Origin of the sequence: Pseudomonas fluorescens group sp., from assembly GCF_020093335.1 — a bacterium.
Classification (GTDB): Bacteria; Pseudomonadota; Gammaproteobacteria; order Pseudomonadales; family Pseudomonadaceae; genus Aquipseudomonas; species Aquipseudomonas petroselini.
This window is the reverse complement of the sequence record NZ_JAIOKW010000042.1, coordinates 1-48,437: the sequence shown is the minus strand read 5'-3', so window position 1 is coordinate 48,437 and position 48,437 is coordinate 1. Positions and strand designations below refer to the sequence as shown.

54 protein-coding genes and 2 pseudogenes are annotated in these 48,437 nt (G+C 60.0%); 22 read left to right on the top strand and 34 right to left on the bottom strand.

The window, feature by feature from the left end:
* Nucleotides 1-256: 256 nt before the first annotated feature.
* Nucleotides 257-647, bottom strand: a pseudogene (locus K7431_RS26870) (histone-like nucleoid-structuring protein, MvaT/MvaU family).
* A 45-nt stretch (nt 648-692) separates the two neighbouring features.
* Here K7431_RS26870 and tnpB point away from each other — a divergent pair.
* Together tnpB and tnpC are read left to right on the top strand one after the other, a co-directional pair.
* Entirely contained in the window at nt 693-926 is a 234-nt protein-coding gene (gene tnpB / locus K7431_RS26865; protein WP_148270908.1) for an IS66 family insertion sequence element accessory protein TnpB, read from the top strand.
* Between the two features lie 81 nt (nt 927-1,007).
* Nucleotides 1,008-2,537 (top strand): IS66 family transposase, encoded by a 1,530-nt coding sequence (gene tnpC / locus K7431_RS26860; protein ID WP_012723698.1) that lies wholly within the window; start codon nt 1,008-1,010, stop codon nt 2,535-2,537.
* A gap of 17 nt (nt 2,538-2,554) precedes the next feature.
* Here the strand turns inward: tnpC and K7431_RS26855 are convergent, their stop codons facing one another.
* A complete protein-coding gene (locus tag K7431_RS26855; protein WP_003429427.1) occupies nt 2,555-3,013 on the bottom strand; it encodes a winged helix-turn-helix transcriptional regulator in 459 nt (152 codons plus the stop codon).
* Between the two features lie 96 nt (nt 3,014-3,109).
* Here K7431_RS26855 and K7431_RS26850 point away from each other — a divergent pair, with 96 nt between their 5' ends.
* Nucleotides 3,110-4,057 (top strand): aromatic alcohol reductase, encoded by a 948-nt coding sequence (locus tag K7431_RS26850; protein WP_003173940.1) that lies wholly within the window; start codon nt 3,110-3,112, stop codon nt 4,055-4,057.
* Between the two features lie 312 nt (nt 4,058-4,369).
* Here the strand turns inward: K7431_RS26850 and K7431_RS26845 are convergent, their stop codons facing one another.
* Nucleotides 4,370-4,630, bottom strand: a complete 261-nt coding sequence (locus tag K7431_RS26845) for a nuclear transport factor 2 family protein (RefSeq protein WP_043206216.1) — start codon at nt 4,628-4,630, stop codon at nt 4,370-4,372.
* A gap of 194 nt (nt 4,631-4,824) precedes the next feature.
* Between K7431_RS26845 and K7431_RS26840 the strand changes: the two genes are divergently transcribed.
* Complete coding sequence (locus tag K7431_RS26840; protein ID WP_043205202.1) at nt 4,825-5,169, top strand: hypothetical protein; 345 nt, start codon at nt 4,825-4,827, stop codon at nt 5,167-5,169.
* A gap of 148 nt (nt 5,170-5,317) precedes the next feature.
* Nucleotides 5,318-5,668, top strand: coding sequence for a DUF7079 family protein (locus K7431_RS26835; protein WP_080567181.1), 351 nt, complete (start codon nt 5,318-5,320; stop codon nt 5,666-5,668).
* 61 nt (nt 5,669-5,729) lie between these two features.
* Here K7431_RS26835 and K7431_RS26830 read toward each other — a convergent pair.
* The 4 genes and pseudogenes from K7431_RS26830 to K7431_RS26815 form a co-directional block, all read right to left on the bottom strand.
* Nucleotides 5,730-5,960 (bottom strand): annotated as a pseudogene (locus K7431_RS26830) (GNAT family N-acetyltransferase); the annotation flags it as partial.
* A 17-nt stretch (nt 5,961-5,977) separates the two neighbouring features.
* On the bottom strand, nt 5,978-6,361 hold the full coding sequence (locus K7431_RS26825) for a hypothetical protein (RefSeq protein ID WP_043205200.1): 384 nt from the start codon (nt 6,359-6,361) through the stop codon (nt 5,978-5,980).
* A gap of 90 nt (nt 6,362-6,451) precedes the next feature.
* The gene (locus tag K7431_RS26820; RefSeq protein ID WP_012723693.1) at nt 6,452-6,898 is read right to left on the bottom strand and encodes a hypothetical protein; all 447 of its coding nucleotides are present in this window, start codon (nt 6,896-6,898) and stop codon (nt 6,452-6,454) included.
* Between the two features lie 47 nt (nt 6,899-6,945).
* On the bottom strand, nt 6,946-7,341 hold the full coding sequence (locus tag K7431_RS26815; protein WP_043205199.1) for a DUF6957 family protein: 396 nt from the start codon (nt 7,339-7,341) through the stop codon (nt 6,946-6,948).
* 258 nt (nt 7,342-7,599) lie between these two features.
* Here K7431_RS26815 and K7431_RS26810 point away from each other — a divergent pair, with 258 nt between their 5' ends.
* Complete coding sequence (locus K7431_RS26810; RefSeq protein ID WP_043205197.1) at nt 7,600-8,097, top strand: helix-turn-helix domain-containing protein; 498 nt, start codon at nt 7,600-7,602, stop codon at nt 8,095-8,097.
* A 355-nt stretch (nt 8,098-8,452) separates the two neighbouring features.
* Nucleotides 8,453-9,145 (top strand): NUDIX hydrolase, encoded by a 693-nt coding sequence (locus K7431_RS26805; protein ID WP_012723691.1) that lies wholly within the window; start codon nt 8,453-8,455, stop codon nt 9,143-9,145.
* A 6-nt stretch (nt 9,146-9,151) separates the two neighbouring features.
* Here K7431_RS26805 and K7431_RS26800 read toward each other — a convergent pair whose 3' ends face one another.
* Together K7431_RS26800 and K7431_RS26795 are read right to left on the bottom strand one after the other, a co-directional pair.
* Nucleotides 9,152-9,925, bottom strand: a complete 774-nt coding sequence (locus K7431_RS26800; RefSeq protein WP_012723690.1) for an L-iditol 2-dehydrogenase — start codon at nt 9,923-9,925, stop codon at nt 9,152-9,154.
* Nucleotides 9,926-9,944: 19 nt separating this feature from the next.
* The gene (locus K7431_RS26795) at nt 9,945-11,255 is read right to left on the bottom strand and encodes an ABC transporter substrate-binding protein (RefSeq protein ID WP_012723689.1); all 1,311 of its coding nucleotides are present in this window, start codon (nt 11,253-11,255) and stop codon (nt 9,945-9,947) included.
* 210 nt (nt 11,256-11,465) lie between these two features.
* Here K7431_RS26795 and K7431_RS26790 point away from each other — a divergent pair, with 210 nt between their 5' ends.
* From K7431_RS26790 to K7431_RS26780, 3 genes are all read left to right on the top strand, one after another.
* Nucleotides 11,466-12,404, top strand: coding sequence for an AraC family transcriptional regulator (locus K7431_RS26790; protein ID WP_012723688.1), 939 nt, complete (start codon nt 11,466-11,468; stop codon nt 12,402-12,404).
* A 155-nt stretch (nt 12,405-12,559) separates the two neighbouring features.
* On the top strand, nt 12,560-13,507 hold the full coding sequence (locus K7431_RS26785; protein WP_012723687.1) for a nucleoside-specific channel-forming protein Tsx: 948 nt from the start codon (nt 12,560-12,562) through the stop codon (nt 13,505-13,507).
* Between the two features lie 14 nt (nt 13,508-13,521).
* Nucleotides 13,522-14,565, top strand: coding sequence for a purine-nucleoside phosphorylase (locus K7431_RS26780; RefSeq protein ID WP_012723686.1), 1,044 nt, complete (start codon nt 13,522-13,524; stop codon nt 14,563-14,565).
* A gap of 48 nt (nt 14,566-14,613) precedes the next feature.
* Here K7431_RS26780 and K7431_RS26775 read toward each other — a convergent pair whose 3' ends face one another.
* The 3 genes from K7431_RS26775 to K7431_RS26765 form a co-directional block, all read right to left on the bottom strand.
* A complete protein-coding gene (locus K7431_RS26775; protein WP_012723685.1) occupies nt 14,614-15,573 on the bottom strand; it encodes a quinone oxidoreductase family protein in 960 nt (319 codons plus the stop codon).
* Nucleotides 15,574-15,603: 30 nt separating this feature from the next.
* Nucleotides 15,604-15,777, bottom strand: coding sequence for a DUF1427 family protein (locus K7431_RS26770; protein ID WP_012723684.1), 174 nt, complete (start codon nt 15,775-15,777; stop codon nt 15,604-15,606).
* 90 nt (nt 15,778-15,867) lie between these two features.
* The gene (locus K7431_RS26765) at nt 15,868-16,632 is read right to left on the bottom strand and encodes an AraC family transcriptional regulator (protein ID WP_085983648.1); all 765 of its coding nucleotides are present in this window, start codon (nt 16,630-16,632) and stop codon (nt 15,868-15,870) included.
* Between the two features lie 117 nt (nt 16,633-16,749).
* Here K7431_RS26765 and K7431_RS26760 point away from each other — a divergent pair, with 117 nt between their 5' ends.
* A complete protein-coding gene (locus K7431_RS26760; protein ID WP_012723682.1) occupies nt 16,750-16,992 on the top strand; it encodes a DUF6555 family protein in 243 nt (80 codons plus the stop codon).
* Nucleotides 16,993-17,008: 16 nt separating this feature from the next.
* Nucleotides 17,009-17,281, top strand: a complete 273-nt coding sequence (locus K7431_RS26755; RefSeq protein ID WP_043205193.1) for a hypothetical protein — start codon at nt 17,009-17,011, stop codon at nt 17,279-17,281.
* 1,121 nt (nt 17,282-18,402) lie between these two features.
* Here the strand turns inward: K7431_RS26755 and K7431_RS26750 are convergent.
* The 3 genes from K7431_RS26750 to K7431_RS26740 all read right to left on the bottom strand — a co-directional run bounded on the left by K7431_RS26750 (nt 18,403) and on the right by K7431_RS26740 (nt 19,608).
* Nucleotides 18,403-18,573 carry a metallothionein gene (locus K7431_RS26750; RefSeq protein WP_012723680.1) on the bottom strand — a complete coding sequence of 57 codons (171 nt, stop codon included), beginning with the start codon at nt 18,571-18,573 and terminating at the stop codon, nt 18,403-18,405.
* Between the two features lie 89 nt (nt 18,574-18,662).
* Entirely contained in the window at nt 18,663-19,115 is a 453-nt protein-coding gene (locus K7431_RS26745) for a DMT family transporter (protein WP_012723679.1), read from the bottom strand.
* Between the two features lie 4 nt (nt 19,116-19,119).
* Nucleotides 19,120-19,608: a DMT family transporter gene (locus K7431_RS26740; protein ID WP_043205192.1), complete on the bottom strand. Its 489-nt coding sequence runs from the start codon at nt 19,606-19,608 to the stop codon at nt 19,120-19,122.
* 118 nt (nt 19,609-19,726) lie between these two features.
* On the opposite strand from K7431_RS26740, the gene K7431_RS26735 reads away from it, so the two are divergent.
* The 3 genes from K7431_RS26735 to K7431_RS26725 all read left to right on the top strand — a co-directional run bounded on the left by K7431_RS26735 (nt 19,727) and on the right by K7431_RS26725 (nt 21,552).
* Entirely contained in the window at nt 19,727-20,659 is a 933-nt protein-coding gene (locus tag K7431_RS26735) for a LysR family transcriptional regulator (RefSeq protein ID WP_012723677.1), read from the top strand.
* Nucleotides 20,660-20,818: 159 nt separating this feature from the next.
* A complete protein-coding gene (locus tag K7431_RS26730; RefSeq protein WP_012723676.1) occupies nt 20,819-21,178 on the top strand; it encodes a type II toxin-antitoxin system Phd/YefM family antitoxin in 360 nt (119 codons plus the stop codon).
* The gene (locus tag K7431_RS26725) at nt 21,175-21,552 is read left to right on the top strand and encodes a type II toxin-antitoxin system VapC family toxin (protein ID WP_012723675.1); all 378 of its coding nucleotides are present in this window, start codon (nt 21,175-21,177) and stop codon (nt 21,550-21,552) included. The genes K7431_RS26730 and K7431_RS26725 overlap by 4 nt, the downstream gene beginning before the upstream one ends.
* Before the next feature lie 27 nt (nt 21,553-21,579).
* On the opposite strand, the gene K7431_RS26720 is transcribed toward K7431_RS26725, so the two are convergent.
* The 3 genes from K7431_RS26720 to K7431_RS26710 form a co-directional block, all read right to left on the bottom strand.
* Entirely contained in the window at nt 21,580-22,899 is a 1,320-nt protein-coding gene (locus K7431_RS26720) for an Nramp family divalent metal transporter (protein WP_012723674.1), read from the bottom strand.
* A 41-nt stretch (nt 22,900-22,940) separates the two neighbouring features.
* Nucleotides 22,941-24,494, bottom strand: a complete 1,554-nt coding sequence (locus K7431_RS26715; protein WP_043205190.1) for a DUF726 domain-containing protein — start codon at nt 24,492-24,494, stop codon at nt 22,941-22,943.
* A gap of 296 nt (nt 24,495-24,790) precedes the next feature.
* Nucleotides 24,791-25,588: an AraC family transcriptional regulator gene (locus K7431_RS26710; protein WP_012723672.1), complete on the bottom strand. Its 798-nt coding sequence runs from the start codon at nt 25,586-25,588 to the stop codon at nt 24,791-24,793.
* Nucleotides 25,589-25,695: 107 nt separating this feature from the next.
* Between K7431_RS26710 and K7431_RS26705 the strand changes: the two genes are divergently transcribed.
* The 4 genes from K7431_RS26705 (at nt 25,696) to K7431_RS26690 (ending at nt 30,426) form a co-directional block, all read left to right on the top strand.
* The gene (locus K7431_RS26705) at nt 25,696-26,481 is read left to right on the top strand and encodes a crotonase/enoyl-CoA hydratase family protein (protein ID WP_043205189.1); all 786 of its coding nucleotides are present in this window, start codon (nt 25,696-25,698) and stop codon (nt 26,479-26,481) included.
* 79 nt (nt 26,482-26,560) lie between these two features.
* On the top strand, nt 26,561-27,520 hold the full coding sequence (locus tag K7431_RS26700) for a diiron oxygenase (RefSeq protein ID WP_012723670.1): 960 nt from the start codon (nt 26,561-26,563) through the stop codon (nt 27,518-27,520).
* Between the two features lie 45 nt (nt 27,521-27,565).
* The gene (gene asnB / locus K7431_RS26695; RefSeq protein WP_012723669.1) at nt 27,566-29,470 is read left to right on the top strand and encodes an asparagine synthase (glutamine-hydrolyzing); all 1,905 of its coding nucleotides are present in this window, start codon (nt 27,566-27,568) and stop codon (nt 29,468-29,470) included.
* A gap of 53 nt (nt 29,471-29,523) precedes the next feature.
* Nucleotides 29,524-30,426 (top strand): amino acid metabolite efflux pump, encoded by a 903-nt coding sequence (locus tag K7431_RS26690; protein ID WP_012723668.1) that lies wholly within the window; start codon nt 29,524-29,526, stop codon nt 30,424-30,426.
* Between the two features lie 45 nt (nt 30,427-30,471).
* On the opposite strand, the gene K7431_RS26685 is transcribed toward K7431_RS26690, so the two are convergent.
* Nucleotides 30,472-30,777 carry an XRE family transcriptional regulator gene (locus tag K7431_RS26685; protein ID WP_012723667.1) on the bottom strand — a complete coding sequence of 102 codons (306 nt, stop codon included), beginning with the start codon at nt 30,775-30,777 and terminating at the stop codon, nt 30,472-30,474.
* A complete protein-coding gene (locus tag K7431_RS26680) occupies nt 30,770-31,135 on the bottom strand; it encodes a type II toxin-antitoxin system RelE/ParE family toxin (protein WP_012723666.1) in 366 nt (121 codons plus the stop codon). The genes K7431_RS26685 and K7431_RS26680 overlap by 8 nt, the downstream gene beginning before the upstream one ends.
* Nucleotides 31,136-31,357: 222 nt before the next feature.
* On the opposite strand from K7431_RS26680, the gene K7431_RS26675 reads away from it, so the two are divergent.
* Together K7431_RS26675 and K7431_RS26670 are read left to right on the top strand one after the other, a co-directional pair.
* Nucleotides 31,358-33,166 carry a monovalent cation:proton antiporter-2 (CPA2) family protein gene (locus tag K7431_RS26675; protein ID WP_012723665.1) on the top strand — a complete coding sequence of 603 codons (1,809 nt, stop codon included), beginning with the start codon at nt 31,358-31,360 and terminating at the stop codon, nt 33,164-33,166.
* Between the two features lie 72 nt (nt 33,167-33,238).
* Nucleotides 33,239-33,793: a hypothetical protein gene (locus K7431_RS26670; RefSeq protein WP_012723664.1), complete on the top strand. Its 555-nt coding sequence runs from the start codon at nt 33,239-33,241 to the stop codon at nt 33,791-33,793.
* Between the two features lie 64 nt (nt 33,794-33,857).
* Here K7431_RS26670 and K7431_RS26665 read toward each other — a convergent pair whose 3' ends face one another.
* From K7431_RS26665 to K7431_RS26650, 4 genes are read right to left on the bottom strand one after another with little or no spacing between them, the layout of a single operon-like run.
* On the bottom strand, nt 33,858-34,577 hold the full coding sequence (locus K7431_RS26665) for an alpha/beta hydrolase (protein WP_012723663.1): 720 nt from the start codon (nt 34,575-34,577) through the stop codon (nt 33,858-33,860).
* Nucleotides 34,578-34,588: 11 nt separating this feature from the next.
* Complete coding sequence (gene cobF, locus K7431_RS26660) at nt 34,589-35,344, bottom strand: precorrin-6A synthase (deacetylating) (RefSeq protein WP_012723662.1); 756 nt, start codon at nt 35,342-35,344, stop codon at nt 34,589-34,591.
* Nucleotides 35,345-35,389: 45 nt separating this feature from the next.
* On the bottom strand, nt 35,390-35,944 hold the full coding sequence (locus tag K7431_RS26655) for a histidine phosphatase family protein (protein ID WP_012723661.1): 555 nt from the start codon (nt 35,942-35,944) through the stop codon (nt 35,390-35,392).
* A gap of 47 nt (nt 35,945-35,991) precedes the next feature.
* Nucleotides 35,992-36,540, bottom strand: a complete 549-nt coding sequence (locus tag K7431_RS26650; protein ID WP_012723660.1) for a DUF4865 family protein — start codon at nt 36,538-36,540, stop codon at nt 35,992-35,994.
* A gap of 93 nt (nt 36,541-36,633) precedes the next feature.
* On the opposite strand from K7431_RS26650, the gene K7431_RS26645 reads away from it, so the two are divergent.
* Nucleotides 36,634-37,500, top strand: coding sequence for a LysR family transcriptional regulator (locus K7431_RS26645; RefSeq protein WP_012723659.1), 867 nt, complete (start codon nt 36,634-36,636; stop codon nt 37,498-37,500).
* A 181-nt stretch (nt 37,501-37,681) separates the two neighbouring features.
* Here K7431_RS26645 and K7431_RS26640 read toward each other — a convergent pair whose 3' ends face one another.
* From K7431_RS26640 to K7431_RS31335, 10 genes are read right to left on the bottom strand one after another with little or no spacing between them, the layout of a single operon-like run.
* On the bottom strand, nt 37,682-38,677 hold the full coding sequence (locus K7431_RS26640) for a LysR family transcriptional regulator (RefSeq protein WP_012723658.1): 996 nt from the start codon (nt 38,675-38,677) through the stop codon (nt 37,682-37,684).
* Nucleotides 38,678-38,727: 50 nt separating this feature from the next.
* On the bottom strand, nt 38,728-39,669 hold the full coding sequence (locus K7431_RS26635; RefSeq protein ID WP_012723657.1) for a peptidylprolyl isomerase: 942 nt from the start codon (nt 39,667-39,669) through the stop codon (nt 38,728-38,730).
* Entirely contained in the window at nt 39,666-40,127 is a 462-nt protein-coding gene (locus K7431_RS26630) for a YbjN domain-containing protein (protein WP_012723656.1), read from the bottom strand. Before K7431_RS26630 ends, K7431_RS26635 begins: the two co-directional genes overlap by 4 nt.
* A gap of 20 nt (nt 40,128-40,147) precedes the next feature.
* Entirely contained in the window at nt 40,148-40,774 is a 627-nt protein-coding gene (locus K7431_RS26625; protein ID WP_012723655.1) for a hypothetical protein, read from the bottom strand.
* 18 nt (nt 40,775-40,792) lie between these two features.
* The gene (locus K7431_RS26620) at nt 40,793-42,493 is read right to left on the bottom strand and encodes a putative porin (RefSeq protein WP_012723654.1); all 1,701 of its coding nucleotides are present in this window, start codon (nt 42,491-42,493) and stop codon (nt 40,793-40,795) included.
* A gap of 41 nt (nt 42,494-42,534) precedes the next feature.
* Nucleotides 42,535-43,239 (bottom strand): energy transducer TonB family protein, encoded by a 705-nt coding sequence (locus K7431_RS26615; protein ID WP_012723653.1) that lies wholly within the window; start codon nt 43,237-43,239, stop codon nt 42,535-42,537.
* 3 nt (nt 43,240-43,242) lie between these two features.
* A complete protein-coding gene (locus K7431_RS26610) occupies nt 43,243-43,668 on the bottom strand; it encodes an ExbD/TolR family protein (RefSeq protein ID WP_010211136.1) in 426 nt (141 codons plus the stop codon).
* Nucleotides 43,669-43,679: 11 nt separating this feature from the next.
* Nucleotides 43,680-45,479: a DUF2341 domain-containing protein gene (locus tag K7431_RS26605; RefSeq protein ID WP_012723652.1), complete on the bottom strand. Its 1,800-nt coding sequence runs from the start codon at nt 45,477-45,479 to the stop codon at nt 43,680-43,682.
* A 24-nt stretch (nt 45,480-45,503) separates the two neighbouring features.
* Complete coding sequence (locus tag K7431_RS26600) at nt 45,504-47,087, bottom strand: ShlB/FhaC/HecB family hemolysin secretion/activation protein (RefSeq protein ID WP_043205186.1); 1,584 nt, start codon at nt 47,085-47,087, stop codon at nt 45,504-45,506.
* 59 nt (nt 47,088-47,146) lie between these two features.
* Nucleotides 47,147-47,740 (bottom strand): transposase, encoded by a 594-nt coding sequence (locus K7431_RS31335; RefSeq protein WP_043205185.1) that lies wholly within the window; start codon nt 47,738-47,740, stop codon nt 47,147-47,149.
* Nucleotides 47,741-48,437: the final 697 nt, after the last annotated feature.

Here is a 48,437-nt window from a genome sequence, read left to right as displayed (position 1 = left end):
ATCCAAGGCGAACGTTCTATGAAGTCGACGTCTGATAGAGCCCAGGATGGTTCAGTAGTAGCCTGCCGTAGCCAGTTTTTTCTCCGTTCGGAATGTTTCGGCTGAAACCAGCAAAGCTTTACCTGTACCCGTGTATCGATAGGGGCCTAGGTACCGAGTAGGTGGGATCTTTAGCTAGTACGAAGCGTTGACATGGCAAAGCGGACTGCGAAAAAAAAGGCCCTCATTGAGGGCCTTTGCGTCTGCTAACTGTAATTCACTTCGAAAGCCAAGACTCTACGACATCCGAACCATGCTCATTTTTCCAGGCTTTAAGCAGCTTGTGATTACCACCTTTGGTCTCAACGATCTCGCCCGAATGCGGGTTTTTGTAAACTTTCAACGAACGTGCCTTCCGAGTACCCTTCTCTGCAGGCGCAGACAACGGAGCCGATTTGCCACGCTTAGCAGCCGTAGGATCCAAGCAGATTGATTACGTCACGCAGGCTGTAGCCGTACTCAGCCAGCAGACCGCGTAGTTTGCTCTCAAACTGCATCTCGGCCTGCAAGCCAGAATCGGATTTCATCGACTCAAGCGCAGCCAGTTGAGCAGCCAGATCTTGTTCGAGTTTGCGAAATTGTAAGCGTTCGGCGAACTCACCTGGCAACTGAGTGCGCCCTAAGGTTATGCATAACAAGTCTTATACCTACCCGTGAGTAGACACAGGTATCTGTTCGCCAACCGCCGCGCCAATCGAATGAAAGTGCTGGTGCATGACGGCGTGGGGATTTGGCTTGCCGCCCGGCGTTTGAATCAAGGACGCTTCTTCTGGCCGGGTGTGCGACACGGCTCCGAAGTTGAGTTGGATGCCGAGCAACTTCAGGCCCTGGTGCTCGGTTTACCTTGGCAGCGCGTCGGTGCAGGCGGAATCATCTCGATGCTTTAACATCTGCCATGGCGTGCTTGCCAGCGCAATTGGCCCATCAGTCTATCGTCGCCATCAGCCCTCTCTGGCAAAATCGGCGGCATGACTTTGCATCCAAATCTCGATCAATTAAACCCTGAACAACTGCGTGCCCTGGCGGCGCAGTTGATCCAGCGCGTCGAGACAATGGACAAGCAAATCACTCATCACAAGTCGGTCAACGAGAAACTGGCCCACGAGATCGCGCTGCTCAAACGCTTCAAGTTTGCCAAGCGCAGCGAGCAGTTGAGCCCGGATCAAGCCAGCCTGCTCGACGACTTGATCGATACGGATATCGCCGCTATCGAAGCCGAACTTGAGGCGCTGCAACCGGCACCTGTCGAAGCCAAAGTGCGCCAGCAACCCAAGCGCGCACCGCTGCCACCGCAGTTTCCTCGCACACTGATCCATCACGAACCGGACAACAGCCACTGCCAGTGCGGCTGCGCCCTCAAGCGCATCGGCGAAGACGCCAGCGAAAAGCTCGACTACACGCCCGGCGTATTCACCGTCGAGCGTCACATCCGTGGAAAGTGGGCCTGCGAGCAGTGTGAAACGCTAATCCAGGCGCCGGTACCGGCGCACGTCATCGACAAAGGCGTCCCGACCGCAGGCCTGCTGGCCCACATCATGGTGGCCAAGTTCGCCGACCATCTGCCGCTGTATCGCCAAGAGAAAATCTTCGGCCGCGCCGGGCTGCCCATCGCCCGTTCGACACTGGCGCAGTGGGTGGGTCAAACCGGCGTACAACTGCAACCGCTCGTGGAAGCAATGCGCGAGGCAGTGCTGGCCCAGCGAGTCGTCCATGCCGATGAAACACCCGTGCAGATGCTGGCACCGGGTGAAAAGAAAACGCACCGAGCGTATGTCTGGGCCTACTGCACGACACCATTCTCGGCACTGAAGGCGGTAGTCTACGACTTCAGCCCGAGCCGTGCTGGCGAACATGCGCGCAACTTCCTGGGCACTTGGAACGGCAAGCTGGTCTGCGATGGCTTCGCAGGCTACAAGGCCGGCTTCGAAGGGGGCATCACCGAAATCGGCTGCATGGCCCATGCTCGCCGCAAGTTCTTCGACCTGCATGTGGCGAACAAAAGCCAACTGGCCGAACAGGCGCTGCACTCAATCGGCGGCCTATACGAGGTTGAACGAAAGGCCAAAGAGATGAGCGATGAAGATCGCTGGCGATTACGTCAAGAAATGGCGATTCCTATCGCGGAGAAGTTGCATGAGTGGATGCTGGCTAAGCGCGAACTTGTGCCCGAGGGCTCGGCCACAGCCAAGGCTCTGGATTACAGCCTGAAACGCTGGGTAGCGCTGACGCGCTACCTCAATGATGGTGCTGTGCCCATCGACAACAATCGGGTCGAAAATACGATCCGGCCTTGGGCCCTTGGCCGTTCGAATTGGCTCTTCGCCGGATCACTGCGCAGCGGTAAACGAGCGGCGGCAATTATGAGCTTGATTCAATCGGCACGCATGAATGGGCATGATCCGTTCGCGTATCTCAAGGATGTACTGACGCGGTTGCCGACACAGAGGGCCAGTGCAATTGACCAATTACTACCGCATCAATGGGCACAGGGCTCCTAACACGCTATGAGCTACATTCAGTCCGACGCGTCTGAATCTAATGGTGTCGATGGAGGTATTTGCCATGCGGGTTTTTTGTCATCCTGACTGTCGAAAATACGCCGCGCCTTGCGGAAATCCTCAACGTTCTCGACAACCCAAGTCCAGATAGGTGACATGCGGATCAACAGTCCCATACCCAGCGGCGTCAGCTCATACTCGACACGTGGCGGAATCTCACCGAACTCCCGCCGAACCACTAGCCCATCCCGCTCCATGGAGCGTAGCGTCTTGGTTAACATCCGCTGAGTCACCCCAGTCATCTGCCTTTTTATTTCGGCATGGCGCATCGTGCCGTAAACCCCCAGGGCATGCAGAATACCTAACGACCAGCGGCTACCTGCGTGAGCAAGCACTTCTCGTCTGACGCCATCATCGTCTTCTCTAAGCGTTCGGCAAATTGTTTCTGCCTGGCTGAGAGCCTCCTGATCGGTCATTTCATTCTCTGGTATCACAGGTGTGCCTTCTTACGAACGTTGCCTAATCGTGCAAGCATTTGTTCATCTTACAGGCAACAGGTCTCAGGAGAAATCATGACCGAAGTGACCCAGCTTTCCCCCCAATCCATTCTCGTTCTAGGCGCCGGTGAGCTTGGGCTGCCGGTTCTGCGCAATCTTGCGCGAGTAGCAAAGCGCGCGCCCGGCTCCACAATCAGCGTCCTGCTCAGGGATTCGACCATCAACACTCAGGTGCCCGAGAAAAAGGTCGAAATCGATGAGCTTCGAGATCTTGGCATCCAGATGGTGGCCGCAGATCTCGTGAATAATTCAATCGATCAGTTGGCTGAAGTGTTCGCACGGTTCGATACCGTAATAGGCTGCGCAGGCATGGTTGCAGGCCGGGAAACCCCGATGAAGCTGGCTACAGCAGCTCTCAAGTCCGGTGTGAAGCGCTACTTTCCTTGGCAGTTTGGTGTCGACTTCGAGGTAATCGGTCGGGGCAGTCCTCAAGATCTGTTCGATGCTCAGCTTGATGTACGCGAATTGCTTCGCGCCCAGGATAAAACTGAATGGGTAATCATCTCGACGGGTATGTTCACCAGCTTTCTATTCGAGCCAGTATTCGAGGTGGTTGACTTCGAAAACGATACCGTGAACGCGCTAGGCAGTCTTGAGACCAGCGTGACGCTCACGACTCCAGAAGACATTGGTGCGTTGACAGCGGAAATTGTTTTCTTCGAACCTCGCTTCCGCGATCAGATTGTGTACCTCTCGGGAGATACAGTGACGTACGGAGAGGTTGCGAGCCTCCTCGAACGTGTACTGGGTCGCCCGTTCAAACGTAACGTGTGGACTGTTCCGTACTTGCTCCAAGAATTGGAGAGAGACCCAACGCATCACATCAAGAAGTACCGCGCTGTGTTCGCCCAGGGCAGAGGCGTGGCCTGGCCTAAAGCAGGCACTTTCAACGCGCAGCAGTCGACTCAAGTCACGACCGCTGAGGAGTGGGCCCGTGCAAATCTGGCAACCTCATCAGCATAAGGGCAGTAGCTGAACGAACGTTCTCGCGCTCGGAGTTGACCTGCTAAAAAGCTCCTCAGTCTGATAATGGGCGCTGATAACCGAAGCTAAGGCGCGGAGAATGGGTCTGGTAATCCAAGACGACCGAATCTTTATCTTATCCGCACCATCTGCCGAGGTCTGAGGCGTCCCACTTCACTATCTATTGAGTTTTCTAAGCGCGAATTCCGAACCACGGTGACTTAACCAAGCGCTTACTAAAGCCTTGCAAATGAGCGTGGTTTTGAGGAGCACGGGGGAGAATGGTGTGGTCAAGGTGTGTCTGCCGGACGCTTACTTTTGGTGACGGCATAGGTACGTTGCTAACACGACACCATCTGCAAGCACACGCAGACTGAAATCCACGATTGTTCTTTTAACAAAAATCTGTGATGTGAGTGCAGCGATGACCTCCGCTTTCGTCCAGCTTTTGCCGACAGCTCCAAACTCAACGAAGTCGTCGGAAAGCAGCTGTTTAAGCAGCCCGTCATTCTTTCTCGTTTCTGGCTCTAGCAACAGTTGCTCAAGCGCTAAAATTTCTAGACGGATACCCATTTCCCTCACCTACCAGTGTCGTTTACATGCGTTTCACAGCGGAACAATAGATCGCATAAGCTAGATCTGTAACCATTGATTCGGCAGCAACTGCCTGATGTCCTTCGCCTGTACCAACGAGAATTACCAAAGGGCACCCTCATTAGCTATATTGCGGCATCAGATTGAGAGCTTAAAAAGGAAAAATTTTGGACATGCCTAAGGTCAAGGCTGAACTGGAGGCGGTGCTTCAGGACTTCGGGGCTCGTCCCTATGGTTTTTTTTCCATTCTGGGCGATTCAGACAACCCGAACCTCAATCTGCGCAAGCAGAACACTGGCTGGGAATTCATAAAATCCGAGCGCTGGCACAGCCTTGATCTGTCCAGCTACATGCTATGGAGTATTTCTGACAACGGAGATCTGCTTTGGTGGAATGGTGAGCAGACAATCGCGATGAATCCTAGGGACGGTACTTACCTGTCCGAGCCTGTCAGCCCGCTGGGATTCATTCGGCTTGTGGGGCTGAACAAGGTCGGAAGATTGTTCCCGAACTTTTGAATGGTCACATCCTTGCCGAACGCGGTCGCCTGCGAGTAGGCGATTGCTTTGGGTCGAAAACGGCCCTTCTTGGCGGAGAATATCTGTCTGAACGCTTTCTGCTACTATTTCCTCTGGCCGCCGGGTGCCGTCCAAGCTTCGGGTATGCATGGAAAACGTCGACGCAAACCGCCTGAAGATTTGGCAGGCACTTTCAGAGTTCTTTCTCGATACTAAGATCACTGACTCGACTTTTGACTATGTCGCTCGTGTAGTCCTAGAAACAGGTTATTCGCCCCGAGAAATTCACAGCATCCTTTGGGCTGAAGTTTTCCCTGTACTTGAGGGAAACCTTAAATCCATTGCAGGTGAATGGGCGGGATGGACAGATGAGTGGCTGTTAGAGCATCTTTCAGTAAGTGAGGTCTCTACGAACAAATTGGGTGACAGCGGCATTATTAAAGAGATCACAAGATGCTGGGGGCAAGTCGCAACCCGGCTTCCGCCTGTATATGCCTAAACTCAACACCATCATATGCCCCGGATGGCTACCGGCTTCTGGGGCGTCACTGACGTGACCATCAAGCGTGGCGCTCATACCTGAGGTATCCATGTGCCTCCGTCCCGGTGTGCAGAAAACCCGCTTTCTGGTACATAAATTTCGCAGGGTTTTCAGGCCGTACACTTAAACGCAATTGAGTGAATCCCTGTGCTGCCGCGTCCAGCGCATACGCCTCCAGTAGCGCCATTCCTACGCCGCTACGTCTATGCTCTGCCACTACGTGAATAGTGCTAAGTTCTGCGTGGTTTTGATACGGGGCCCACTCCCCTACTGCAGCACGTGCGGGGACAGATGGTGCTGCCCCCTAGACAAACGCAGAAACTGACGAAGGCTCGCACGCCCATTGTCACGCTGGAACGTAGCTAGCACGTACCGCGAATTTACGGTTGTCATTACCCAAAACCGCCCCTCACGCTCAACTTTCAGAACGTCAGAAGTCCGAATCAGGTGGCCATCGCCAAACCGCCCGTACCGGTCTTTGCGCTTGTGGCCAAAAACAACACCGATGCCTGCGCGCGCCCTGATGGAAACACCGCAGAGATAGGCGGTCACTGGCACATCAAAACCTTGTTCCTGGGCTTTGATTATTCGCTTGAGATCGAAATCTGTGTGGCGCTTTCCGTGAAAATTTACATCTATCGTGTCGAGCATCACTTCGCTCCGGAGCTATTCCGCAAGGCGTTATCAGGAATTCCGCACGGAACCAGACGCGTTGGTATCGTGCAAGATTGTTGGTAATTTTCAGACTGATCGAATCATGGATTCGAGAAAAATTGGCCGGCAGTTCTGTAGTAACTGAATTTGAAAACCTGGGCGGTGTGAGTTGTGGTAAACAGCCCCACTGTCCACCTCGATCACGCTGACTTCAAAGTCGTTATTATCGTCACCAATAGTCACCTTAACGACGCGATACATACCCCAGGCATCGCAGTTATTCATCCAAGGCGGGGTAACCACTTGCACGTCGACTATCACTTCCCCTGCATTTTGCTGCACAAGTAATTGCTGCAGTCTGTGCTCACCTTCAATCATCCTTGTAAACTCGGTGCTGCGACCTTGCTCGGTGATTCGGACGGTCAGGTGATACCAGTGCGATCTAAGCACCCGTGACACACCCTGCCAGTGCATCAAGCCTTCGCCGAACAATCCTGGAACGCCAATAGCGTCTGAGTCTTCAGTTCTGAACATCAGGTGCCTCAGTTTTCTGCGGACGCAAAGCAGCCCGGTTGGTTAATTCAAAATAGAGAGAAGATCTCTTTGATGGTTGCTGATTTGCGATGACCCGGCCCGAGCAGCACATAGACGCTATTCCGTGTTTCGAACAGAAAGCCGTCGTTGAACGCAGTGCCCATACTCGACCTGACCCAGTGGCCGGGTTCAAAACGTCTTTGCTCGTCATCCACGACCTTGTGGGCAAACATAAACATTGGCTGGCATCCGGCAGCGGATACTTTGGTTCGCTCGGCGTCGGTGACGATGGCGTCTAGGATTGTCCATTCTTCTACGGCGCAGAGGGGCATCCATTTGTAGCGTTTTCTGGCTGCAGCCATTGCGTCTTCCAGACTGAGTTCTGAGCCAGCTAAAGGAACTCCACTGCCTTCCAAAAGCCCCTCATCAATAACTTCAACCATGTGCAGCCTCTTGAATTGGTTAGGAGCGATAGATCGTACGCACGAGGCTCTGAGGCTCACTGAACGGCCAGCCCGCTGCACTCCATGGAGTGCTGACCGCTCACCTACATTTTCCATAAATTGCCAAGAATGACTTTGCGGATGCAGCTACAGGGCTGGTGAATTCTGCTTTCAAATCAAACCATGCGCAATACTACCTCATTTTGATATTTAACGGAAACCCTCCTGTGTGGCTATATCCTGACTTTTGAGTAAGCCATGCAACTTAGAATCGCTCTCGCAGGCGCAATCAGGGCCCTGCGCCTGCAGCGTCAGCTTCGACACGAAGATCTTTCCGACGCCTCCGCGAAATCCAAGCTCAGCGCCCTCGAGCGTGGCGAAACAAGCATCACTCTTGAGAAGTTCGAGAGCCTTGCTGAGGGCCTTCGAATAGACCCTCTAGCGCTCCTAGCTCTATGCATGTCCAAAAAGCTAAATACCCCCTATACCGCTCTTATGGAGACTGCTTTAAAGCAGCTCCGAGCTTTCGAGAAAGAAGGAGGTCTGGAAATTCTTGCTGAGCAGCTCCCTGACGGAGAGGTCGCCCACCGTAACCCAGGCAAGCCTCAGAATAGACAGAGCGAAAGCGTCGTTCGCGAGCTTAAAGCGGCAGGGATGAATCAATCGCAGATTGCACGCGAGACCGGCCTAGCTCTATCGACTGTCCATCGATACTGGAAGAGGATTAATGCTACCGATTCTGGCGCAGATGAGTGATGGGGAAAAAGCAAGTTTATCGCTTGCCGTCTGCAAGCGATTCGAGCGCAGATACAAAAAAGCCGTACTAGACAGAAATTCGCCCAAAATCGTTAGATCTGCCAAGTCATTGTTTTACATCATGTAATCCATCCCTAACAGTTAGTAAGGTTCCAGAACTTCTGGGCGTCGACGTCAAATGAGGCAATGGCGGTTTTCGCGAGGGTCATGGCGTTTCTCCTGTGGCCTGGAAACAAAAGTACACGTCATGTACTTTCATTGCAAGAAACATTTGGTTATCTATCCTGGCGTCAGTACATGACATATCTGTTTGATCCGTTAGACTGTGCCCCATTGTTATTCGCAAGGAGTTCACATGCCGCTTAGCGCCTACCTCCACACCGTCGACCTGTGCGTACTGTTCTACTGCCGCCGCGCGGGCGAATTGAAGCTGCTGCTGAACAAACGCGACGCCGAGCCGTTCGCCGGACACTGGGCGTTGCCGGGGGTGGTGGTGAATGGCGGCGTGCAAGATCTGCGCCTCCAGGATGCGGTGGAGCGCTTGCGGGCGAGTGACAAGGTAGGGTTTGAACTGGCCTGGAGCGAGCAAGTCGGCACGGTGGGCGATGCGTTTCGCGATCCGCGTTGCTGGTCGTCGTCCACGTACTACCTGGCGATCGTGGCGGATGAGGTGACGCTCGGCGAGCATCAAGCCTGGTATTCACTGAATGCCGTGGCGGACGGCAGCATCAAGCTGCCGTTCGATCACAACATGATCGTGGCATCGGTACAGGAACGCCTGTTTTCAAAGTCGCTGTACAGCAGCTTGCCGCTGATGTTCCTGGGCAATGAATTCAGCGCGCCGGAAGCGACCACTATCTTTTCCTTGGTGCTGGCACGGCCGGTGTTGAAGACCAGTATTCGCCAGCGCATGTTGAAGCTGACCGAGGCGGGGTATCTGCGGGAGACGGGGCGCAAGAAGCAGGGTGAAGGCGGCAGGCCCCAGGCGACGGTGGAAAACCTGAAGCCTGGGGACATTTACTTCTTTGATCGCAGTTTCGCCGAGTAGGCGGCGTCAATTCATCCAGTTGCCGCCATCGACGTTGTAGGTCTGGGCCACTACATAGTCGGCCTCCTGCGAGGCCAGGAAGATCGCCATCCCGGTCAAATCTTCCGCCGTGCCCATCCGTCCAAAGGGCACCTCATCCCCTACCCGCTTTTTCTTCTCGCCGGGCGCCAGCCCCTCATGCTTGGCAAATAACGCGTCCACCCCATCCCAATGTTCCCCATCCACCACGCCCGGTGCGATGGCGTTGACGTTGATGCCCTGCTTGATCAGGTTCAGCCCCGCCGATTGCGTCAGGCTGATCACCGCTGCCTTGGTCGCACAGTAGACCGCCACCAGCGCCTCGCCCCGGCGCCCGGCCTGGCTGGCCATGTTGATGATCTTGCCGCCGTGGCCCTGGCCGATCATCTGCCGCGCAGCGGCCTGCAGGGTGAACAGCGTGCCGGCGACGTTGATCGAGAACAGCCGTTCATAGCTGTCACGGGTGATGTCGACGATGGGCGCCAGGTCGAACAGCGCCGCGTTGTTGATCAAAATATCCAGCTTGCCGGCCTGGGCCACCACGGCGGCAATCGCGCTGTCGATGGACGCTTGGTCAGTGACGTCCATGGCTACCGCATAGGCTTGTGGGCCCAGTTCAGCCGCTGTGGCCTGGGCCCGTTGCAGGTTGATATCGGCGATAGCCACCGTGGCGCCTTCGGCGATATAGGCCTGGGCGAAGGCGCGGCCGATACCGCGCGCCGATCCGGTGATCAGCGCGCTCTTACCTTCCAGTCGTTTCATGGGTATGTCCCGTCAAAAATCACTTCGGATAACCGGCGCGTTTCATCTCGCGCTCGGTGGTGGACTGCGCTTGCAGCAGGGCCTGGTCAACCGACATGCCGCCGGTCAGCGCCGCCGAGAACAGCTTGCCGACCGAGGTGCCGATGGCCTGGAACTCAGGGATCGTCACGTATTGAATGCCCACGTACGGCACCGGCTTGGCCGATGGGTGCGCGGGGTCGGCGTGTTTCATCATTTCCAGGGTCACCTGGGCAAACGGGGCGGCCTTCAGGTACGCCTCGTTGTAGGTGGACTGGCGGGTGCCAGGCGGTACGTTGGTGATGCCTTCCTTGTCGGCGACCAGTTGGATGTAATCCTTGGAGGTCGCCCAACTGATAAAGGCCTTGGCGGCGTCCTTGTGCTTGGACGTGGCCGGGATCGCCAGGGACCAGGCGTAGAGCCATGACGAGCCTTTATCAGTGACTTCGGTCGGCGCGGCGGCAAAACCGACGCTGTCGGCGACCTTGCTCTGGCTTTTATCGGTGGTGAAGGAGCCGGCCACGCTGGCATCGACCCAGATCGCGCACTTGCCGCTGTTGAACAGCGCCAAGGTTTCGTTGAAGCCGTTGCTGGACACGCCCGGCGGGCCGTATTGCTTGAGGGTGTTGACGTAGAAATTGGCCGCGGCGGTCCACTCGGGACTGGTCAGCTCGGGCGTCCACTGCTCGTCAAACCAGCGCGCGCCAAAGGCGTTGGCCATGGTGCTCAGCAAGGCGATGTTCTCGCCCCAACCGGCCTTGCCGCGCAGGCACATACCGTATTGGTCCTTATCCTTGGCGGTGAGCTTGGAGGCGAACTCGCCGAGCTGGGTCCAGGTAGGATGCGACGGCATAGTCAAGCCTGCCTGCTTGAACAGGTCGGTGCGGTAATAGGTGACGGTGCTTTCGCCATAGAACGGCAAGGCGTACAGGGTGTTATTGACCGACAGGCCTTGGCGTACCGAGGGGAAGATATCGTCGGCGTCGTAATCGGCGGGCAGCTGGGTCAGCGGTTCCAACCAGTGCTTGGCGCCCCAGAGCGGGGTTTCGTAAGTGCCGATGGTCAGCACGTCGAACTGCCCGCCCTGGGTGGCGATATCGGTGGTGAGGCGCTGGCGCAGCACGTTTTCTTCCAGCACCACCCAGTTGAGCTTGATGTCCGGGTGCTGTGCTTCGAACACCTTGGACAGGCGCTGCATGCGGATCATGTCGCTGTTGTTGACCGTGGCGATGGTGACGGTGTCGGCAGCCTGGCCGGGCATGGCCAATGCCAGGCCGGAAAGCAGGAACAACGCTTGCGGGAGCTTGAACATAGCGGTTTCCACCTGTTGTTTTTGTTGTTGAGGGCCGATTACAGCAGCTTGGCCAGGCCCTCACAAACGCAGGGCGGATGCTCGACTGATACTTTTTTAACCGTCGCCTGTCAGTTAAAAAAGTATCAGTGCCAAGCGAAACCGGGGGTAGCGCGGGTATCGCCAACCCGCGTATTTTGAGGCGATTCCACCCATACAAGAGGCATTACCATGCCCATCAGCCGCGCCCAACTGTTCGAACACCGTCCCGCCGAACTCGAAGTGATCCTGCCCGAACCGGATCATTGCTTTCGCTGGTTCGAACACGACTATCCCTATGAGCTGGCGCGCTGGAACCACCACCCTGAATTCGAAATCCACCTGATCCGCCAGGGCAACGGCAAGCTGGTGGCCGGCGACTACATTGGTGCGTTCAGTGCCGGGCATGTGGCACTGATCGGCCCCGATCTGCCCCACGACTGGATCGGTGAGCTGGCGCCCGGCGAATACCTGAGCGGCCGCGACGTGGTGCTGCAATTCGACGGCGCCGCCCTCCTCGCCCTGCGCAAGACCCTGCCGGAGCTCGGGGACCTCTCGGCGTTGTTCGAACAGGCCCGTCGTGGCCTGGAATTTATTGGCGAGGCCGCTGTAAAGGCAGCGCACTTGATGGAAGCCATCGGCAACGCCCAGGGCCTGCAACGGTTGATCCTGTTCCTGCAACTGCTCGACAGCCTGAAAAATGCGCCGACGCAACAGGTCAAGGCCCTGGCCAGCCCCTGCTATGCGCCGACCCTGGACGCACGCAGCGCCGAACGCATCAACAAGGCGTTTGACTATTTGATGCGTGAGCTGACGGGCGATGTGCGCCTGTCGGTGATCGCACAACAACTGGACATGAGCGAACCGGGCTTCTCGCGTTTCTTCAAACGCAACACCGGCCACGGTTTTATCGACTTGATGCGCAAGTTCCGCGTGCAACGCGCCTGCCGGCTGTTGCTGCAAAGTGATATGTCGGTGGCCGATATCTGCTTTGAAGTGGGCTACGCCAACCTGTCCAATTTCAACCGGCACTTCCGGATCGAAATGAACCAGACGCCGAGTGACTATCGGCGGGAAACAGCCATGCACCTGTTCCAGCGCATTGAAAAAATGACACCCAGTCAATTCTGACCAAAAGGTCGACTAATCCCAGTTTTTTTCAGGCTGATCAATCGATTGAGCAAAGTTGGTACAACCTGTGCAAACGTTTGCGGTATGAACTTGGCCACCCAGTTCACCTCTCCCCGAAGCATCGGGTCTAAACCGCGTACGAATAGGGATTTTCAATGCACTTCACCTCAAGGCGTCCTACCTCCTTTGGTGTTTCCTTGCTACTGGCTGCCGTTACGGGAGTACTCAGCGCTCCCATTTTGGCGCAGGAAAAACCTGTCGATGACTCAGCACAGGGCGAAACGCTCAGCCCTGAGGCAAACCCGGCAAAAAAAGGCGTGTACCTGTCGGACTGGTTCAACCAGGACCTGACGTTGATCGGCAGCAAAGACATCAGTTTCGGCCCCAAGCCGCAGGATGATATCTACCTGGAGTACGAATACTTCGGCCGCAAAGGCCCCTTCGAGCTATACGGCTATATCGACGTGCCGAAGATCCTCACCATCGGCAACAGCAATGACAAAGGCGTGTGGGACCATGGCTCGCCCGTGTTCATGGAGCATGAGCCACGTATCTCCATCGACTACCTCGCAGGCCGCAGCCTCGCCATCGGGCCGTTCAAGGAATGGTATGTCGCGTTCGACTGGATCTACGACCACGGCAGCAATAAGGAAAATCGCGCCAACACCCTGTACAGCGGCCTCGGCACCGACATTGACACCCACTCGCGGGTCAACCTGTCGGCCAACTTCTACGGGCGTTACCAGTGGGAAAACTATGGTGCCAGCAATGAATATTCCTGGGACGGTTACCGCGCGCAAATGAAGTACATCGTGCCCATCGGCAAATTCGACAACGGCGCCTCACTGACCTATATCGGCTTCACCAACTACGATTTCGGCTCGGACCTGCACAAGGACAACCCGGCGCGCACCGCCAATTCCGTGGTGGCCACCAACGTGCTGTTGTATTCGTTTACCCACCTGCGGTTCACCCTGGTCGGCCGTTACTTCCATAACGGCGGCAACTGGGAAGACGGCAGCGAGTTGAATTTCGGCGAAGGCAACTTCCGCGCCCGCTCCGACGGCTGGGGTTATTACGCCGGCGTGGGCTACCAATTCTGATCAAGGAGCTATAGATGAAAGCATTTACCCGTCGCTCTGTTACCGGCTTCTCGATGGCTGTCGGCCTGGCGCTGCTGCCCCATGTGGTGCTGGCGAATACGCCTGCGCCGATCAAACCCAAGGTGATGCTGATCACCATGTTCGCCCCCGAGGCGCAAACCTGGATTGATCGCCTGGAACTCAAGCAGGAAGTGCGTGTACCAGGGCTGTCCGCCGAATACCCGGTGATCCGCTGCAACACCCAGGACGTGTGCCTGCTGGTGACGGGCATGGGCCAGACCAATGCCGCCGCGTCCACGTTGGCATTGGCGCTGTCACCCAAGTTCGACCTGCGCCAGAGCTACTTCCTGATCGCCGGGATCGCCGGTATCAGCCCCAAGCACGGCACCCTCGGCACCGCCGCCTGGGCGCATTACCTGGTGGAGTTCGGCACCCAGTGGGAGCTGGACTCACGGGACGCGCCCAAGGATTGGCCGACCGGCTATATCGGCATCAACACCAAGGGCCCCAACGAAAAACCCCCGTTGGACTACAAGACCGAAGTGTTTGAGCTGAATCCCAAATTGCAGGCCAAGGCCTTCGCCTTGTCGCACAACGTCGAGCTGACGGAAAGCAAGGAATCCAGCGCCTGGCGCAAACACTACCCCGCCGCCCCTGCCAACCAACCGCCGCAGGTCACCCGCTGCGACACGCTGGCCGGCAATACCTGGTTCTCCGGCACACGCCTCAGCGAACGTGCCGAAGTCTGGACCAAGCTGCTGACCGACAACAACGGTGAATACTGCACCACCCAGCAGGAAGACAACTCCACCTATGAAGCGTTGCTGCGCGCCAGCCGCGAAGGCTTGGTGGATATCCAGCGCCTGGCGGTGGTACGTGCCGGCTCGGACTTCGACCGCCCTTACCCTGGCTACAGCGAAGTGGACAACCTGCTGAAATACGCCGATCAAGGCGGCTTCGTGCCGGCGCTCGAGAACCTGTACCGCACGGGCAACCCGTTGGTACAGGCGATTCTGAAGAACTGGCCGGCCTGGGAGAAAGGTGTTCCCGAAGCTTGATGGAGATCGACAGGTGGGAGGAGCAAGCCCCTCCCACATTTCATCGTGTCAGGGCAGGAAGATGATTTTGTCGGGGCTGCCCTGGTTCACTTCTTCGTAACACTCCACGCCATTTGCCAACGCGACTTCACGCAAGCCCGTCGGCAACGGCAGCAAGCCTTCATCAAAGAAGCGCCCGAACTGTTCCAGCATCACCGCGCATTGCTCGCCGTTGTAGAGCAGCGAATTGATCCCCACCACCGAGCCGCCCTTGCGATACAGGGCCAGGGCCGGCAGTTGCACATGACCGTCCACCGGTGCCGCGATAATCGCGATACGACCGAACGGCGCCAGGCCCGCCACGGCCGCCGGCAGCCAGAAACCGGTGGTGTCGAAGATCACATCGGCGCCGCCCTTGAACACGGCATTCACCTGCGCACCCAGTTCTTCCGGCATGCCCAGGGCAATCGCCTCGAAGCCCTGCGCTTGCAAGACTTCAACCTGCTCCGGTCGACGCACGGCGGCCAGCACTTGGGCGCCGCGGATTTTCGCCAAGGCCAGGGTCGCGCTGCCTACCGCGCCATTGGCGCCAATCACCAACAAGCGCGTGCCCTGGGTCACCCCACTGCGCTCAAGGGCGTCCCAGGCGGTGGTGTACGGTACGCCGAGGCTCGCGGCCTGGGCAAAACTCAGGTGGGTGGGTTTATGCGCCACACCCTTGGCCGACACGGTGAGGTACTGGGCGTGGGAACCGTCGGCAAAGAACCCCAGGTCGCGGCCGGTGCCCCAGACTTCCTGACCCACCAGTTCCTGTGGCCCCTCCACGACGACACCGGCAAAGTCGCGGCCGGGAATGCGTGGCAAGGTGGTGTAGGGGAAGCGGCCGAGCACGTTCTTGACGTCGCTGGGGTTGAGGCCCGCGGCCTTGATCTGTACCAGCACTTCACCCGCGGCCGGCACCGGGGTGGCGACGTCGACAAAGCCGAGGGCGGCGAGATCGCCGGTGGCAGTAAATTGCAGTGCTTTCATGGCCAATATCCATCGAAGAAAAAAAGGAGGTCAAGACAACCAGGTGCCCACCAGCTGCCGGCCCATGGGCCAGAGCTTTTCGCCCAGCAGCATGCCCATCAGGCCTATCAAGGCGATGGCCGGGGGCGCGGGCGAGCGGAAATCCAGGGCACCATAGATCACGCCGACAAACAGGCCGATGGCGAGGGAAATCAGATAGTTCATGGTGAGCAGCGCCGTGTGGTGAGAGGCGCTCAGTGTAGAGAGGCGATTCCTGAAGCATCGGCCAAGTGCTTCAGGATTTCGGCCATCCGTTCAACCGGCGTAGTGCGAGGGCGCCACGCCGAGTTCGCGGCGGAACATGTCGCTGAAGCTGCTGGGTGAATAGCCGAGCGAGCGGGCAATCCCGCTGACCGACTGGCCCTGGATCAATTCCGCCACCGCCGTGGCCAGTTGCACCTGGCGACGCCACTCGGCGAAGCCCATGCCCAGGTTGTGCTGGAACAACCGCGCAAGGGTGCGCACGCTGGCACCAGCGGTTTCGGCATGTTGCTCAAAAGGGATCTCCAGGGAGGGCGCGGCCATGACCGCCTGGCAGACATTGATCAGTCGGCGGTCAGCCTCAACCGGCATGGCGATGCGGATCGGCGAGCGGCGCGCCCGTTGCAGCTCCAGCAAGGCCAGGCTGACCACCGCGTCGTAGTACGCCGCCTCACCGTTGTCGCCCTCGTCCACCAGCGTGACGATCAACTCGCGGAGCAGCCCTCCCACCTCAATCACCTGCACCTGGCTGTCCAGCGTCGCTGCCAATGCTGGCCGCAGGTAGATATTGCGCATCTGCAAATCCGACACCACGCGGATCCCATGTTCCACCCCCGGCGGCAGCCACACCGCACGCTGAGGCGGCACCACCAGGGCTTCACGGGGCGTCTCGACCCACATCACGCCGCTCATGGCATAGAGCAACTGGCCCCATTCATGGCTATGCGGCTCCACGTACAGCCCACGCGGGTAGGCACGCGCCAAGGGCTGTACGGGAACGGCGTGGTCACTGAGGTCGGGGGGCGCGGCCAGGGCCATGGGCATGCACATCGATCAAGGGAGAGTCGCCATGGTAATGACGACCGCTGGAGAATCCGAGTGAATTTTTGCGGCACGGGACGATCACTTGTTTATACATGGAGGGTTAATGGACCAATGAATAACGCAAAACTATTTGTGATCGACTACAGCCTGCACGGTGAACCCAAGTCCTTCATCATTCGCCTGGAAAAGCTTGATGCAGCAGAAGCCTGGCACTGGGCAAGCTGTGACGCAGGGGTGGGCCGTATCGGTCGGTTCGCCCGCGAGCAAGTGAAGAAGACCAGCCAGCAGCAAGCCGAAAAGTTCGGTATTACCCACGTACAATGGCGCCGCTCGGACGCGCGCGCCCAGGCTTGATCAGGGAGTGACAAACATGCATTTATCCATACCGGTCAATGGCAAGGCGCGCATTGATTACACCCAGGAAACGCTTTTTGGGCCTATGGCCAAGCATGTCGAGTGCCAAGTGAGCGTGCAACGGCGAGCTGGCGGGACTGTGCTGAAGGTGTTCCAGCCTTTGCCGGACGATCTGCACGCGGCGCAGACCGTGGTGTTTGCGCTGGAGGGGCGGCGTACCCGCGCAGTGGTGAAGGATAGCCAGCACCTGTCTGACCATAGCTTGCGGCTTGAACTGGAAACCCAATAGGGAATAAACCGCAGCTTACCTGTGGGAGCTCGATGGCCCTAGGTATCTACACCACTCTGGATATGACGCTGGACCGGTGGCGAGGAAGCTTGCTCCCGCCGGCTGCCTGACAGCCCACCGCCATCTAACGGTTAGACCGCGATCCAAATGTGGGAGGGGGCTTGCCCCCGATAGCGGTGTGTCAGTCGATTCATCAGGTGACTGATTCAGCGCCATCGGGCATCGGTATCTACACAATTCTGGCTATAGCGCGGGACCTGTGGCGAGGGAGCTTGCTCCCGCCGGCTGCCTGACAGCCGACCACCATCTAACTGTTAGGCCGCGATCCAAATGTGGGAGGGGGCTTGCCCCCGATAGCGGTGTGTCAGTCGATTCATCAGGTGACTGATTCAGCGCCATCGGGCATCGGTATCTACACAATTCTGGCTATGGCGCTGAACCTGTGGCGAGGGAGCTTGCTCCCGCCGGCTGCCTGACAGCCCACCGCCATCTAACGGTTAGACCGCGATCCAAATGTGGGAGGGGGCTTGCCCCCGATAGCGGTGTGTCAGTCGATTCATCAGGTGACTGATTCAGCGCCATCGGGCATCGGTATCTACACCACTCTGGGTATGGCGCAGGACCTGTGGCGAGGGAGCTTGCTCCCGCTGGCGGCCTGACAGCTGGCCTGGATGTTGGATCAGACCGGGTACATATCCGTTATTTAGGTAACGGCTGCTATGGGTTCCGCCCTTACGGCGGCTCACTTTTGAAGAGCGCAAAAGTAAGCAAAACGCTCTTGCCCCAACACTCGGCACCTCGCTCACGCTCGGTGTGCCCGTAATCCGACAGGAATTTGGGGGGCCGCCGCCACGCGCCATCCATGGCGCGGGGCGGCTAAACCGGCATCCCTGCCGGTTTACCCCCCAAATCCCTGTCGAATTACGGCCAGCGTGTTTGACGGGGCGCCTGAGATCAAAAGCTAGATCAAGATCAAGAGCGGCTCGCTTCGCATCGTGGTTAGGGTGGTCGTTACAGTGCTGTGTAGATACCTCTGCTGCGATGAGGGGGTGTCAATCGATGATCCAAGGTGACTGACTCACCGCCATCGCCGGCAAGCCAGCCCCACATTTTGACTGCGTTCAGCCCTTGGCCGACTTGGCACACTCGCAGCCAGTGGCCGCCGAACACGGTTCACCATGGGCATGGTGCTCGGCACAGCCCTGGCAGCAATAGCCTTTACCGTCCTTCATTACCGCGTCAACACCCAGCACACACTTGCAGTGTGGGCAGGCACAGGTCTCATCTGGCATGGTCAGACTCCTTCTTCATGGTCGTCCCGGTGCGGCGGGCGCCGGCACCTTAAGCAGTGACTGCGGCCCGTCGTCGATGGTTCAAACCATCAGTCGGTGCGGGTATTGCTGCGGTACATGAACACCAGCGCCAGCGCCAAACACGCCATTGCCACGATCCGGCTGCCCGACAGTTCGATGGCCGGGTTGCCCAGCCAGCCGAAGTTGTCGATCAGCATGCCCATGCCCAATTGACCGACGATGACCGCGACCGTGGCAACAGCCGTACCGACCACCGGCACTGCGCCGACCATCACCATCATGTAGACCACGCCGAACAGTGCGCCGGTGAGTTGCCATTTCGGCACGTCCAGCAGGCTCACCGCCTGGGCGGGTTCAAAGAACAGAATCAGCAACGCGGTAACAATCGCGCCCACCACGAAGGTCACCAGGCTGCCACGCAATACACCTACCGTTTGGCCCAGGCGCCCATTGATGGCGGCCTGCACGCTCAATACCGCCCCTGCGGCAACCACCACGACCAGTAACAGAATCAGATTCATCGCCTTAACCTCGTGCAATCAGAACAAGTGCCACCACAATCAGCGCCAGGGCAATCCAGCGCTCGCTATTGACCCGCTTGCGCGCCGCGCCAAACCAGCCGAAATGGTCGATGAGCACGCTCTTGCCAACCTGCCCGGACAAAATCGCGATCATGGTCATCGCGATACCGATATGCGGCGTGGCCAGCGTCAGCACCACCACGTAGATCGGCCCCAGGAAGCCGCCGATCAACTGCCAGCGCGGCAGCTCGGACAGCGCCGGGCCCTTTTGCGGGCCGCTGAACAGCAGCAGCAAAAACAGGATCGCCGAACCGACACCGAAGATGCTCAACGTCGCCCATAAATGCCCCACCTGCACACCCAAAGGCCCCAGCAAACCCGCCTCCACCGACAGGCCCATGCCGGCCAGGATCACCAGCGGCAACAACAGCAGCCGCAGGCCATTTTTTTTCGGCTTGGCGTGCGCCACGCCTTCGAGAGAACTTGCTTGCATACATCACCTGCACATCAACAAAGGATTGGATGGCGCGCATTATCCAGTGGCCGTCCTGTGCGATAAATGGGAGCATGCCGACAACACCTTTGCGTAAAACGCACAGCCTGGAGACGTGATGCAAGGCTTGAATGAATTGAGTTTCAAGGCGCTGCGCCTGTTTGTCGCCGTGCTGGACTTTGGCAGCTTCTCCGAAGTGGCACGCCGCGAGGGCCTGGCGCCCTCCTCCATTTCCCGGCAAATACAGTTGATGGAACAGGCGCTCGGCCAACAGTTACTGTATCGCCACACCCGTGCGGTCAGCCCCACCGAGGCCGGGCGCCTGCTCGGGCGGCATGCGCGGTTGATGCTGGAACAACTGGAAGCCGCCGGCCAGGCCCTGCAGGAACAGGAAAGCGAACCCAGCGGACTGGTGCGCATCAATGCGCCGATGGTCTTCGGCCAGCGCCACATTTCCCCTTGGCTGGGCGAATTGTGCCGGCGCTACCCCAAGCTGCAACTGGATATCCAGCAAACCGACACCTACGTCGACCCACTGCAAGATGGCACCGACCTCCTGTTCCGTATCGGTGTGCTCAACGACTCCAGCATGCAGGCACGCATCTTCGCGCCCCAGCGCTTTCGCCTCGCCGCCAGCCCTGCCTACCTGGCTCGGCACGGCACGCCCCAACACCCTGACGAACTGATCAACCACCAGTGCCTGGCCTACAAAGGCGTCACCGGCCAGCAACGCTGGTTCTTCCGCAAGGGCCAGGCTGAGTGGACGCCTTATAGCGTCAAGGGCCCAATCACCGGTAACCACGCCGACACCCTGACCCACGCCGCCGAGCAAGGGCTGGGGTTGGTGGTGTTTCCTTCCTGGTTGATCGGCGAAGGCTTGCGTGCCGGCACGTTGCAGGCGGTGCTGACGGAGTATGAAGTGGCAACTACCCTGGAGCCGCAGCAGATTGCGGCACTGTGGCCGGGCAGCCGGCGCTTGTCGCTGAAAGTGCGGACGGTGATTGATTACTTTGTGGAATGCTTTGGGGGGGTGCCGTATTGGGATCGGTGACCTGTCAGGGTCGAGGAGAACCAAGCTGTCGAAAAGAACCCAGCTACGAAGTAAATCCCCCTACAGCAATAGGTAGGTCCGTTCTGAATTTTTGGGCCAGTATTTCTCGCCTTGGTATGTTGCGGCAGACTTTGAGGGCATCTTTTTGAGAGATTTGCCATGGAAGTCACGTACCAGAAAATATCGCGCTATGAGCGAGTCGCTTCAACCGGCGGTCGTGCCGTCTTTGATAGCGCACCTAGTTTTGGCTATATTTGGCCAAAATATGGGGACAACCACATGATTACCGTTCCTCTGGGTGAAGCTAAAAATAATCTGTCGAAATTGGTTGATGAGGCCGCCGCGGGCAAGGTCATTACCATTGCCAAGCATGGACGTGCGATGGCACAGCTTGTGCCCCTCGGGAAATCCAAGGGTCGGCGAATCGGAGCTATGAAAGGTAAGCTCGTCATTCCCGAAGACTTCGATGCAGCGTTGCCTGACGATCTACTGGATGCCTTTGAAGGCAGCCGTCCATGAGAGTGTTGTTGGATACCCATATCCTGCTATGGGCGCTGACTGAAGACCCGAAGCTGTCCAGCAAAGCCAGGAAGCTGATTGAGAATGCAGCAGAGATTTACATCAGCGCTGCAACATTCTGGGAGATGGCAATCAAGGTCGGCCTGGGGAAACTCACTGTAGATCTGGAGGAAATCCGTGAGTACTGCCTCGAAAGCGGATTCGTCGAACTGCCCGTCACTTCAGAACATGCCATCGCGGTTAAGGATCTTGAGCATCATCACAAAGATCCTTTTGATCGGCTCATCGTGGCAACAGCCATGAGCGAACCGATGAAGCTGTTGACGGCCGATCCGCAAGTCGCCCAATACACGTCCTTGGCGATCCTGGTTTAGATCATTTCAATGGCTGCACCGCTTCGATCAGAACACCCACTGGCCAATCAGCCAGGCATTCGCCCCACTGATCACCGCAAACAGGAACCACGCCAACAACCGTGTCGGCAACCGATTCACGAACGGCCCCATCAACTGTTTATCGCCGGTCATGCGGATCAATGGATACAGCGCGAACGGCAACTGCAGGCTGAGCACCACCTGGCTGAGGATCAGCAGCTTGCCGATGGCATCGTCGCCCATCAGCCATACCCCCAGGAACGCCGGGATCAGCGCCAGCCCACGGGTGATCAGGCGCCGCTGCCAGCAGGGAATGCGCAGGTTGAGGTAGCCCTCCATGATCACCTGCCCGGCGATGGTGCCGGTGAAGGTTGAGCTTTGCCCAGACGCCAGCAAGGCGATGCCGAACAGGATGCTGGCGAACGCGCCGCCCACCAGGGGGTCGAGCAGGTGGTAGGCGTCCTGGATTTCGACCACATCGGTGTGGCCAGTCTTATGGAAGGCGGCAGCGGCGAGCACCAGGATCGCGGCGTTGACCAGCAGGGCCAGGGCGAGTGAACCGATGGTGTCGATGCGCGCCAGCTTGACCGCGTCCTGCTTGCTGGCTAGGTCCTTGCCGATCAGGCGAGTTTGCACGATGGAGCTGTGCAGGTAGAGGTTATGCGGCATTACCGTAGCCCCGAGAATACCGATGGCCAGGTACAGGGGCGCAGCATCGCTGATGGCCGACAGCGATGGGGTGAAACCGCTGAACACGTCCGGCCAGTAAGGTTTGATCAATACCAACTCGATAAAGAAGCACACGCCGATGGTCGCCACCAGCGCCAGCATGATCGCTTCCAGGCGGCGGAAACCGCGATTTTGCAGGGCAAGGATCAGTAAGGTATCGAAGGCAGTGATGACAATGCCGGTGGTCAGCGACACCCCCAGCAGCAGGTGAAAAGCCAGCGCACAGCCGAGCACTTCGGCAAGGTCGGTGGCAATGATGGAGATTTCCGCGAGCACCCATTGGGTGCGTGCGGAGCGCTTGCTATAGCGCTCGCGACACAGTTGCGCCAGGTCTTTGCCGGTGGCGATGCCCAACCGCGAGCACAGGCACTGCACCGCCATCCCCGCCAGGCTGGCCAGCAGCACCACGAACAACAGGCTGTAACCGTAGCGCGAGCCGGCTTCGATGGCCGTGGCCCAGTTGCCGGGGTCCATGTAACCAATGGAAATCAGCAGGCCCGGGCCGGCGAACATCGCCACGCGCTTGAAGAACGAAGCCTTGGGGTCAACGGCAACGGAGCCGGCCACTTCCGGCGGGCAAAACGGGGCGGTAGCGATTTTTGGCAGGCTGAATTTCACACGGTATCCCAGGCAAACACACTCGATAGAGACGCAGCTTATCAGTCGGACGCGACCGTGCGCATCACCGTCTCCCGTGGCAGGTCGAACGTCTCTACCACTTGCACCACCAGGTCCATCTCTTGGTTCAGCGCTTCACGCTCCATGCGCTGGCGAATCACACCAATCACCAGCACCGCCAGAGTGGTGATCGAATACGCCGGGCCGGAAAACGCACGCACCCCGCTCACCAGCAGCATCGCCGCAGCCAGGGCCTGGCCGACCACAGGAATAGCCGTGGCCGCACCACGACGCAGGATAAACCCGGTCAGCCCCGCCAGCGCCGTGCCGCTCAACGCCGTGGTGGCCGATCGGCCGACATCGAACCGGCTGAACAACCCCTGTTCCTTCTGCGCGGCGGCCTTGAGCTCCGCGTCGAACACCTGGCGGTCAGCGTTGCTGAGTTTGTCTTTGTACTGCTCAATGAGCTTCTCGGCGACCCGGGCCTCGAGCGCGGCCAACTCGACGGTATCCAGAGACTCGTCGAACTTGATACCCAGCCGTTGCACCACATCTTCGGCGATCTGGCGATAACTCACGCCGTGCCCGCGGGCCATGTTCATGAAGCTGTCACCGCCCATGCGCTGCAACTCGATGGCCAGCTTGAGCGGCTCACGAACATTGCCGTCTATAGATGCACTGCGTTTTTGCGCCATCAGTTCGGCGAGGAACTTCAACTCTTCGGGCCGCGCCTGCACCAGCGCCGGGAACAGCTCCGCGTCCTCTTCGGCAAACCGTACCTCAGGGCTGCGCTGGTCGGAACGGATCATGCCGCGTCGCTCGTGCAGCAGGTCGGTGTACTGCACCACCGTCTGCAACTGCGGCCAATAGGCGGCGTGATCGAACGTCGCCAAGTGCACGTTGGTGACCTTGGCCTTGAGCGCCGGCGTCACCGGGATCGCATAGCGGCCGATACACCGTTCAGTGTCCGGTTTCAGCGCCAAGGCCCAGTCTTTGCTGGAGTGGCAATTGATCACACGCCCTTTAAGCGGCGCCGAGACGTCGTCCCACGGGCTCGATGTGCAGATCGCCCCGCCCATCAGCAACAGATTGTCCAATGGCAGCTCGCGGGCGGCCTCAGGGTTGGCCAGCAGGCTCTTGACCAGAATGCGCGCGCCAAGGGAATGGCCGATCAGATTGATACGCCGGACTGCCAGGGACTCGCCGTGCAGGTAGTTAGCCAGTTCAGGCAGCAGGCTCCTCGCGACTTCGTCCACCCGCGCCTCGACGCTTTTGTAGTGGTCGAGAAAATAGGCAATCGCCTTGCCCACGCCGACGGTCGCCGCGCCCAGGCTACCACCGCCGAGCATCGCGCCCATGACGTCCTTGAAGGGCGCAAACAGGTTTTCCAGGAAATGCCCCGCCGGCCAGAACAGCATCAGGTTGGTCGAGCCTTCGATGCCCGCCAACTGCGCCTTGAAGCTGCCCAGTTGTTGCCGGTTGAAGAACGCCGAATAACCATGAACATAGAGATTGAGCACATCGCCCTGAGGCTCGCCGCACAGTAGGAACGTGGGCTTGCGGGTGCGGTGCATTTCATCCCACTGGTGCTGCATGGGGCGGTGACTCCTGGTGACAAGGGACGACGATAGTAACAAAGGGCGCGGCTCAGCGCGGTACCGCTGGGGGAAAAGGCACCACGTTGGCTAATGCCAGTCAGTTAAGGATGCACACAGTACCTGTGGCGAGGGAGCTTGCTCCCGCTGGGTCGCGGAGCGGCCCCAGCGCTTTGTTTCAAAAGACTGGGACTGCTGCGCAGTCCAGCGGGAGCAAGCGCCCTCGCCACGGGTTACTTTTCGCTCTTGCTGCTTCTTAACTGACTGGCATTCACCACGTTGGCCCCTTCTTCCTTTCAGAAGATGGAAGCGGCCTTGGACTTGGCCAGGTAACGCGCCGGTGAATCCCCCAGGTTACGGCGAAACACCGAGGTGAACGCACTGGAGCTGCTGAACCCCAGCTCGAAGGCCACATCGGTGATGGACGAGCCATGGCTGAGCCGCGCAGTGGCTTCCAGCAGGCAGACCTGTTGGCGCCACGACACAAAGGTCATGCCCGTGCATTCACGAAAATTACGCGTGAAGGTACGCCGGCTCATGCTCGACCAATCGGCCATCTCGCCAATCGAGATTTTCTGCGTGGGCGCGTCAAGGAAGCGCTGACAAGAACGGGCCAGGCGCGATTCCGAAGGCAGCGGCGCACTCAACGGCAACTCGGGCATCGTGCCGATTTCATCGATCAGCAGGGTCAGCACACAACAATCACGCACGCTGGGCGAGGCCGAAGGCCCAATCGCCAGCGCCGCTTCCAATAGATGACGCAGCAGCGGCGAGACGCCAAACACCTGGCAATAGTCCTGCAACCCGGCGCGCCGGGCGGCGGCGTCGTCCAAGTAGGTGTTGAGCATCACCACGTCGCCGCGCATGTGCATCTCATGCGACACCCCACCCGGCACCCAGATCGCCCGCTGGGGTGGCACGACCCAATTACCCAGATCGGTGAACATTTTCAACGCGCCTGTGGAGGCGTAGGCGAACTGCCCGCGTCGGTGAGTGTGGCGTGGAAATACTGTGCCGGACGGGTACTCGCGCAATGTCACCACCGCTTCGGGGCTGTCCGGTTTGTAAGGCGAAAAGGTGAAGGTCGGCGGCATGGCCCGATTTTGTCAAAGTATGACCTGACATAGCAAGCGGGCCATCACACCGCCACCTAGAATCATCGCTCCCCAAGTTGGGTTCATATCGAAGGGATATTCGGAAAATGACTGTCAAAAACTACTTGGACGTACGCGTGGACGGCGCTGTTTTGATGGTGGGACTCAACCGCCCGCAGAAGCGCAACGCCATGTCGCTGGAAGTCATGCACGAACTGCGCGAGACCTTCACCCACATCCCAGAAGGCATTGGTGCTGCGGTGCTCTACAGCACCAGCCAGCATTTCTGCACGGGGTTGGACCTGTCGGAAATCCGCGACCAGTCGGTGATCGATAACGTCCAGGCCTTTCGCGAATGGCACAAGACCTTCGAACTGATCCAGTTCGGCAAGGTGCCCGTGGTAGCCGCCATTACCGGTGCCGCCATCGGTGGCGGCCTGGAGATTGCCACCGCCTGCAGCCTGCGCGTGGTCGATGACAGCGCCTTCTTCTCGCTGCCCGAAGCGATGCGCGGCCTGTATGTCGGCGTCGGCGCCTCGGTGCGCTTCCCACGCATCGCCGGCATTGCCCTGATGACCGACATGATGCTCACCGGCCGCACGCTCTACGCCAAGGAAAGCTACGAGCGCGGCGTGGCCCAGTACCTGGTGCCGGTCGGCCAGGCGGTGCTCAAGGCCACCGAATTGGCGCACAAGATCGCCGGCAACCTGCCCATGACCAATTACGCGGTGACCCATGTGTTGCCACGCATTGTTGATCAAAGCCAGCAGGACGGGCTGATGACGGAAGCCTTGATTGCCGCCGTGGTGTCTTCCGACACCCGCACACAGGATCGCCTGGCGGATTTCCTGGATCGCAAGAAGGACAAGATCCAGACCGCGCCAGCGGTGTAACTCCCGGTCGTGAACGTTGCCGAGCGCACCTCGGCAAACCATGGATGGCCTTCACAACTCACTATCAACCGGTGAAACCATGTTTCAGCACAGCACTCAAGACGATCTTTATCGCAGCAATGACGCGACCGATGAACGATTGATCAAAATCGAACGCAGCTGGCACAAACGCGCACAGATCAAGCTCGACTCCCAACGCCCGGATATCCAGCTTGACCTGCAAGCGCCGGACTTTCTCGAGGCCCTGTTACCTTTCGCCCATGACCCGCATTACCAACACTACCCCCATGCCCTGAAGTTGCTGATCCTGTCGGCCGGCTGGGTGATCTACAACCAGAAAACCATCGCCATCGAAACCGAAATCATCTGCCCGTCCTGCATCGACCTGCTGCAGCTGGGCTCGCGCCTGAGCTCGGCCAGCGCCGCGACGATTTCCGAAACCTTGGCGGATGAGGCCTACCACACACTGTTCTCGATCAACATGTGTGAGCTGGCGATTACCCAGCGCGGCATGCGCATTAAATGGCCGGAGCTGGAACTGACCCGCCACCTCAGCCAGGCCCAGGCCACGATGTCCGAGGCGGACTTCAAAATCTACCGCCTGGCGTTCTCGCTGGTCTCGGAAACCTTTATCAGCGACTACCTGGCCGACCTCAGTGACGCGCCGGACATCCAGCCGGTGTTTCGTCACGTGGTGGCCCTGCACAAAAAAGACGAGCTGGTGCACAAACACATCTTCCCGCTGTTCGTGCAGCAGGTGGTGGGTGACTTTACCCCGCAGCAAACCACGCTGTTCACCCGCGGCATCGCCAACTCCATCCGGATCTTCCCGATGCGCGAGATTTCGGCGTGGCGAATCATCCTGCCGCAGCTGCTTGAAGTGTTCGGTGATCGCTCACTGCTGTTGCCGACTCAATTCACCGAGACCGGCGAAGCGGACTACTCGGCCATGCCCGAGATCCTCAGTTCCATCGGTATACGCCCCGAAGCGGTGCTGCCTGAGCTGCATGGGATGAACGAACCGTTCATCACCGTTTGAACCCAGCGTGTCGCTGATCACTACAAATTCAATAGAGTAATTGTCATGTGTGGATACATTGGCGTCTTTGCCAAACAACCTCGTGCGTTCAACCCCAACCTGTTCGATGCCGCCCTGCGTGCGATCCATCATCGTGGCCCGGACAGCTCCAGCCAGTGGTTCGACCCCAAGGGCCAGGCCGCTTTCGGTTATGTGCGCCTGGGCCTGGTCGGCCTGGGTAACGGCACCCAGCCGATCGTCGCCGATGAAGGCGACCTGGTGATGATGGTCAACGGCGAGTTCTATGACTATCAACGCATTCGTACGGAGCTGGAGGACTACGGTTGCCGCTTCAAGACCTCGTCCGACAGCGAAATCGCCATGCACCTGTACCGCCGTCACGGCGTACGCGGACTCAAGCAACTGCGCGGCGAGTTCTCCATTCTGATCTTCGATCGCCTACGCAAAAAGCTGTTTGCCGTGCGTGACCGAGTGGGCGTCAAGCCGCTGTACTACACCGAGCATGAAGGCGCCTGGTACTTCGCGTCCGAAATCAAAGCCTTGCTCGCCGCCGGCGTGCCCGCAGAGTGGGACCACGAAGCCTACGCCAACCGGGGCTTTATCCTGCGCGACCGTACCGTGTTCAACAACATTCGCAGCGTCAAACCCGGCTGCTGGATCATCGCTGACGAAAGCGGCCTGCAAACCGAACAGTATTGGGACTGGGATTTCCCCGACGCCCAGGCCACCGAGCAACGCAGTGAAGCCGAGATGATCGACTCGCTGCGCCACACCATCGAAGAATCCGTGCGCCTGCGTTTGCACGCCGATGTGCCGGTGGGTGTGTGCCTCAGCGGCGGCCTGGACTCCTCGGCCATGCTGGGCATCGCCACCGAACTGACCGGCCAGCCGCTGCAGGCCTTCCACTTGTCCTTCGAAGGCGAGCAGGCCTACGACGAACGCCAGTACGCTGAAATTGCCGCCCGGCATAACCGCGCCCACCTCAATGTGCTGTCGGTGAACTCCGCCGACATGGCGGACAACTTCGAAAACGCTCTGTGGCACGCCGAGATGCCCTTCGCCAACGCCCATAGCGTGGCCAAGTACCTGCTGTGCAAATACGTGCAGAACCAGGGCATGCGCGCGGTATTGACCGGTGAAGGCGCCGACGAAGTCTTCGGTGGCTACCCGCACTATCGCCGCGACATGGTGTTGTACAACCACGAAAACCAAGACCCGACGGCAATCGCCGAGCTCGCCCGCCGCCTGCACGCCAGCGAAGATCGCTACCTGCCCGGCGGCAAGAACGATGTGAAATGGGTGCAGGACGAACTGGGCCACGGCGTGTCCTGGCTGCAAACCCAATCAGCGTTGTTCGGGCCTCTGGCGCAGTTGTACAGCGATGACTTCCGTGAGCGCTTCAGCAATACCGACGCCTATCGCGAGTTCTACGACCGTCTGAGCCCACGGGCGCTGAACGGCTGGGAACCGGTCAACCGCTCGCTGTACATGGTCGCCAAGTCGAGCCTGCCCAACGTGGTGCTGACCTCCCTGGGCGACCGCATGGAAATGGCCGGCAGCCTGGAAGGCCGCCCACCGCTGCTCGACCATCAAGTGATCGAGGCCGCCTGCCGCCTGCCGGTGAACATGAAAGTGCGCGGCGCCACCGAGAAATACGCCCTGCGCGAAGCCATGCGCCCGTATGTGCCGCAGGCCGTGCTGGACCGCAAGAAGCAATACTTCCGCGCGCCGCCGGCGTCCGAGAGCCCACAATCGAAGCTGTATGAAATGATCAACGACGTGTTGAGCGGCCCGGCACTGAGCAACGTGCCGTTCTTCGAGCCACGTAAAGTACGCGCCTTGCTGGCAACCCTGCCAAGCTTGTCCCCCGCCCAACGCGCCTCGGCAGACAATCTGCTGATGGAAATCGCCGGGCTGTGCCTGATGCAAAAACGGTTCGCCTTGAACTGACTTTCCGGCGGCACATCGCAATTGCGCTGTGCCGCCTGACCCAAGGAGGGTCCATGCTGAAAAAACATTTGTCACTTGCCGTGCTCGTCACCCTGGTGTGGGGGGTCAATTTCCCCATCACCAAACTGGGCCTGCGCGCCATCGATCCGTTTGTGCTCACGGGTATCCGCTTTGCCCTCGCCGCCCTGCCGCTGGTGTTCTTTATCAAGCGTCCTGCCGTTAAATTCAGCTACGTGGCCGCCTACGGTTTTATCTTCGGGTTGGGCATGTGGGGCGTGATCAACTACGGCATCCAAGTGGGTGTGAGCCCTGGTATTGCCTCATTGATCATTCAACTCAGCGTGTTCTTCACCATGGGCTGGGGCTTTGTGCTGTTCAAAGAGAAGATCCGTGGCGCGCAGATGATCGGCGCGGTATTGGCCTTGATCGGCCTCGCAGGGATCATTTCCACCCAGCAAGGCAACCATGCCGTGCTGGGCGTGATGCTGATCGTCCTCAGTGCGGTGGCCTGGAGCGTGGGCAATGTGATCATCAAGAAGTCCGGGGTGAAAGAGATCTTCTCGTTCATGGTGTGGGCCAGCCTGATCCCGCCGATTCCGCTGTTCCTCACGGCCTGGCTGATGCACGGCAGCGCCGCGTTCGAAGGTTTGCAAGCCAGCCTCGACCTGACGGCGATCCTGTCGATCCTGTTCCAGGTGTATTTGGCCACGCACTTTGCGTACTGGGGCTGGAACTCGCTGCTCAAGCTGTACCCGGTGTCCACCGTGGCGCCCCTGTCGTTGCTGATCCCGGTATTCGGCATTACCAGCTCCATGCTGATGCTCGACGAGCGCATTTCAACGCCTAACCTGATCTCGATCGGCATCATCATCGCCGGGTTGGCGGTGGGGTTGTATCGCCGGCCAGCGAACCTGGCTCCAACCAGCCAAGGCGCGGTGATGCAGGCGGAAAAGTAAGCCCGCACGAAAAAGCCCGGCGCATGGCCGGGCGACTGCCAACCTTCAATACGCGAAATTGTCGATCTTGACCTGGCCATCGGGGAAGGTCGCGATAATCTCCAGTTCGCCGCCCATTGCACGGATGTAATCGCGCAACGTGCTGATGTACATGTCGGTACGCCGCTCCATCTTGGAGACGGCCGCCTGGTTGATGTTCAATGCCTTCGCCAGGCTTTGCTGGCTCAACTGCTGGGCTTTGCGCAGCTCATGCAGGGGCATTTGCTGCAGGTGTTGCTGGAACAACTGCTTGGCTTCAGCACGCGCTTGTGGCGTCATGCGGGCTTGAAGTTCGGCGAATTTCTTAGCCATGGTTACGGCCCTCTCTACACAAAGTTTGCAAATGTACGTCGTACAACTTTTCTGCCACCGGGACGTGTTGGTCATACCAGCGGTGCTGCCCGGTCTTGTCCCCACCCATCAGTAATACCGCGCATCGCCGTGGATCAAATGCGTACAGCACCCGATAAGGGCGCCCCGCGTGTTGTAGGCGCAGTTCCCGCAGGTTGCCGTGCCGGGAACCTTTGATATCGCTGCTGTGGGGAAAGCCCAAGCCCGGTCCGAAAAGCCCCAGCAGGTCAACGCTGGCGGATACCGACACTTGCTCCTTTGTCCCCAAACCCGCCCACCAGTCTCCGAATTCATCCGTGTATTCAATGTCCCAATCCATGCAAATATGCCACCCAAGGAATATAAACTCAAGAGCATAAAACGTAGTAGATAAACTGGACGAGCCGCCACCCGCCGCCCTTGGGAAATTGTTTGTACATCCTTCCGCCCTGACAGCAATGCCTCTCAGCACGATCACGCGCTGCAAAAACACAATTATCGACCTGTAAAAAGCGCTCTAATACCCGCCTGTTGATTGGTTTTAAAGATCCTGGAGTTCGCAATGCCCCATGAAGGCAACCTGTTACAAGCAGCCGTGGTGTTCCTGCTCGCCGCCGTGCTGACCGTGCCCCTGGCCAAACGCCTGCAACTGGGCGCGGTGCTGGGCTATCTGTTCGCCGGTGTGATCATCGGCCCGTCGGTGCTGGGGTTGATCGGCAACCCGCAAAGTGTCGCGCAGTTCTCCGAGCTGGGCGTGGTGCTGCTGCTGTTTATCATCGGGTTGGAGCTGTCGCCCAAGCGTTTATGGGTGATGCGCAAGGCGGTATTCGGCGTCGGCCTGGCCCAGGTGCTGCTCACGGGCCTGGTGATGGGTGTTGTCGCGTTATGGCTGTTTGGCCAGTCGTGGAACAGTGCCATCGTGCTCGGCCTTGGCCTGGCGCTCTCCTCCACCGCGTTTGGCCTGCAAAGCCTGGCCGAGCGCAAAGAGCTGAACCAACCCCATGGTCGCCTGGCGTTTGCCATTTTGCTGTTCCAGGACATCGCTGCGATCCCGCTGATCGCCATGGTGCCGCTGCTGGCCGGCAGCGATCACCCGACCACCGAAGCCCAGGGCCTGCAGCATGTGTTGCAGATCCTCGGCAGCATCGCCGTGGTGATCATCGGCGGTCGCTACCTGTTGCGGCCGGTGTTTCGCATCGTTGCCAAGACCGGCCTGCGTGAAGTTTCCACCGCTACGGCGTTGCTGGTGGTGATCGGCACCGCCTGGTTGATGGAGCTGGTGGGCGTGTCCATGGCCCTTGGCGCCTTCCTCGCCGGCCTGCTGCTGGCGGACTCGGAATACCGCCACGAACTGGAATCCCAGATCGAACCGTTCAAGGGCCTGCTGCTGGGCCTGTTCTTTATCAGCGTGGGCATGGGCGCCAACCTCAGCCTGCTGCTCAGTTCGCCACTGGTGGTGATCGGGCTGACGCTGCTGCTGATCGGCCTGAAGCTGCCGCTGTTGTACGCGGTGGGCCGTATGGTCGGTGATCTCAATCGCGAGAGCGCCCTGCGCCTGGGTGTGGTGCTGGCAGCGGGCGGTGAGTTTGCTTTTGTGGTGTTCAAGATCGGCCGCGACCAAGGCCTCTTCGAACCCCACCTCTACGATGTGCTCGTACTGACGATTACCCTGTCCATGGCGGTGACGCCGCTGCTGCTGTTGGTGTGCCCGAAGCTGTTCAAGCCCAAGGTCAAGACCGTGGAAGTGCCCGAGGAATACCGCACCATCGAAAGCGATGCGCCGCGTGTGGTGATCGCCGGGATGGGCCGTATGGGCCAGATCGTGGCGCGGATCCTGCGCGCGCAGAACATCTCGTTTATCGCGCTGGACACCTCGGTGGAAACCATCGAGCTGACCCGCAGCTTCGGCGGCATGCCGGTGTTCTACGGTGACCCGCAACGCCCCGAGATCCTGCACGCGGCCAAAGTCGACCAGGCGGAGTTTTTTGTGATCGCCATGGACGACCCGGAGATCAACATCAAGACCGCCGAGCTGGTGCGCAACCTCTACCCGCACATGAAGATCATCGCCCGCGCACGTAACCGCCAGCACGTGCACCGCCTGGTCGACCTGGATGCCTCGCCGATTCGCGAGACCTTCTACTCCAGCCTCGAAATGAGCCGCCGCACCCTGGTAGGCCTGGGGTTGAGCCAGGCCCAGGCCGATGCGCGCATCACCCGCTTCAAAAACCACGACTTGCAGGTGCTGGCCGCGCAGCACGCGGTCTACGACGACGCCGCCAAAGTCATGCAAACCGCCCAGGAAGCCCGGGCTGAATTGGCAAGGCTGTTTGAAATGGATCGGCTTGAGGAAGAGTCCGACAAGGTGTGAGGCTTCGGATGAACGATTTTGCGAAAATTCTGACAGAATACGCCGCAATTTCGTTCATCCCTGGAGCGCTTCATGGCCACTTTCACCAAGACCGCCGCCTTGCTGGTCCTCGCGCTGACCGCCGGCAGCGTGTTCGCCGCCGCTAAGCCAACCACGCAAACCATCTCCACCTTGGGCGGCAAGTTCACCTTCAACCTGCCCAAGGCCTACGCTGCCGACACCCTGCCCGCCGGCAAAGCCGAAGATGGCACCGCCGACACCCAAGGCACGATGTACGCCAACCAGACCACGAAAAGTGTGGTGATCGTCGCCGAAACCGTGCGCAACGATGGGGTAACCATCGGGGATAACGACGCGAAATTCCTTGATGGCGCCGTGGCCGGCTTCGTCAAGGACCAAGGCGCTGCGCTGCCTGACTTCAAGAAACAAGGCGAGAAGAAACTGACCTTCAAGGGCCTGGGCCTGCGCCAGGTGGACAGCACCGCCACCCAAGGCGGCGGCAAGACGCTGAACTCCACGTTCCTGGCCGGTTCGGGCAATCACTTGCTGGTGATTCAGGCGATTTCGCGCGCGGATGATGCGAAGGGGCATGCGGCGCTGGTGAAGTTGATTACCGGCGGGAAATAACAGTCTTCCCAACAACTCGGTCCAAATGTGGGAGCAAGCCCCCTCCCACAGTGTTCGACCGCGTTTAATTCAGGCTTTTTTCCAGCCAGGCTTTGAGGTCCTGCACTTCCGCTGCACTGACGGTATGGTTCATTCCCGAATAACCATGAAACTCCGGCTTCAACCCCAACCCCGTCAACACCTCATTCGCCCGTGTCGCCGAGGTAAAGGGCAACGCCTGGTCCAACGTGCCGTGGCCGATGAAGATCGCCAATTTACCCAGTGACTCATCCGGCTTCAGCTCAGCCTTGAGCACCGGCAACACGCTGCCACTCAACGCCGCAATCCCACGCACCAGCTCCGGCCGGCGCAAGCCCACCTCGTAGGACATGATCGCGCCCTGGCTGAAGCCGACCAGGAACACCCGGTCAGGTTGAGTGTGGTACTTGGTGGTGGCTTTGCCGACAAAATCCTCGATCAACGTGGCGCTGCGCTGCAGGTCGGCGGTCTCCCCATCGTAATCGCCGTCACCGGGCGTCTTGGTAAACCAGCGATAGCCGTGCGGGTCCACCGGCATGGGCGCACGGGCCGACAGGTAAGTCCAGGTAGACGGCAGCGCATCCTTGATGCCGAACAAGTCTTCCTCGTTGCTGCCAAACCCGTGCAGGAAGATCACCAGCGGCTGGTTGCGCGAATCGCCCTGGGTCTGTTCCAGGTACGACAATGGCAAGTCGGTGTGCAGCGTATCGTCGGCATGAGCGGCACCGGCCACCAGGGTCAGCGCCAGGGCAAACAATTTGAGCATGGGACGTTACCTCAGGGTTTGCGGAGCAGATAAGTGTCCATGATCCAGCCATTTTGCAGGCGCGCCGCCTTGCGCACCCGTTCGATTTCTTCAGCGACTTCACTCACTTTGCCACTGATCAGTATCTCGTCCGGGGTGCCCAGGTAGGCGCCCCAATAGATATCCAGATCCTGCGCCGCCACCGTACGGTACGAGTCTTCGGCGTCGAGCATGACCACCAAGGTGTCGGCGTCGCTGGCCTGCCCCGCCGCCAGACGGCGCCCGGTCGTGATCTCGACCGACTTGCCGATGCGGTTCAGCGGGACTTTGTGCTGGGCGGCCAGGGCCTGCACGCTGGTGATGCCGGGGATCACTTCAAACTCAAAGGTGCAGCGGCCACTGGCCAAGATCGCCTGCAGGATGCGAATGGTGCTGTCGTACAACGCAGGGTCGCCCCAAGCCAGGAAAGCGCCCACTTCACCGTCAGCCATTTCTTCGTTGATCATGCGTTCGAAGGTCTGCTGCTTGTCGCGGTTGAGGTCCTGCACGGCGGTGGTGTAATCGATGTCGCCGCGCACACGCTCGGGGCAATCGGCCTCGACGAAGCGGTAGCCCGGCTCGGTGATGTAGGTCTCGCAGATCTCGCGGCGCAGGTCGATCAACTTGTCTTTGCTCTGGCCCTTGTCCATCAGGAAAAACACGTCGGTGCGGTTGAGCGCCTTCACGGCCTGCATCGTGATGTAGTCAGGGTTGCCGGCGCCAATGCCGATGATCAGGATGCGTTTCATGGGTTGCTCTCAGTGCGGGGCGTGGATTTTGCCATGTTCAGGCGCCTAGGCGTGAGTGTCCAGGCGCAGGCGCCAGAGGTTGTTGAAACGCAGCTCAGTGGCGGACAGCGGTTCGACGTCGATCCGGTAGAACATCGACAGTGGAAACTGCATGACATGCCACATCGCGGCACGGATCACAAAGGGATGAGTGATGGCCAAGACATGGCCGGGCTGGGATTCGAGGGTTTTCATCCACTCTCCCACCCGCCAGCAGATCTGCTCGACCGACTCGCCCCCATGGGGCGCGCACGTGGCGTCAGTGAGCCAAGTGTTCAGCGTGTCACTCTCCAACTGGCCGATGTCCTGGCCCTTCCACTGCCCGAAATCAGCATCGCGCAACGCGAACTCGATCACCCCGTCATCGCCGAACAAGCCTGCCGTCTGCCGCGTCCTGGCCTCAGGCCCACATAACAGGCGCCGGGTTTTCTTATAGCGATCAGCCAGCGACAACGCCGAGCCTTGCCAATCCATCACCACCGCCTCGTCATCAGGAAAACGCCCCTGTTTTTGCAGAGGCGTGACGGCGTGGCAAATGAGCGTCAAACGAGTGGTGTGCATTGCAGAGTGCTTGAGACCGAAAAGATAAGGCCTCAAGACTGGCGCAGTTATGGCTGGGGCGCAACGCCTTGTGCCAGGTAGAGCACGTGGTAACCCGTGCCTTGACGCGCCTCGTCCAGCGCTGCGGACGACAACGTAAACCGAACCAACCGCCAAGCCTGTACATCCAGCGCCAGGCACACCGCGAACGTGTCACTGCGCCCCGCCACCTGCTGATTACGCCGTTTCTCCTCGGCCAATAGGCTGGCGCGGTCCGCTCCGGGCTCCAGCGGCCACGCCTCGCGATACAAACTCAACGCGCCCTGCGCCGGCCCCCACTGCACATCCAGCGGTAACCAACTCTCGATATGTGGGCGACCAAAGCTGTCGAGCACTTTCTGAAAACGCTCGCCGAGTAAAAAGTCAGCGGCCTGCAACGGATCGGCCCACAAGTAGACCGACGAATACACATTACCGCCGCGCTCCTGGGCGATAAACGCCTTGAACAGCAACCCCTCGGCGTTATCCCACAATGGCCCCAATTGCGCAGCGCGGCGGCGAATCACGCCCATGTCGTAGTCGGCAGGCAAACGGTGTGAATACTGTTTGGCAAACATGCGAGAACTCCTGTGCAAGATGAGGATTCAGCTTGCGCAGCCGCGATGATTTCAACAAGATATCAGCCGATATAAGTGCGATAAGGATTAAATATGACTGACGCGCTCAAACCGCTGGACATCGACACCGTCCAGGCTTTCGTACGGGTGGCCGATTTCGCCAGTTTCACCCGCGCCGCCGAAGCCCTCGACACCTCCCAGGCGGCGATCAGCCTCAAGCTCAAGCGCCTGGAAGAACGCCTCGGCTATCGCTTGCTCGAACGCACGCCCCGGCATGTGCGGCTGTCGCCCCAAGGCGAACACTTCATCGTCGCCGCCCGCGCCTTGCTCAACGCCCATGAACGCGCCTTGGGCGATATGGCCAGCCACGCACTCCGCCGCCTGGTGATCGGTATCAGCGACCACGTGGCAGGCCCCGACTTGCCAACCTGGCTCAGCCGCCTGGCCGCCTACGACCCGTTAGTGATCCTCGAAGTGCGCATTGCCTCCTCCCGCGAGCTGGTCGCCGCCTTCGATCGCAACGAGCTGGACGCCGTGATCGTGCGCAACGAGGGCGACCGCCAGGACGGCGAAGTATTGGCGGTGGAACGTTTTGGCTGGTTCGCCGCCCCCACCTGGCAACACAGCCCCGGCACGCCCCTGCGCATGGCGACCATGGCCGCGCCCTGCGGCGTGCGGCACTTGGCGACCCGTGCACTGGACGCGGCGCGCATCGACTGGACCGAAGTATTTGTCGGCGGCGGCGTCATGGCCGTCGGCGCCGCCGTCAGCGCCGGACTCGGCGTCGCCGCCCTCGCCCACCGCGTGGCACCGTCTGGCGCGGTGGACGTGAGCGAGCAATACGGCTTGCCCACCCTACCCGTGAGTGAAGTGGTGCTTTACAGCCGTATCAGCGATGGCCGCTCCAAGGAAACCTTGCGCGCATTAAGCGCAACCTTCCGGGGTGCATTGCAACGCTGAGTTCGGATTGGCCCGCCTGCCTTTCTGTCACCTTGCCTGGCCCGCCGCACACCGTAGTGAGCGGGCTTGCCCCGCGCTGGGTGGCGAAGCCGCCCTAAACCAGGCGCCGCTATTCCTTCTGAAGAACCGCGCTGTCCTTATTGGGGCGGCTTCGCCACCCAGCGCGGGGCAAGCCCGCTCACTACAAGGTAGGTGCGTTGGAGTCAAACCACTCGCGCCGTCCTTCAAACGTGCCCACGATCAATTCTACGATCATCCTTACCGCCTCAGCATCCTCCACCTGCGTATTCACCGCCAACCATACCTGCCGCTGCATGCGCGCCTCCAACAACCCCGGCAACGCCACCAAGCCTCGGTCAAAACTGCTCATGTAATGCGGCAGCAACCCAATGCACGCACCGCAGCGAATCATCTCCAGCATCAGCGAATACGCATGCACCTGCACCACTGCCGCCAAGCGTTGCTGCACCACCTGGTTCCAGGCCTGCAAAGCCTCCACCTGCGCATCGGGCTGCCATTGCACCAGCATGTAATCGTCGAGGTCTTCCACACTGTCCGGGCGTGTCGTCAACCGCGAATAACGCTTGGCGATATGCGGCAGATACTGCAAGCGCGCCAGGGCTCGCGGCGGTTCAGTGGGAAAACTCGGGCCGGGGCTCGGGCCGTCGGCATCCGACAACCACAGCACCACATCCACATCCACCGCTTGCAGGGACAACTGGCTGTCGATGGAGATGATCTCCAGGCGCACGCTGGCATTGCGGCGCAGCAAGGCGATCAGGTCGCGACCCAGGATGTCATGCAGGATCGGCTCCGCCACCGCCAGCCGAATCAATGGCTGCTCCGTCACCGGCAAGCGGCGTTCATGGGCCAGCGCAATCAGCTGCGCCTGTAATTGCTGGCCGTCGCGGCTGAGCACCAAACCATTGCCCTGGTAGCTGAACAGCGAATGCCGCAGTTGCTCTTCCAACTGCGCCAGGCGCTTGCGCAGCAGCGTCGCCTTGATATTCAAGCTGCGCGCCGCTTGCATGAAACACCCGCAGCGCGCACTCACCAGAAAGTAGCGCGCCACCTCCGGGTCGATCTCATCGGCCAAGGCCAGCCAACGGCTGCGGCCCTCGGCGGGTGCGCGATAAGCGGCGGGCCCCTGGGGGGCAGACGGTTCTAGAAATGCCATGGGAGACTCCCTGTCTTGTGGTCTGTGCATCCAATGCGGGTTGACGCGTATTACTCCAGCACCTTGTTCAGCTCGGCGCCGTCGATACTCAGGGTCGCGGTGTTGAGCATGCCTTCGAGGTAAGCCTTGGCGATCTGCTCCTGGCGCTGGGCGCGCAGGGCCTGGGTCAGGCGCTCACGCAGTTCGTCGAGGGTCGCGGTGCGTGCCGGTTGCTGGCCGGTGAGCTTGAGCACATGGAACCCCGCCGCACTCTGCACCACGTCCGACACGGCCCCGACCTTGAGGCGCGACACCGCACTGCGCACTTCCGGTACCAGTTGCTGCAGGGGTTGCATGCCCGAGTCGCCACCGCGTGCGGCGGAGTCCGTGTCCTGGGAAAACTGCGTGGCCAAAGCGGCGAAATCACCCGGTGCGGCCTGGGCCCGACGGCTCAGCTCCTGGGCCTGGCGACGTACCGTGTCGAGGGTTTGCGGGTCATTCGCCGCGAGGAAGATCTGGCTCACACGGTACAACGGTGGCGTTACCCATTGCGCCTTGCCGCTGTCGTAGGCCTGCTGCAATTCAGCCGCGCTGGGGTAATCCGCCGGCACCTGGCTGACCGAGAGCATGTAGTCGCGGAACACGATCTGCTCGGTGGCGGCGCGGGTCTGTTGCTCTACCTCAGGGCGCTGGCGCCAGCCCTGGGCGTCGGCCTGTTCAAGCACGGCCTTCTGCGCCAGGCGTGAGCGGATCCAGGTTTCCAACGCACCACGGTTGCCGCGCAGTTGCTCACGGGATTCGGCCGGCAGGCTGGCCAACACGGTTTTCAGTTCAGGCAGGTCGATTTGCTGGTTGCCCAAGCGCGCCACCGCCGGCCCGCTCGCGGCTGGATTGATCACCGGCGCCGGTTGCTGCGCCGCCACCGGGTCGCTGCCCGGCCGCAGACTCAAGCCCACCGCCACCAACAGCAAGGCCAGCGCACCCGCGCCGACCATCAGGGTTGGTTTTTTCACAATACGGGTGCCTCTTCGCCCACCGCTGCGGCCTGCAACTGCGCGGTCTGCTGGCTGTATTCACGCAGGTAGACGATAAATTCCTGCAACAGGCGGTCCCACAACTCCAGCTGGCTACGCAGGTGTGTGGCGCCGACGCCGGCCACCACCACGTCCATTTCCATCAGCAGGAATTCGCCCTGCACCGACAACCGCGCAAAGCGGCGTGACGCGTTCCACACCTGGGCCAGGCCCTCGGGCAACTCGCCCTGGATACGCAGCGCACAGCTGTAGGTGAAATCCACATAGCTGCCCTGCTCTGCTGCCGGGTTGCCGAAGCGCACCGCAAAGCCGATGCCCTGGCTGGCGCTGAGCAATTGCACGACGCCATTTTGTTCGCTCGGGTTTACCCGGTAGCCGGCTTCCTGCAGCAACTCGGTGAGGCGCTGGGTGGTGACGCTGGTGATCAATTCGCTCATGGTGATCTCTTCCCTGTCTATCAATGATTGGCGGTTGCCTGGGGTGCATCAAAACGGCTCTTGTACAAATCGTCGCCAAAGCCCTGGGCCAGTTCCTCGAACTTGACCCGCGCGCTGCTGGCGAACGGCTGGCGAATACTCATCACCTCGGCCACATCGATCTTTTCGTAGGCCGCGAGCAGTTGCTGGGCCACGCCGTACATCTGTTGATTCTTGACTGAACATTGCTGCACTTGTGTGTCACGTTCGCTCAGTTGCGCCTGCAAACGGGCACGCTCGGCTTCTTTGCCCTTGGCGAGCACCAGCAGTTCGTCATAGGCCTTCTTGAACTTGCCGATCTGCTCGTTGCTGGCCGCCACCTGGGCCTGCGCCTGGCTGTGCAGGCTCTGTTGCTGGCCGGCCAATTGCTCGGCCGCGCCACGGGTCTTCTCCAGCTCAGCCGTCAGCTGCTTGATTTGCGCCTGGGCCTGCTTGGCTTGGTTTTCGGCGGCAATACGCGCGGCACTGGCCTGGGCCTGTTCGCTTTGCAGTGCCTGCAATTGCTGAGTGGTGCTGCGCAGTTGCGTGCGCAGGCGCTCCTCCATGCCTTCGGCCGCAGCGCCGGTGGTGACCAGCAGCAGTAACAGCCCGCAGATTCGCATGTTCATGTGGCATCTCCCTGCGCATCAAAAGCGCGTGTTGAGTTCCAGTTGCATCACATCGACTTCAAACGGCTGGCCATACACTTCGGAGGCGCTCAACCAACGCGCACTGGCGTAAATGTTCTTGTCGATGCCGTAGTTGGCGCCAATGAAGTAACCCTTGGCGTTGGTGCCGCCCAGGTGAAACGAAGAGTCGTTGAAGCCGTCGGGCAAGGCGTCGGGCTGGATGTACTTGTAGCCGGCCAACACGTTCCAGTCGCCGCGCTTGCGCATCTCCAGCGCGCTGCCCAGGGTGAACGACACCATCAGCGCATTGCCGCCACTTTCAAACTGGCCCTTGCTGTTGATGTTGTTGACGATCTCGCCCTCGCTGCGCTTGAGCATTTCGCCCTTGTCGTAGGCCAGGTTGTGGATGAAGTTGCCCTGGGTGCGCAGCTTGAAATCGCTGGGCAGGTCGCTGTCCCAGACCAGGTTGAGGTCCAGCACATCGAACTTGGACGCCAGGCCGACGAATTGAGGGTCCGGCGTCCTGGCCGGGTCAGTCGGGTTGGTGGTGTTGTTGCGCAGGTTGAACACCGAGTTGCCTTTTTGCATGAAGGCAACACGCGTGCCGTCAGTGTCACAGGCGGGCGCGCCCTGCCATGTGGAGCAAGGGCTGGAACGCTCGCCTTCGATGTCCTGGAACTGGTAGTAAGCGGCGGCAAGTTTGAGACGGTTGCTGCGGTTGATCTTCCAGTCAGCGCCAATCTGCCCGCCAAACAGCCATTTGGTGTCGCTGTCTTCCTTGTCGATACCATTGGTGCTGGCGGTGTCGGCGGTGTACTCGACCGGGAAGGCACCGAGGGTACCGAACAGCCCCCATTCGCTGTTGAGGCGGTGGTTGAAGATCGCGGCCACGCCGTCGAAGTTGAGGTCGTTGGAATACATCATGTCGGTGGAATAGAACGGGTTGCCGATGCGCCCGGCAGTCAACGTCATGTAGTCAGTGGTTTTCCAGGTCAGGTAACCCTGATCCAGCCAGATGTCTTTTTTGCCGAAGCCGCCGCCCAGGGTCTGGGTGGTCGACACCGGGTTATTGTCAGACCCGGTGGCGATGCGAATGCCGGCGGTCCACTCCGGCGAGATCACCGCTTTCATGCCCAGGCGTGCGCGCAGGCGGAACAGGTTCTCGCGGTCCTCGCGGGTGTTGAGCAAGGGCGGCAACTTAGTGTTGGAGTTTTTGTTGACGTCATAGGGCCCGGTGTCATTGAGCTTGGCGAAGTCGGTGATATTGTTGCTGTTATTACCCGAAAAGTAGCGTGACTCGTCGCGCAAACGAATATCGCCATCAAAGCTGATGCGCGAGATCCAATCGGGGAAGGTATTGGGCTGTGCCCAGTTTTCCTGCTTGGCGGTGGCCATGACCTCGGCCTTGACCTGGTCGCGAATCTGATCCTTAACCGCCTGCGGCACATACTGCACACGCACATCGCCGGGCGCTGCGGTCGGTCCTGCGGCAACCACCGGCACGGCATTGGCCTGGCGTGCCTGCTGGGCCTCTTTTTCAGCCTGGGCGATCAGCCCATTGGCGGTGGCCTGGGTCAGCACACCTTGCTGCACCAGCAGACGGATCAGGTTGATGGTGACGTTTTCCGAAGGCGCAACCGGGGCTGCAGCCGCCTGGCCAACCAGGGTCGCGATGACCATGCCAACCGCCAGGGTCAGTCGATTCACGGGGGAAATCATGTGTACGCAACTCCTGTAAAAATCCGTTAAAAAAGGTTCAGTCAATCCGGGCGCCGGCCCTTGAGGGACAGGCGCATGGGCAGCGTCAGTGACGCCGGCGGCTTCTGTGCGGCACGCGGTGCACGTATCAGCGCGAGCATCTGGGCGTCGGTCTCGGCATCACCGCTGGACTTGGCCACCAGCGCTTTAGTGACTTGGCCATCGGTGCCCAACCACAGGTCTATCTGTATCGAGAAAGCCTTCTTGCGTAATTCCGGGTCTTCGCGCATCAGCCGTTGATAGGTGCCGGCCAGATACTGCTTGTACGTGCCGGTACCCAGCCCGCCGCCACCGCTGCCGGCCATGCCACCGCCCTTACCCGCGCCGATGTTGAAACCGTCATTGCCGGACTGGGCGTCGCCGTCGATCTGCATCGGGTTGGCCAGGTCTTCGTTAGGTGAAGGCGGTGCTTCCTCGGCCGGCTTGACCTCTTCGGGTTCCGGGCTGGGCACCGGCTCCGGGACTTTTTCTTCGACCTGGGGCTCGGGCTCCTTGGGTTTTTCCGGCGGCGGCGGTGGTGGCGGCGGCAACGGGATAATCGTCGGCACCTTCGGCGCTTCGCGGCGCACGCCACTCATGTCGTTGGCCCACTGCCACAAAAACCAGGCCGCCACGGCCCCCAACAACAGGCCGGCGCCCCACTTCAACGGGCGCAACGGCGGTTTCTTTTTCACCGGTATTGGCGCAATCGGGATCTGTGCGGTCATGACTCAGCCCTGACTCGGTTTGCCGGTGACCAGCCCGACCTGGGACAGCTCCAGCCGGCGCAGCAAGTCGAGTACCTCAATCACCTTCTGGTACTGCACCATCGCGTCGCCGCGCACGATCACCGGGAAGTCCGGGTTCAACGCTTTCTCGATACGCAGGCGCTCTTCCAGCTCGCCGAGGGTGACCGGGTAGGCGTCGAGGAACACCTGGCCGCCGTCGTTCACGGAAATGGCCTTGGTCTTGGCCTCCGACAACGACACCGAGGCGCTGGCCTTGGGCAGGTGAATCTGGATGCCCGAGACCTGGGCGGTGGCGGTCAAAATAAACATCACCAGCACCACCATCAGCACGTCCACCAGGGGCGTGATGTTGATGCTGTCGACGGCGGCATCGTCGTCATCGTCGTGGGAGGCATTTACGGAAGCCATGGCGATTCTCCTCAGGCAGGAACCGATGCGTGATGCGGTGCGCGGTGCGCGGCTTCACTGTGCTGGCTCTCGCCGTGCATCTCCGCCAGGCGGGTGATGAACTCGTCGACAAACACGCGCATATCCGCACTGACTTCCTTGTTGCGGGTGATCAGGCGGTTGTAGCCAAACAGCGCCGGGATCGCGACGAACAGGCCCATGGCCGTGGCCAGCAAGGCTGCGGCCATGCCCGGGGCGATGGCGTTGATGTTCACGTCACCGGCCATGGCCGTGCCGAGGAACACCACCATGATCCCCAGCACCGTCCCGAGCAGGCCGATGTACGGGCCGCCGGCGATGGCGTTGGACAGGGTCGAGAGTTTGGAACTGAGCGCCTGGTTTTCGCGGGTGCGCACGCCGTCCATGGAGCAACGGATGGCTTCGATGGTCGCGGCCGACACCGATGAGGTGTCGGCGCCTTGGGCGCGACGGGTGCGGATCTCCTTGACCGCCACCAGGTACAGGCGCCACAGCGAGGAATGGGTCAAGCGCTCGCCCAACTGGGCGTCGTCGGCGTACATCTCCAGGCGTGTGCCGATCTGCGCGAAGTGCTCACGGAACACTTCGTTGGCACTGCTTAAACGGCTGACCTGGCGGTTCTTGCGCAGCATGATGACCCACGACTGAAACATCATCGCCACCAGCACCAGGATGATTACCCAGGCATCCACCGGTACGGCGTTGAGCAAGAAGCCCAGGCTGCCGAAACCGAAGCCGGACTGTTCTTCATCCACCCCGTAGGCCACCAGTTTCGATTCGGCACCCTGGGCGCTGGCATCGGCCAGCAACAGCGCGGCCGGACGCGCCACCTTGGACAGGCGCAGCTCATCGATGGCCCCGGCGAATGGCAGGTGCGTGCTGCCCGCTTCCGGCAGGTCGGCACCGATGGCCAGCTGGGAATTAAAGGCCGGCATGGCCACCGCGAGGGTCGCGGTTTCGCGGCCATTCACATACAGCGTGACCTTTTCACCCTCGGCGGTGAGCGCCAGGTGCTGCCATTGGCCGGGGTTCAGCGGCTGGGTCGAGACAGCGCGCTGGCCGTCGATGTCCACAAACGGCATGCCTTGGTTCAAGCCCAGCAACAGGCTATGGGTGCCGTCACGCCGGGCCAGCACCACTTGCTCGCCACTGGCTTGGTCCAAGCGCAACCAGGCGCTGAAGGTGAACGCGCCGCCTGCCGCATGTTGCAGCGAGGGGCTGGCCGGCAACATCAGTGGTTGGCCGCCGAACTGCAAGGCGCGGCCGATCACGCCATCGATGGCGGCGCCAGTGGCGTTCAACGCGGTGTTGGCGTAAGCCGTGGTGTCCCGGGCCGGTGTGCCATTGGCGCCATCAAAATGGTAGAGCGCGGTGTAGTTCGGGTCGAAGGTCAACTGGCCGTTGGCCGTGGCCGGGGCCTTCTGGTTGCCGTAGTACATCCACAGGTCCTGGCGCTGGCCGCCTTCGACCTTGGGCACATCGACCCAGATCAGCGCCATGCCCATCAACGGGTCGAAGCTTTCGATCTGATGGTTGAACACGGTCTTGTCATCGGCACTCACAAAGCGCAGGTCGGCACCGTCATCCTTGACCCCGTCAAAGGTGAAATTACCGGTGTGCAGGCGCACCAACAGCGCGGTACGACCCAGGGCCTGGTTGATCGCGGCCCCTTGCGCGGTGGTGTCGACCGAGATCTGTTTGCGGTAGTGCCAGTCGTCCTGCCACCAGGCATGGGCGGTGGCCGGGAGCGCGAAGCCCAGGCAGATCAACAGGCTCAGGAATAGGCGTTGCATGGGTGAAGTCTCCGGAAGAAAAAGTCAGAAAGTCGCCTGCACACTGAAGTGCAGTCGCGAGTCCTGTTTCTGGGTGTTCGGTCCATCGAGCAGCGGGTAACCCCAATCCAGGCTGCCGGACAACCATTTGCTCAAACTGGCGCGGGTGCCCAGGCCGACACTGGCCAGGCTGTATTCGTCTTCTTGCTCGGGCAGTGGGTCGTGCAGGCGCATGCGCGCGCCTTCAGCGAACGCGTAGAAGCGCCACTCCTGCACATAACTGCCGAGAAACTTGGCCAGGGACGGCGTGCGCAATTCCTGGGAGAGCAAGTAGCCCTCGTCCCCGGTGCGCTCGGCCGCCAAGTAGCCGCGCACCGACGTGGCGCCGCCGGCCGAGTACTGCTCGTTGGAGACCAGCGGTCCCGAGGCGAGTTGGAAGCCGCCTTTGGTCGCCGACTGCCAATCGTTGGCGAAGGTATAGGTGTAATTCAGGTCACCCTTGAGCACGGCAAAACTGGCGCTGGCCTTGTAGCGCTTGTAGTCGAACGCCTCGGCATCGCTGCCGTAGCCAAAGAAGGCGCGGGTACCGACGATCAGGTTCAGACCGAGGCCCAATTGGGATTGCTCGGTGTAGCGATAGCCGTTGTAGCCCAGGGTGAATGGCGCGTATTTGAGCGGCACCTGGTCACTGCTGGCGCCGAATTTCATTTCCTCGTCGAAGTCCTTGAAATCGATCCCGAACGAGAATGAGTTGGCCCAGTTACCGGCAGCCGGCAGGTTGTAAATGGCCGACACACCGTAGGAATGGCCCTTGCCCAACACGTTGCTGCCGCCGATGGTGGCAATGTTGCTGTCGGACTGGTAACCGGAGAACTGCAAGGTCCAACGCTCATTCAACGGTGCGGTGTAGGAACCCGACCAAACCTTGGCATTCTCGGTGTCCTGGGGCGCGGTGAAGTAAGTCAGGGAAATGCTGTGGCCCAGTTGCCAAAGGTTGTCGTAGCCCAGGGTCGCGACCGACCGCAGCTTCTCGGTGTCGGCGCTGTAGTCGTTGTTCAGGCCGATGCTGGCGTGCCAAGGGTTCTGGTCTTCGACCTGCAGGTCCACATCCATGGTGCCCGGACGCTGGCCCTCGCGTACCAGCGGCGTAACCTGGCGCCCGGCACTGCGGTTGAGCCCGGCCAGCTGGGTCTGCACCGTGGCAAAGTCCGGCACCGCGCCCTCCTCCAGTGCCGGCACCTGCTCGCGGATTTCCACCGGCGAATAGTGCTTGGCGCCGACCACGCGCACGCGGCCAACCTTGGTTTCGCTGACTTGCAGGTAGACGATGCCGTCATCGACCTTCTGCTCCGGCAGCTCGACAAACACCGACTGGTAGCCACGCGACTGGTAGATCTTCTGCAAAGCATCGCGGGCGCCTTCGATATCGCCCAGGGTCTTTTGCGGGCCGAGAAACGGATACACCGCCTCCTCAATCGTCGCCGCATCGAGCACCGTGTTGCCGCGCACGAAGTACTCGTTGACGTCGACCTTGCGCGCCGCTTCCTCTTCCTCGGCCAACGCGATTTGCGTCACGCTCCCCAGCGTCACGCAACACAGCGCCAGCGTTAATTTGAACAGATGCTCCACACCGCCCCCTGACATTCTGATTTTATCCGCCGCCGCCGATTGCCCGGCGCAAGGCCTGCTCAATTGCTGGTGATCGAGGTGTTGCCGTGGCGGGCCAGCCAGGTGTGCAACAGGGCGAAGTTCAGCGAGAACTCCGGCATGTGCAGCAAGGCGCCACAAAACACGTCACCGATGATTTTCTGGATGAGTTGCACCGCACGCGGGTTGTTCAGCAGCGTGGCGATGTCGCGGGTCAGTGCCTGGATGCTCCAGACCTTCTGGTTGAGGTCCAGGCCGACGAACCAGCGGAACAGCAGGTTGTAGTTCAGCTGTTCATGCAGTTGCTGCTCGCTGGGTACCGAATACAGCAATTGCAGCAGCAGGATCTGCAGCACGGTCTGCGGGGCGATCGACATCGGGGCTTCGGCCACCAGCCAGTCGCGGTGCTGGTCGAGCACTTCATCGATCTGCGGGCGCAGCAACACCAGGGAATGGCTGGCCGGGATGTAGCTGGAGACTTCCTTGCGGGTGCCCTGCCAATCGTCCTGGGAGACGATCCATACCCAAGGCGCGCCGTAGCGATAGACCGACACCGGCTTCTTGCGCGCCGCTTCGACGATCTTCGACAGGCGCTGGTCGAGCTCCTGCATGCCCACTTTCGAGTAACGTTCCATAGTTCCCATCGCCCCACTCCTGGCATCCTGCTTGCGGCTGAAAAGCCCACCTTTCTGGTGGGCTCAAGCGCGTTACACAGGAGAGACGGGAGTGGCTTGGGACTACCGAACTTTTGTCATGAAAGCTTCATTTCGGATTGGGTGGGGGGCAATTTTTTGTGGTGTCTATATCCGTTATTTGGGGGGTGACTGGTATGGGTTCCGCCCTGACACCGGGGCATCCACCTGATGCATGGAGATCAAACTGTGGGAGGGGGCTTGCTCCCGATAGCAGGGTGTCAGCTCATGCATCTGTGACTGCCCCACCGCCATCGGGGGCAAGCCCCCTCCCACACTTAACCGAGATCGACAGCAAGAACCCGGCCGGCTCTAAGGCCGCTACTCTCGGCTGAGGGATCACTCAGATCTGCTTTTGCTCCACACCACTCAGGTCGGCTACCAGGCCGCCGTGCTCTTGCTTTTGATCTTGATCTTAGGCGCCCCGTCAAACACGCTGGGCGCCTAAGATCAAGATCACAAGCCAGATCAAAAGCAGGCTGATATCTACCTGATGCATGGAGATCAAACTGTGGGAGGGGGCTTGCTCCCGATAGCAGTGTGTCAGCTCATGCATCTGTGACTGCCCCACCGCCATCGGGAGCAAGCCCCCTCCCACACTTGACCGAGATCGACAGTAAGAAACCGGCCGGCTCTAAGG

Bases quoted from the DNA above. Each gene is read 5' to 3' on its own strand.
- tnpC (WP_012723698.1), top strand. From the start codon at position 1,008: ATGACTTTGCATCCAAATCTCGATCAATTAAACCCTGAACAACTGCGT.
- K7431_RS26785 (WP_012723687.1), top strand. From the start codon at position 12,560: ATGCACTTCACCTCAAGGCGTCCTACCTCCTTTGGTGTTTCCTTGCTA.
- K7431_RS26640 (WP_012723658.1), bottom strand. From the start codon at position 38,677: ATGGCATTTCTAGAACCGTCTGCCCCCCAGGGGCCCGCCGCTTATCGC.
- K7431_RS26840 (WP_043205202.1), top strand. From the start codon at position 4,825: ATGCCTAAGGTCAAGGCTGAACTGGAGGCGGTGCTTCAGGACTTCGGG.
- K7431_RS26625 (WP_012723655.1), bottom strand. From the start codon at position 40,774: ATGAACATGCGAATCTGCGGGCTGTTACTGCTGCTGGTCACCACCGGC.
- K7431_RS26615 (WP_012723653.1), bottom strand. From the start codon at position 43,239: ATGACCGCACAGATCCCGATTGCGCCAATACCGGTGAAAAAGAAACCG.
- K7431_RS26715 (WP_043205190.1), bottom strand. From the start codon at position 24,494: ATGCAGCACCAGTGGGATGAAATGCACCGCACCCGCAAGCCCACGTTC.
- K7431_RS26795 (WP_012723689.1), bottom strand. From the start codon at position 11,255: ATGTTCAAGCTCCCGCAAGCGTTGTTCCTGCTTTCCGGCCTGGCATTG.
- K7431_RS26670 (WP_012723664.1), top strand. From the start codon at position 33,239: ATGGCCACTTTCACCAAGACCGCCGCCTTGCTGGTCCTCGCGCTGACC.
- K7431_RS26775 (WP_012723685.1), bottom strand. From the start codon at position 15,573: ATGAAAGCACTGCAATTTACTGCCACCGGCGATCTCGCCGCCCTCGGC.
- K7431_RS26800 (WP_012723690.1), bottom strand. From the start codon at position 9,925: ATGAAACGACTGGAAGGTAAGAGCGCGCTGATCACCGGATCGGCGCGC.
- K7431_RS26685 (WP_012723667.1), bottom strand. From the start codon at position 30,777: ATGGCTAAGAAATTCGCCGAACTTCAAGCCCGCATGACGCCACAAGCG.
- K7431_RS26705 (WP_043205189.1), top strand. From the start codon at position 25,696: ATGACTGTCAAAAACTACTTGGACGTACGCGTGGACGGCGCTGTTTTG.
- K7431_RS26790 (WP_012723688.1), top strand. From the start codon at position 11,466: ATGCCCATCAGCCGCGCCCAACTGTTCGAACACCGTCCCGCCGAACTC.
- K7431_RS26710 (WP_012723672.1), bottom strand. From the start codon at position 25,588: ATGCCGCCGACCTTCACCTTTTCGCCTTACAAACCGGACAGCCCCGAA.
- K7431_RS26780 (WP_012723686.1), top strand. From the start codon at position 13,522: ATGAAAGCATTTACCCGTCGCTCTGTTACCGGCTTCTCGATGGCTGTC.
- K7431_RS26725 (WP_012723675.1), top strand. From the start codon at position 21,175: ATGAGAGTGTTGTTGGATACCCATATCCTGCTATGGGCGCTGACTGAA.
- K7431_RS26740 (WP_043205192.1), bottom strand. From the start codon at position 19,608: ATGCAAGCAAGTTCTCTCGAAGGCGTGGCGCACGCCAAGCCGAAAAAA.
- K7431_RS26655 (WP_012723661.1), bottom strand. From the start codon at position 35,944: ATGCACACCACTCGTTTGACGCTCATTTGCCACGCCGTCACGCCTCTG.
- K7431_RS26745 (WP_012723679.1), bottom strand. From the start codon at position 19,115: ATGAATCTGATTCTGTTACTGGTCGTGGTGGTTGCCGCAGGGGCGGTA.
- K7431_RS26850 (WP_003173940.1), top strand. From the start codon at position 3,110: ATGACCGAAGTGACCCAGCTTTCCCCCCAATCCATTCTCGTTCTAGGC.
- K7431_RS26605 (WP_012723652.1), bottom strand. From the start codon at position 45,479: ATGCAACGCCTATTCCTGAGCCTGTTGATCTGCCTGGGCTTCGCGCTC.
- K7431_RS26610 (WP_010211136.1), bottom strand. From the start codon at position 43,668: ATGGCTTCCGTAAATGCCTCCCACGACGATGACGACGATGCCGCCGTC.
- K7431_RS26680 (WP_012723666.1), bottom strand. From the start codon at position 31,135: ATGGATTGGGACATTGAATACACGGATGAATTCGGAGACTGGTGGGCG.
- K7431_RS26630 (WP_012723656.1), bottom strand. From the start codon at position 40,127: ATGAGCGAATTGATCACCAGCGTCACCACCCAGCGCCTCACCGAGTTG.
- K7431_RS26690 (WP_012723668.1), top strand. From the start codon at position 29,524: ATGCTGAAAAAACATTTGTCACTTGCCGTGCTCGTCACCCTGGTGTGG.
- K7431_RS26645 (WP_012723659.1), top strand. From the start codon at position 36,634: ATGACTGACGCGCTCAAACCGCTGGACATCGACACCGTCCAGGCTTTC.
- K7431_RS26730 (WP_012723676.1), top strand. From the start codon at position 20,819: ATGGAAGTCACGTACCAGAAAATATCGCGCTATGAGCGAGTCGCTTCA.
- K7431_RS26770 (WP_012723684.1), bottom strand. From the start codon at position 15,777: ATGAACTATCTGATTTCCCTCGCCATCGGCCTGTTTGTCGGCGTGATC.
- K7431_RS26735 (WP_012723677.1), top strand. From the start codon at position 19,727: ATGCAAGGCTTGAATGAATTGAGTTTCAAGGCGCTGCGCCTGTTTGTC.
- K7431_RS26665 (WP_012723663.1), bottom strand. From the start codon at position 34,577: ATGCTCAAATTGTTTGCCCTGGCGCTGACCCTGGTGGCCGGTGCCGCT.
- K7431_RS26855 (WP_003429427.1), bottom strand. From the start codon at position 3,013: ATGACCGATCAGGAGGCTCTCAGCCAGGCAGAAACAATTTGCCGAACG.
- asnB (WP_012723669.1), top strand. From the start codon at position 27,566: ATGTGTGGATACATTGGCGTCTTTGCCAAACAACCTCGTGCGTTCAAC.
- K7431_RS26620 (WP_012723654.1), bottom strand. From the start codon at position 42,493: ATGATTTCCCCCGTGAATCGACTGACCCTGGCGGTTGGCATGGTCATC.
- K7431_RS26760 (WP_012723682.1), top strand. From the start codon at position 16,750: ATGAATAACGCAAAACTATTTGTGATCGACTACAGCCTGCACGGTGAA.
- K7431_RS26845 (WP_043206216.1), bottom strand. From the start codon at position 4,630: ATGGGTATCCGTCTAGAAATTTTAGCGCTTGAGCAACTGTTGCTAGAG.
- K7431_RS31335 (WP_043205185.1), bottom strand. From the start codon at position 47,740: ATGGAACGTTACTCGAAAGTGGGCATGCAGGAGCTCGACCAGCGCCTG.
- K7431_RS26755 (WP_043205193.1), top strand. From the start codon at position 17,009: ATGCATTTATCCATACCGGTCAATGGCAAGGCGCGCATTGATTACACC.
- K7431_RS26675 (WP_012723665.1), top strand. From the start codon at position 31,358: ATGCCCCATGAAGGCAACCTGTTACAAGCAGCCGTGGTGTTCCTGCTC.
- K7431_RS26810 (WP_043205197.1), top strand. From the start codon at position 7,600: ATGCAACTTAGAATCGCTCTCGCAGGCGCAATCAGGGCCCTGCGCCTG.
- K7431_RS26820 (WP_012723693.1), bottom strand. From the start codon at position 6,898: ATGTTCAGAACTGAAGACTCAGACGCTATTGGCGTTCCAGGATTGTTC.
- K7431_RS26750 (WP_012723680.1), bottom strand. From the start codon at position 18,573: ATGCCAGATGAGACCTGTGCCTGCCCACACTGCAAGTGTGTGCTGGGT.
- K7431_RS26765 (WP_085983648.1), bottom strand. From the start codon at position 16,632: ATGGCCCTGGCCGCGCCCCCCGACCTCAGTGACCACGCCGTTCCCGTA.
- cobF (WP_012723662.1), bottom strand. From the start codon at position 35,344: ATGAAACGCATCCTGATCATCGGCATTGGCGCCGGCAACCCTGACTAC.
- K7431_RS26815 (WP_043205199.1), bottom strand. From the start codon at position 7,341: ATGGTTGAAGTTATTGATGAGGGGCTTTTGGAAGGCAGTGGAGTTCCT.
- K7431_RS26835 (WP_080567181.1), top strand. From the start codon at position 5,318: ATGGAAAACGTCGACGCAAACCGCCTGAAGATTTGGCAGGCACTTTCA.
- K7431_RS26825 (WP_043205200.1), bottom strand. From the start codon at position 6,361: ATGCTCGACACGATAGATGTAAATTTTCACGGAAAGCGCCACACAGAT.
- K7431_RS26700 (WP_012723670.1), top strand. From the start codon at position 26,561: ATGTTTCAGCACAGCACTCAAGACGATCTTTATCGCAGCAATGACGCG.
- K7431_RS26650 (WP_012723660.1), bottom strand. From the start codon at position 36,540: ATGTTTGCCAAACAGTATTCACACCGTTTGCCTGCCGACTACGACATG.
- K7431_RS26805 (WP_012723691.1), top strand. From the start codon at position 8,453: ATGCCGCTTAGCGCCTACCTCCACACCGTCGACCTGTGCGTACTGTTC.